The organism is Paenibacillus sinensis (assembly GCF_019904155.1).
GTDB classification, from domain to species: domain Bacteria; phylum Bacillota; class Bacilli; order Paenibacillales; family Paenibacillaceae; genus Paenibacillus_AQ; species Paenibacillus_AQ sinensis.
In genome coordinates this window covers 57,672-98,328 of sequence record NZ_JAHCMB010000013.1, presented here as the reverse complement: position 1 = coordinate 98,328, position 40,657 = coordinate 57,672, and the positions used below count along the sequence as shown (strand labels likewise).

Annotated in this window: 45 protein-coding genes; 12 read left to right on the top strand and 33 right to left on the bottom strand. The window is 53.2% G+C overall.

Annotation, left to right across the window (positions count from 1 at the left end):
• Nucleotides 1-193 precede the first annotated feature (193 nt).
• Entirely contained in the window at nucleotides 194-1,009 is an 816-nt protein-coding gene (locus tag KIH86_RS01090; protein ID WP_223082911.1) for a MerR family transcriptional regulator, read from the bottom strand.
• A gap of 168 nt (nucleotides 1,010-1,177) precedes the next feature.
• Here KIH86_RS01090 and KIH86_RS01085 point away from each other — a divergent pair, with 168 nt between their 5' ends.
• The 4 genes from KIH86_RS01085 (at nucleotide 1,178) to KIH86_RS01070 (ending at nucleotide 5,679) form a co-directional block, all read left to right on the top strand.
• Nucleotides 1,178-1,879, top strand: coding sequence for a response regulator transcription factor (locus KIH86_RS01085; protein ID WP_223082909.1), 702 nt, complete (start codon nucleotides 1,178-1,180; stop codon nucleotides 1,877-1,879).
• The gene (locus KIH86_RS01080) at nucleotides 1,869-2,873 is read left to right on the top strand and encodes a sensor histidine kinase (RefSeq protein WP_223082907.1); all 1,005 of its coding nucleotides are present in this window, start codon (nucleotides 1,869-1,871) and stop codon (nucleotides 2,871-2,873) included. Before KIH86_RS01085 ends, KIH86_RS01080 begins: the two co-directional genes overlap by 11 nt.
• 117 nt (nucleotides 2,874-2,990) lie before the next feature.
• Complete coding sequence (locus KIH86_RS01075) at nucleotides 2,991-3,752, top strand: ABC transporter ATP-binding protein (protein ID WP_223082905.1); 762 nt, start codon at nucleotides 2,991-2,993, stop codon at nucleotides 3,750-3,752.
• Nucleotides 3,742-5,679 carry an FtsX-like permease family protein gene (locus tag KIH86_RS01070; RefSeq protein ID WP_223082903.1) on the top strand — a complete coding sequence of 646 codons (1,938 nt, stop codon included), beginning with the start codon at nucleotides 3,742-3,744 and terminating at the stop codon, nucleotides 5,677-5,679. Before KIH86_RS01075 ends, KIH86_RS01070 begins: the two co-directional genes overlap by 11 nt.
• Nucleotides 5,680-5,746: 67 nt before the next feature.
• On the opposite strand, the gene KIH86_RS01065 is transcribed toward KIH86_RS01070, so the two are convergent.
• From KIH86_RS01065 to KIH86_RS01050, 4 genes are all read right to left on the bottom strand, one after another.
• Nucleotides 5,747-5,983, bottom strand: coding sequence for an LSm family protein (locus KIH86_RS01065; protein ID WP_223082900.1), 237 nt, complete (start codon nucleotides 5,981-5,983; stop codon nucleotides 5,747-5,749).
• A 297-nt stretch (nucleotides 5,984-6,280) separates the two neighbouring features.
• A complete protein-coding gene (locus KIH86_RS01060) occupies nucleotides 6,281-7,576 on the bottom strand; it encodes an Nramp family divalent metal transporter (protein ID WP_223082898.1) in 1,296 nt (431 codons plus the stop codon).
• Between the two features lie 289 nt (nucleotides 7,577-7,865).
• Nucleotides 7,866-9,074: an MFS transporter gene (locus KIH86_RS01055; RefSeq protein ID WP_223082935.1), complete on the bottom strand. Its 1,209-nt coding sequence runs from the start codon at nucleotides 9,072-9,074 to the stop codon at nucleotides 7,866-7,868.
• A 9-nt stretch (nucleotides 9,075-9,083) separates the two neighbouring features.
• On the bottom strand, nucleotides 9,084-9,887 hold the full coding sequence (locus KIH86_RS01050; RefSeq protein ID WP_223082895.1) for an ABC transporter ATP-binding protein: 804 nt from the start codon (nucleotides 9,885-9,887) through the stop codon (nucleotides 9,084-9,086).
• A 152-nt stretch (nucleotides 9,888-10,039) separates the two neighbouring features.
• On the opposite strand from KIH86_RS01050, the gene KIH86_RS01045 reads away from it, so the two are divergent.
• On the top strand, nucleotides 10,040-10,867 hold the full coding sequence (locus KIH86_RS01045; RefSeq protein ID WP_223082893.1) for a helix-turn-helix domain-containing protein: 828 nt from the start codon (nucleotides 10,040-10,042) through the stop codon (nucleotides 10,865-10,867).
• 122 nt (nucleotides 10,868-10,989) lie between these two features.
• Here the strand turns inward: KIH86_RS01045 and thiD are convergent, their stop codons facing one another.
• From thiD to KIH86_RS00985, 12 genes are all read right to left on the bottom strand, one after another.
• On the bottom strand, nucleotides 10,990-11,808 hold the full coding sequence (gene thiD / locus KIH86_RS01040; protein WP_223082891.1) for a bifunctional hydroxymethylpyrimidine kinase/phosphomethylpyrimidine kinase: 819 nt from the start codon (nucleotides 11,806-11,808) through the stop codon (nucleotides 10,990-10,992).
• A gap of 100 nt (nucleotides 11,809-11,908) precedes the next feature.
• Entirely contained in the window at nucleotides 11,909-13,531 is a 1,623-nt protein-coding gene (locus KIH86_RS29765; RefSeq protein WP_223110260.1) for a TPM domain-containing protein, read from the bottom strand.
• Nucleotides 13,532-13,809: 278 nt separating this feature from the next.
• Nucleotides 13,810-14,457, bottom strand: a complete 648-nt coding sequence (locus KIH86_RS01030; protein ID WP_223082884.1) for an ABC-2 transporter permease — start codon at nucleotides 14,455-14,457, stop codon at nucleotides 13,810-13,812.
• Complete coding sequence (locus KIH86_RS01025; protein ID WP_223082883.1) at nucleotides 14,454-15,317, bottom strand: ABC transporter ATP-binding protein; 864 nt, start codon at nucleotides 15,315-15,317, stop codon at nucleotides 14,454-14,456. The genes KIH86_RS01030 and KIH86_RS01025 overlap by 4 nt, the downstream gene beginning before the upstream one ends.
• A complete protein-coding gene (locus tag KIH86_RS01020; protein ID WP_223082880.1) occupies nucleotides 15,317-15,694 on the bottom strand; it encodes a GntR family transcriptional regulator in 378 nt (125 codons plus the stop codon). Before KIH86_RS01020 ends, KIH86_RS01025 begins: the two co-directional genes overlap by 1 nt.
• Nucleotides 15,695-15,904: 210 nt before the next feature.
• Nucleotides 15,905-16,069 (bottom strand): hypothetical protein, encoded by a 165-nt coding sequence (locus KIH86_RS01015; protein WP_223082936.1) that lies wholly within the window; start codon nucleotides 16,067-16,069, stop codon nucleotides 15,905-15,907.
• 81 nt (nucleotides 16,070-16,150) lie between these two features.
• Nucleotides 16,151-17,296: a metallophosphoesterase gene (locus KIH86_RS01010; protein WP_223082878.1), complete on the bottom strand. Its 1,146-nt coding sequence runs from the start codon at nucleotides 17,294-17,296 to the stop codon at nucleotides 16,151-16,153.
• 43 nt (nucleotides 17,297-17,339) lie between these two features.
• A complete protein-coding gene (msrA, locus tag KIH86_RS01005; RefSeq protein ID WP_223082934.1) occupies nucleotides 17,340-17,852 on the bottom strand; it encodes a peptide-methionine (S)-S-oxide reductase MsrA in 513 nt (170 codons plus the stop codon).
• Nucleotides 17,853-18,030: 178 nt separating this feature from the next.
• A complete protein-coding gene (locus tag KIH86_RS01000) occupies nucleotides 18,031-18,441 on the bottom strand; it encodes a bacteriohemerythrin (RefSeq protein WP_223082875.1) in 411 nt (136 codons plus the stop codon).
• Nucleotides 18,442-18,565: 124 nt separating this feature from the next.
• A complete protein-coding gene (locus KIH86_RS00995; protein WP_223082873.1) occupies nucleotides 18,566-19,837 on the bottom strand; it encodes an MFS transporter in 1,272 nt (423 codons plus the stop codon).
• A 58-nt stretch (nucleotides 19,838-19,895) separates the two neighbouring features.
• A complete protein-coding gene (locus KIH86_RS00990) occupies nucleotides 19,896-20,609 on the bottom strand; it encodes an SDR family NAD(P)-dependent oxidoreductase (RefSeq protein ID WP_223082871.1) in 714 nt (237 codons plus the stop codon).
• Between the two features lie 68 nt (nucleotides 20,610-20,677).
• Complete coding sequence (locus tag KIH86_RS00985) at nucleotides 20,678-21,262, bottom strand: TetR/AcrR family transcriptional regulator (RefSeq protein WP_223082868.1); 585 nt, start codon at nucleotides 21,260-21,262, stop codon at nucleotides 20,678-20,680.
• 195 nt (nucleotides 21,263-21,457) lie between these two features.
• On the opposite strand from KIH86_RS00985, the gene KIH86_RS00980 reads away from it, so the two are divergent.
• On the top strand, nucleotides 21,458-22,186 hold the full coding sequence (locus tag KIH86_RS00980; RefSeq protein ID WP_223082933.1) for an AzlC family ABC transporter permease: 729 nt from the start codon (nucleotides 21,458-21,460) through the stop codon (nucleotides 22,184-22,186).
• Nucleotides 22,177-22,503, top strand: coding sequence for an AzlD domain-containing protein (locus tag KIH86_RS00975; RefSeq protein WP_223082866.1), 327 nt, complete (start codon nucleotides 22,177-22,179; stop codon nucleotides 22,501-22,503). Before KIH86_RS00980 ends, KIH86_RS00975 begins: the two co-directional genes overlap by 10 nt.
• Before the next feature lie 58 nt (nucleotides 22,504-22,561).
• On the opposite strand, the gene KIH86_RS00970 is transcribed toward KIH86_RS00975, so the two are convergent.
• Nucleotides 22,562-23,422 (bottom strand): DUF421 domain-containing protein, encoded by an 861-nt coding sequence (locus KIH86_RS00970; protein ID WP_223082863.1) that lies wholly within the window; start codon nucleotides 23,420-23,422, stop codon nucleotides 22,562-22,564.
• 198 nt (nucleotides 23,423-23,620) lie between these two features.
• On the opposite strand from KIH86_RS00970, the gene KIH86_RS00965 reads away from it, so the two are divergent.
• The gene (locus KIH86_RS00965; protein ID WP_223082861.1) at nucleotides 23,621-23,827 is read left to right on the top strand and encodes a DUF1657 domain-containing protein; all 207 of its coding nucleotides are present in this window, start codon (nucleotides 23,621-23,623) and stop codon (nucleotides 23,825-23,827) included.
• A gap of 58 nt (nucleotides 23,828-23,885) precedes the next feature.
• Here the strand turns inward: KIH86_RS00965 and KIH86_RS00960 are convergent, their stop codons facing one another.
• The 8 genes from KIH86_RS00960 to KIH86_RS00925 form a co-directional block, all read right to left on the bottom strand.
• Complete coding sequence (locus KIH86_RS00960) at nucleotides 23,886-24,626, bottom strand: M15 family metallopeptidase (RefSeq protein ID WP_223082859.1); 741 nt, start codon at nucleotides 24,624-24,626, stop codon at nucleotides 23,886-23,888.
• Between the two features lie 92 nt (nucleotides 24,627-24,718).
• Nucleotides 24,719-25,708 carry a hypothetical protein gene (locus KIH86_RS00955; protein ID WP_223082856.1) on the bottom strand — a complete coding sequence of 330 codons (990 nt, stop codon included), beginning with the start codon at nucleotides 25,706-25,708 and terminating at the stop codon, nucleotides 24,719-24,721.
• 112 nt (nucleotides 25,709-25,820) lie between these two features.
• The gene (locus tag KIH86_RS00950; protein WP_223082853.1) at nucleotides 25,821-26,405 is read right to left on the bottom strand and encodes a TetR/AcrR family transcriptional regulator; all 585 of its coding nucleotides are present in this window, start codon (nucleotides 26,403-26,405) and stop codon (nucleotides 25,821-25,823) included.
• 15 nt (nucleotides 26,406-26,420) lie between these two features.
• Nucleotides 26,421-27,134 carry an MBL fold metallo-hydrolase gene (locus tag KIH86_RS00945; RefSeq protein ID WP_223082850.1) on the bottom strand — a complete coding sequence of 238 codons (714 nt, stop codon included), beginning with the start codon at nucleotides 27,132-27,134 and terminating at the stop codon, nucleotides 26,421-26,423.
• 163 nt (nucleotides 27,135-27,297) lie between these two features.
• Nucleotides 27,298-28,098: a phosphate ABC transporter ATP-binding protein PstB gene (pstB, locus tag KIH86_RS00940; protein WP_223082848.1), complete on the bottom strand. Its 801-nt coding sequence runs from the start codon at nucleotides 28,096-28,098 to the stop codon at nucleotides 27,298-27,300.
• A gap of 16 nt (nucleotides 28,099-28,114) precedes the next feature.
• Nucleotides 28,115-29,011, bottom strand: coding sequence for a phosphate ABC transporter permease PstA (pstA, locus tag KIH86_RS00935; protein WP_223082847.1), 897 nt, complete (start codon nucleotides 29,009-29,011; stop codon nucleotides 28,115-28,117).
• Nucleotides 29,008-29,937 carry a phosphate ABC transporter permease subunit PstC gene (gene pstC, locus KIH86_RS00930; protein ID WP_223082844.1) on the bottom strand — a complete coding sequence of 310 codons (930 nt, stop codon included), beginning with the start codon at nucleotides 29,935-29,937 and terminating at the stop codon, nucleotides 29,008-29,010. The genes pstA and pstC overlap by 4 nt, the downstream gene beginning before the upstream one ends.
• A gap of 87 nt (nucleotides 29,938-30,024) precedes the next feature.
• The gene (locus KIH86_RS00925; protein ID WP_223082842.1) at nucleotides 30,025-30,978 is read right to left on the bottom strand and encodes a phosphate ABC transporter substrate-binding protein; all 954 of its coding nucleotides are present in this window, start codon (nucleotides 30,976-30,978) and stop codon (nucleotides 30,025-30,027) included.
• Between the two features lie 217 nt (nucleotides 30,979-31,195).
• Between KIH86_RS00925 and KIH86_RS00920 the strand changes: the two genes are divergently transcribed.
• The 4 genes from KIH86_RS00920 to KIH86_RS00905 all read left to right on the top strand — a co-directional run bounded on the left by KIH86_RS00920 (nucleotide 31,196) and on the right by KIH86_RS00905 (nucleotide 33,523).
• Nucleotides 31,196-32,095, top strand: coding sequence for a LysR family transcriptional regulator (locus KIH86_RS00920; protein ID WP_223082840.1), 900 nt, complete (start codon nucleotides 31,196-31,198; stop codon nucleotides 32,093-32,095).
• A 156-nt stretch (nucleotides 32,096-32,251) separates the two neighbouring features.
• Complete coding sequence (locus KIH86_RS00915; RefSeq protein ID WP_223082932.1) at nucleotides 32,252-32,593, top strand: ArsR/SmtB family transcription factor; 342 nt, start codon at nucleotides 32,252-32,254, stop codon at nucleotides 32,591-32,593.
• 28 nt (nucleotides 32,594-32,621) lie between these two features.
• Nucleotides 32,622-33,134 carry an SRPBCC domain-containing protein gene (locus KIH86_RS00910; RefSeq protein ID WP_223082838.1) on the top strand — a complete coding sequence of 171 codons (513 nt, stop codon included), beginning with the start codon at nucleotides 32,622-32,624 and terminating at the stop codon, nucleotides 33,132-33,134.
• Between the two features lie 14 nt (nucleotides 33,135-33,148).
• Nucleotides 33,149-33,523 carry a VOC family protein gene (locus tag KIH86_RS00905; protein ID WP_223082836.1) on the top strand — a complete coding sequence of 125 codons (375 nt, stop codon included), beginning with the start codon at nucleotides 33,149-33,151 and terminating at the stop codon, nucleotides 33,521-33,523.
• A 118-nt stretch (nucleotides 33,524-33,641) separates the two neighbouring features.
• Here KIH86_RS00905 and KIH86_RS00900 read toward each other — a convergent pair whose 3' ends face one another.
• From KIH86_RS00900 to KIH86_RS00870, 7 genes are all read right to left on the bottom strand, one after another.
• Nucleotides 33,642-34,481 (bottom strand): class I SAM-dependent methyltransferase, encoded by an 840-nt coding sequence (locus KIH86_RS00900; protein ID WP_223082834.1) that lies wholly within the window; start codon nucleotides 34,479-34,481, stop codon nucleotides 33,642-33,644.
• A gap of 53 nt (nucleotides 34,482-34,534) precedes the next feature.
• The gene (locus tag KIH86_RS00895; RefSeq protein ID WP_223082832.1) at nucleotides 34,535-35,482 is read right to left on the bottom strand and encodes a DMT family transporter; all 948 of its coding nucleotides are present in this window, start codon (nucleotides 35,480-35,482) and stop codon (nucleotides 34,535-34,537) included.
• A 181-nt stretch (nucleotides 35,483-35,663) separates the two neighbouring features.
• Nucleotides 35,664-36,836, bottom strand: a complete 1,173-nt coding sequence (locus tag KIH86_RS00890; protein WP_223110258.1) for a M24 family metallopeptidase — start codon at nucleotides 36,834-36,836, stop codon at nucleotides 35,664-35,666.
• Between the two features lie 34 nt (nucleotides 36,837-36,870).
• Nucleotides 36,871-37,836, bottom strand: coding sequence for an ABC transporter ATP-binding protein (locus KIH86_RS00885; protein WP_223082827.1), 966 nt, complete (start codon nucleotides 37,834-37,836; stop codon nucleotides 36,871-36,873).
• On the bottom strand, nucleotides 37,811-38,815 hold the full coding sequence (locus KIH86_RS00880) for an ABC transporter ATP-binding protein (RefSeq protein ID WP_223082824.1): 1,005 nt from the start codon (nucleotides 38,813-38,815) through the stop codon (nucleotides 37,811-37,813). The genes KIH86_RS00885 and KIH86_RS00880 overlap by 26 nt, the downstream gene beginning before the upstream one ends.
• Nucleotides 38,816-38,836: 21 nt before the next feature.
• Nucleotides 38,837-39,670, bottom strand: coding sequence for an ABC transporter permease (locus tag KIH86_RS00875; protein WP_223082822.1), 834 nt, complete (start codon nucleotides 39,668-39,670; stop codon nucleotides 38,837-38,839).
• 4 nt (nucleotides 39,671-39,674) lie between these two features.
• Nucleotides 39,675-40,601, bottom strand: a complete 927-nt coding sequence (locus KIH86_RS00870; RefSeq protein WP_223082819.1) for an ABC transporter permease — start codon at nucleotides 40,599-40,601, stop codon at nucleotides 39,675-39,677.
• Nucleotides 40,602-40,657: the final 56 nt, after the last annotated feature.

Sequence of the window (40,657 nt, the reverse complement as noted above, 5' to 3'; positions counted from 1 at the left end):
AAAAAAGAGCGAGCCATCTGTACGATGACCTGCTCTTTTTCTTCATTTTTGGGCCTGTGCCTTATCTTAATGACATTGGCTGCACTCCCCCCTATTTTTTGCGCCCAACCCAACACAAAAAGGAGACGCAGGGTGTCCTGAGTCTCCTTTTTTCATATCGATGTGAACGGGGCGCTATATCCCGAGCAAGCCGTTAACCTTTTGACACCGGGATCTGGATTTCAGTCAAATAGTCGGACGGGTCTTTCTCGGACCATGGGCCTTTATGATAGATCGCCCGGGTATTGCCGCTGATCCGGTATCCGCTCTCGGACATCCACATGCCGAGCGCCCGGTAAGCCTCGCTCATTTCTTCAAAAGGGCCTTTATGAAAGGCCACCGCCATCTCCGGCACCGCTTCAAGCTCCCGGATTTTGATCCGCTCATTTTCGGTCGCCTCACCCTGAAAATGCATCATCAATTCCACGTCTACATCGCTTTCCTTGTATCCCGGATCGTGATAGACGGCATATGTGGGCGGAACGCATTTAATGCGCTGCTCGGCTACAAAACGGTTCAGTTCATCCCACAATCTGCCCTCCTCATTGTATTGTGCAATTACATCCCTCAAAGACAGCATACGGTACGCCGGTATCGATTTAATTGAAATTTCCTGACTCATTGCATAACCCTCCCTTTCCATTCGTGTGATCAGCGTCTCAATACGCTGCAATTTGTTCTTCTCCTGCTCGATCGACTCCTTCACGATTCTCTTTCGGTTCTCCAACAGAGCAAGCAGCATGCCGGAGTCTCCGATATTGTTCATAAGCCCTTTGATTTCGGACAGACTGAATCCGAGTTCTTTCAGCAGATGAATGCGATTCATCACTTGAATCTGGTCAGCGGAGTATATCCGGTAACCGGTGGAGGCGTTGACCTCCTGAGGCTGAAGCAGGCCGATTTCGTCGTAATGGCGCAGCATACGAATCGACACCCGGGTCAGTTGCGAGAACTCGCCGATCTTGAACATGGAATCTCCTTTCTTCTTTCATCAATCCGGATTGTAAATTAAGCATAGTCCCTCACATAATGAGAGAGTCAAACGTTAATTATTGCGCATTTGAATGTTCCTCTCGTTGAGAATGCCTCCGGTTTCCTATACACTTATTGAAGAATATGACAGACGCAGGTGATACCTTTGTTCAAATTGCTGCTTATCGAAGACGACGCAACGCTTTTTAACGAGATCCGAAATCGGCTGACTCAATGGTCATATGATGTGTACGGCATTTCCGATTTCGCCAAAGTGATGGAAAGGTTCGCGGAGGTCAAACCCGATCTGGTGCTGATCGATATCGGGCTCCCGATGTTCGACGGATTCCACTGGTGCCGCATGATCCGCTCCCACTCCAATGTCCCGATTATTTTTCTCTCTTCCCGGGATCATCCGACCGATATGGTCATGTCGATCCAACTGGGTGCGGATGATTTTGTGCAGAAACCTTTTCATTTCGATGTGCTGATCGCCAAAATACAGGCCATTCTCCGACGCGTTCACGATTACAGCACCACCGAGCCGGTCACACTCCGTACCTGGTGCGGCGCCGCCGTCGATCTGGAGAAGAATACGGTTAGCAATGCGGAAGGCTGTGTGCAGCTGACCCGCAATGAAATTTTTATTCTGAAGCTGCTCATCGACCGCCGAAACCGGATCGTCAGCCGCGAGGAGCTCATCAAAAGCCTATGGGATGACGAACGGTTTGTCAGTGACAACACGCTGACCGTCAATTTGAACCGGCTGCGCAAGAAGCTGGAAGACATCGGGCTGGACCAGTTCATCGAGACGAAGGTCGGCCAGGGTTACATAGCGGTGGATGAGGCGGATAACCATGATCGTTAATTTTTTAAAGGAACGGTTGAGCTGGATTCTCATGTTCATACTTGGGCAGGTCATCATTGTGTTCATCGCCTATTTGGACAATGCCATTCCGCTTCAGCCGCTGCTCTATATCGTGTTTCTGTCCATGATCGCCTTTGCCGCCTTTCTGGTTCTCCGCTACCGGAAGGAGACCAGGTTCTACCGAAGCCTCGGAGACTGGGAAATCAGTCTCGATCTTACCGAGATCGCCAAAGCTGACAGTCCTTTCGAACGCCTTGTGGAAGATTCACTGACTGGACAGACAGAACGCCTGAAACGTGACGCCTCTTTGGAGCGGACAAGGTTCGAGCTTGAACAGGATGAGCTTCTCTCCTGGATTCATGAAGTGAAGACGCCGCTGACCACCATGCACCTCATCATCGAACGCATGGACGATTCATCTCTGAAAGCCCAGCTGACGTATGAATGGCTGCGCATCCATCTTCTGCTTGACCAGGAGCTGCACCGGAAGCGCATTTCCTTCATCGAGAACGATCTGTATATGGAAAAAGTCAGCCTGAACGCGCTCATCGTAGGCGAGATCCGGACGCTCAAATCCTGGTGCATCGCCAAGGGCATCGGCTTCGAGCTAGAGCTTGACGCAGATCAGGTGCTGAGCGACGCCAAATGGCTTGCCTTTATTCTTAGACAGATTCTCACCAACGCGGTCAAATACAGCGAGGATGGCGATATTATTGTCCGAAGTTATATGCGGGAAGAACAAACCGTTCTGGAAATCACCGATTTCGGCAGAGGCATCGACTCCCGGGATCTTCCCCGGATCTTCGATAAAGGCTTCACCTCCACGATGGAGCATCATGACAATGCCTCAACGGGCATGGGACTGTATCTGGTCCGGCGTGCCGCCGACCCGCTAGGAATCCGAATCAGTGTGCGATCCGCTCCCGGCGAAGGCTCAACCTTTACGCTTGTCTTCTCCAAGCGCAATGAATTTGTGAAGCTGTCAGGCGTGTGACAACATTGTCACATGCTTTTGTTTTTTGTTCGGCCGATCAAACGATGACTTCAGGGGGTTCATTCTACAATAGAGTCAAGAAAGGCAATGAGCCTATACGATAAAGGAGATTTGATCATGAACATCCTCGAAGCGGACAAAATCTATAAGAGCTATGGTAACAAATTCAACCGGCAGGAGGTGCTGAAGGGAATTGACATCGTGATCGGCAAAGGCGAGTTCGTCAGCATTATGGGCGCCTCCGGTTCCGGCAAAACAACGCTCCTCAACGTCCTCTCCTCCATCGATAAGGTTAGCGGCGGAACGATTCATATAAGCGGAACCGAAATGACAGCGATGAAGGAGAAGCAGCTCGCGGAATTCCGCAAGCAGCATCTCGGATTTATTTTTCAGGATTATAATCTGCTCGACACACTGACGGTGAAGGAGAACATTCTGCTGCCCCTGTCTATTTCGAAGACGCCGAGAGCAGAGGCTGAGCGCAGATTTCAAGAGGTGGCCAGCGAACTCGGCATCTATGAGGTAAGAGATAAATATCCGAATGAAATTTCAGGGGGCCAGAAGCAGCGTACTTCCGCCGCCAGAGCGTTCATCCATGAGCCGAGCATCATCTTTGCGGACGAACCGACGGGAGCGCTGGACTCCAAATCGGCCTCCGATCTGCTGAACAAGCTGAGCGAGCTGAACCAACGCCGGGAGGCAACCATCCTGATGGTAACGCATGATCCGGTGGCCGCCAGCTACTGCGGCCGGGTTATTTTTATCCGGGACGGACAGATATACACGCAGTTGAACAAGGGCTCGCAGGACCGCCAGACCTTTTTCAAGGATATTATGAAGACCCAGGGTGTGCTCGGAGGTGTGCAGGTTGAACATTAATCAGCTCATCTTCCGCAATCTGAAGAAGAATCTCAGTCATTATTCGCTATACGTCTTCGCGCTGATCTTCAGTGTTGCGCTGTATTTCGCATTTGTCACCCTGCAGTTCGATCCTTCGATGGATGCAGCCAAGGGATCGATCAAGGGCGCAGCGGCGATGAAATCGGCGTCCATCATGCTGGTTGCTATCGTCGCCATATTTCTGCTCTATGCCAATAATATTTTTATCAAAAGACGCAGCCGTGAAATCGGGTTATTCCAGCTGATCGGCATGACCCGGGACAAAATCTTCCGCCTGCTAAGCGCCGAAAACCTGCTGCTCTACACCGGATCGCTGCTGGTGGGCATCGCGCTGGGCTTCTCCGTATCCAAGCTCATTCTGATGATTCTGTTCAAGGTCATTGGAGTGGATGAGTTGGCAGCCCTTCACTTCTCGGGGAAGGCGCTCGTTCAGACCGTGATTGTGTTCGGTGCGATCTATATACTCATCATGCTGATGAATTACTCCTTCATTAAGAGACAGAGTATTCTGAATCTGTTCCGGGCGACCTCCGTTACGGAGACGCGAGTGAAGAAAATTTCAGCGGCGGAGATTGTGATCGGACTGCTTGGAATCCTGCTGATTGCAGTCGGGTATTATGTATCTTCCAAACTGTTCGGCGGGGATTTCGTTACAATGAATTCACTGTTCGGGGCGATGATACTAATCCTGGCCTCGGTAATTATCGGTACGTATTTGTTCTATAAAGGATCGGTCCGGTTCATCACCAACCTGATCCGCAAGAGCAAGCATGGTTATCTGAACGTCAATCAGGTGCTCTCCCTCTCGTCGATCATGTTCCGGATGAAGTCGAATGCGCTGCTGCTGACCATCATCACCACCGTATCCGCTCTGGCAATCAGCCTGCTCTCCTTAAGCTACATTTCGTATTACTCAGCCGAAAAGAGCGCCGAACAGTCGGTCCCTGACCACTTCGGATTCAGCACTGTTCAGGATGCGGACCGGTTCACCGCGATGCTGAAGTCCAAAGACATTGCTTATTCAGAGAAAAAGATAGAGGTTATTCAGGCGGCATTCGATGCCACACAAATTCTGGATACGAGTCTGGATACACTGGAGATCGATCCGAAAGCCATGGTGATGCCCGTAATCAGTGAACAAAGTGCCGGACTTGACGTTCAGAAGGATGAGGTCATCCTCTCCGGATACGATGACTTGATGCAATCCTTTATGGCGCTGAAGAGCTCCGGAAACATAGTCCTTAAAGATCTGAAGAACTCATTTCCGCTGAATTACACAGGTATGCATGCCAAACATTATATCGACTATTATTACACGAGCGGCGGACTGCCTGTTGCGATTGTAGACGACTCTGTATTTCAATCCTTGAAACAGAACGCCGATCCCAAAATCCAGAAAAAAACCTCAATCTATATTGGCGTCAATATCAACAAGAAAAGTCAGATCGAAGAAGCGAACAGTCTGTTTCTGTCGAAGACATTCGGTGAATTATCCCACTCCCAGCTTGACATGAGCACTACCCAAAAGCGCAACATGGGGATGATTATGTTCATCGTTGCCTTCCTCGGACTCACCTTCCTGATCACCTCGGGCTGCATTTTGTATTTCAAGCAGATGGGTGAAAGTGAAGAGGAAAAAGGCAGCTACACCATCCTCCGCAAGCTCGGTTTCACACAGAGCGATCTGCTGAGAGGACTTCAGGCCAAGCAGCTGTTCAGCTTCGGCATTCCACTCGCTGTCGGCCTGCTCCATAGCTACTTCGCTGTCCGGTCCGGCTGGTTCCTCTTCGGAACGGAGCTGTGGACGCCGATGTTCATCGTCATGATCATGTATACTGTGCTGTACTCGATATTCGGTCTGCTGTCTGTCTTGTACTGCAAAAAAGTAATTCGCCAGGCACTCTAGACCGCACATAAATGAACAAGCTTGCTCTCTTGAAACGGAGAGCAAGCTTGTTTGCTGCATGGGAACATTAGATGAGAGCAATAGCCAGCAAGGTGAAAAGGCTAAGTGTAAGTACAGTGCTGGCAGCGCCGTATGAGTATCCATACGGGTAGAAAGCCGAGGTATTCACATCTCCACGGTCGGTTTGAAGATAGAGATTGTTGTAATCCACGTCTTTGACGACGCCAGTGTACTGCCGGCCATCTCTAGTCATGACCCGCACTCTTTGCCCTTTACATCTCAAGCAGTTGATATAAGCATCCACCGCAATCACTCCTCTCTTTAGCAGCATTGTATGGGGAGACATGCCTCAGGGAAACGGCGTTTGTCCATGAAATTCCAGAAGAGTTACGGCCTGTGAAGATCAGGGAGAGAAGCCTGGCCGCCAGGCAACCAGAGACCGAATTTCTTTTCGTCAATTAACCGCATCAGCCGTTGCGGCCACCCGCCTTCTCTTTTGGTTAATATAAAAAAATGACGCCTCCAGCCTGTTGGCCGTGAGACGCCTCATGTACATTGCGAATGGATTGTTGAGTTAACTTCCGCTACAGATTTGACGCGCTCAACCGAGCACCGTCTGACCGATCAGGAACAAATTCAGCGTCACCACAATTCCGGCGATGATCCAGCCCAGAATGGTTGTGACCCGGTGATTGACCAGTCCGCCCATAAGCTTGCGGTCGCTGGTGAAGATAATGAGCGGTATCAGAGCGAACGCAATCCCGAAGGACAGCACCACCTGGCTCATGACCAGTGCGCGGGTCGGGTCCACACCTGACAGAATAATCGCAAGCGGAGGCAGCGTCGTGATTGCCCGCCGAAGATACAGATTGATCCGTTTGTTGATGAAGCCCTGCATAACGACGTCCCCGGCCATCGTTCCGACGGAAGCGCTGGACAGTCCCGCGATCAAGAGACCCAGTCCGAAGGACACCGCCGTTACCGGACCTACCAGCTGGCCGAATTGATGGTACGCCACATCGAGGTCCTCGACGGTCAGTCCGTTCTTGAAGAAAGTGGCTGCGGAGACGATGACCATCGCCATATTGACCGCGCCCGCAACGAACATGGCAATCAGAATGTCAATGAATTCCAGCTTGAAGATCTTCTTCTTCTCCGCGTCGTCGCGTCCTACGATCCGGTGCTGTGTCAGCGATGAATGCAGATAGATCGCATGCGGCATCACGGTAGCTCCGAGAATGCCCGCAGCCAGGAGCACGCTGTCCATGCCTTGAAAGCGGGGTGTTACGATGCCATGCACCACACTGCCGACATCCGGTCGGGCCGTAATGACCTGAAAGGCGAATGCCAGTACGACAATCAGAATCATGGCTGCGATACCCGCCTCCAGGGACCGGTATCCCCGGCGCTGAAGCTCCAGGATCGCGAAGGAACCAACAGCCGTTATAATGGCAGCAGCGAGCATCGGTATATCAAATAATAGATAAAGTCCAAGTGCCGCTCCGAGAAATTCGGCCAAATCCGTCGCCATGATCACAAGCTCGCTCTGAATCCAGAGCGCGATCGAAGCGGATTTCGAGAACCGGTCGTGTGCGACCTCCGGCAAATTGCGGCCTGTCGCAATGCCAAGCTTCGCCGAAAGGGATTGAATGAGTACAGCCATCAGATTGGAAGCCGCGATAACCCACAGCAGCATATAACCGTATTTAGAGCCGGCGGTAATATTTGTCGCAAAATTACCGGGGTCCAGGTAGGCGACCGCCGCGATGAAAGCAGGTCCTAGAAATGGAAGAATGCGTCCAAGCCCCTTGGCCTTTCCGCGAATTGCGGTCTGAGCGGCGAGTCGATGCTTATCTTTCTCAGCGGATGTTCCCAATGTATAAACATCTTCCATCATCATTATTTCCTCCCCGCCTAATTATTAGCCAAGCACATAAATGTTTGCCTCGTGCAACTTTTGATAAACCTATTATATTCCCCTTTACCCAAATTGTAAACCCGGGCATTCGCCTATTTCTGAAAAATTTGAAAGATAACATTTCCTTTTCATGATATGCCAACAAGAGGCATTCCACGCCGCCTGAATGCAGCTGGGAATGCCTCTTGCTCAAGTAAAATGACTCATCCCTTTGATCGTATGACAGCTCTGCAAGCTGCACCGAATTGTCGCGAACCGGAGTGATCCACTAACGGATTGTTTCGCGTTCTCTATCCTTGATGTCCCACATATATACGGCTCCGGCCAGAAGCAATCCCATAAAAGAAAACAGTGCCCCGAACCAGGGCAGAGATGACAGTCCGATATGGGTGATGATGGTTCCCCCGATGAATGCACCGAAGGCGTTGCCGAGATTCAGCGCGGAATGATTGGATGTGGAGGCGAGCGCCGGAGCATCCTTGGCCAGATTCATAATCCGGATTTGCAGTCCGGGGAGTACACCGAACGCTCCTGCTCCCCATAAGAAGATCGTGATCACCGCAAGCGCCGGAACATGCACCGAATAGGCGAACACGGCCAGTATGGCTGCCAGAAAGGCGAAGTTCACGAGCAGCGAAGGCATTAGCTTCCAGTCTGCCAGCTTGCCTCCGACAATGTTGCCGGTTGTAACCCCTACGCCGAACAGGACCAGAATCCAGGCAACAGCACTCTCAGAGAACCCTGTAATATCTTCAAGCAATGGCGTGATGTAGGTGAATACGGCAAAAAGACTGCTGCAGCCAAGCGCACCTGTCAGCAGCACGAGCAGCAGCTTCGGCTGAAGCAGCGCACGCACCTGCCGTCCCAGGCTGGAGGATTCCTCCGTCTTGATATCCGGAACCAGCAGCAGGATGCCGGAAAGCGAGATAATACCCATTATAACGACAGCGCCAAAAGAAGCCCGCCAGCCAAGATGCTGGCCAATGAACGTCCCGGCCGGGACGCCGATTATGTTGGCAACGGTCAGACCGGCCATCATAATCGAGACCGCAGCGGCCCGCCGCCCCGCGCCGACGAGACTGGCGGCGATGACAGAACCGACGCCGAAGAAGGTCCCATGCGCCAGGGCGGTGAAGAGCCGCGCGCTCATCAACACCGTGTAATTCGGCGCCAGAGCCGCAGCGGCATTGCCGCAGATGAAGAAGATCATCAGCAGGCAGAGCAGCCGCTTCTGCGGCAGCCGATGCGTCAGCATGGCCAGAATCGGCGCTCCGATCGCTACACCAAGCGCATAGCTGGTTATCAGCTGCCCAGCTGAGGAGATCGATACATTCAGATCGTCGGCCACGTTAGGGAGAATCCCCATGATGACAAATTCGGTCATTCCGATGGCAAAAGCGCCCAGCGTCAGTGAGAGCAGCGCCAGGGGAAATTTTTTATGAGCAGCCTGCCCGGAATCGGTACTTGAGAGCTGCATGTTCATGAATTATTCTCCTTTCGAGGCAGGTTCATTCTGGGCAAAAATATAAGTGCGATCACCGCTCGTCTGCACACGGACAGGACCTTCGAAGAATCGGCTTAGCCGCTCCGTATTCAGCATCTCGCCCGTCTCGCCGGAATCGAACACCTGCCCTTTGCGGAGCAGAATCGTATGGCTGAATGCTGGCAGGATTTCTTCTGTGTGGTGGGTGACATAGATCAGCGTCGGTCCGGCATTGTCATGCGCCAGCTCCTCAATGCTCTTCAGCAGTCTTTCCCGGGCGAACAGGTCGAGTCCGTTGCATGGCTCATCCAGAATCAGGATTCTGGGCTCAGCCATTAAGGCCCGCCCGATGAGCACCTTCTGTTTCTCGCCCTGGGAGCAATTGCGGAATTCCCGATCCCATAAATGCTCGCAGCCAAGCTTCACCATCAGCTCACGCGCCCGCTCATAATCCTCTTCCGGCACATTGACATACAGTCCGATGGAGGCATGCTTTCCGCTGATCACCACAGCCTGCGCCTTGTCCGATCCTCTCAGCTTCTCCTGAAGCGAGGAGCTGACCCAGCCGATCGACTTGCGCAGCTCCCGCAGATCGACATCGCCAAAGCGCTCGCCCAGCACCTCCACCTCACCTTCAGTCGGCCATATGTAGCCGTTGACCATGTTGAGCAGTGTTGTTTTGCCCGAACCGTTAAGTCCTAGCAGCGCCCAGTGCTGGCCGGGTTCGATAGTCCAGCTGACCTGGTCCAATAATAGCTTGGTGCCTCTTCTCCAGGAGACATTGCTTAGCTTTAATATACTGTTCATTCGCAATTACCTCTTTCGTACAGATCAAGATGGTCTGCTCCGGTATTAGAATTGTCCATCGTATTGTATACATTTCCGAATGTAAATGTCGATGTGAAAATTGCGCAAACTTGTTGCAATTATTGCTATAATTATTTTAGGAGGGAGCGTTCATGAAGCTGCAGATTGTCACAAAGAATATTGAACTATGCCGATTGGAAGAGCATTATGACGACGCTCCGCATGTACATGAGAACTGGGTCCAGCTTACATGCTCCATTCGCGGCGGCAATGCTGTCGTCAGTCAGGGAGTTCCCGGGATCATCCCGGAGGGGCAAGGCCAAATCCACAAGCCGATGGAAGAGCATTATATTCGGGTGGATAAAGGGAATCGTGTCATCGTCATCAAAATACGCAGCTCGCTGTGGGAGAACCTTCAGCAGCAGGAACCGGAATGCATCTCAACAAGACAGGTCATTGACCCGCAGGAACTGAGCGATCTGTTCCATGAATGGGTCTCTCCTCTCGTTCTCGTCGACGGAGAAGAAGGAGTCCGGCAGAACATGACGGAAACCGAGGTGCTGCAATATTTGGGGCGCATTCTCAAACGGGAATCCTGCTCCGACAAGGCGAAGGTATATCTATCCGAGCTTCCGCACACAGACGAACCGTATTTGAACCGTGTGTTCGAATATATTCATGACGCTTATACTTCTCATATCAGCATTGAGGAGCTGTCTTCTCTCGCTCTCCAGAGCCGGTATCACTTTATCCGGTCCTTCAAGGCGGTAACTGGTGTCACACCATACCAGTACATCCTCCGGCTGCGTATGCAGCAGGCTAAATACGAGCTAGAAGCGACCGATGCAACCGTATCGGCGATCAGCGCCGGTCTCGGCTTCGCTTCGGCCAGTCAATTCTACCGTTCATTCGTCAAATTCGTCGGCATGACCCCTGAGCAGTACCGGTTGAACCGGAAGAGACCGACGATTCCTGTCTAAGACGGAACCATTCTTCTTTACGCATATGCCATATGCAGCGCAAAAAAGCGGGGCCCCCTTGTTCCTTGTTGGGAGACCCCGCTTTTCTTGCTGCTTGTTGATGATGAGCATTGCGTTTTAGTTTAGCGGTTCAGACGGTACCCGCCATGAAAGACGGGGCCGACATACGAGTTGAACGAGAAGCCGGATGAAATGGCTGCTGTGACGAAATCCTTCGCCTTGGCAACCGCGTCTTTCGTACTCATGCCGTTCGCCAGACCGGCAGTAATTGCGGCAGCGAAGGTGCAGCCTGCGCCGTGATTATGCGCCGGATCAAGCTTGTCCGTCTCCAGAACAATATACTCTGTACCGTCGTAGTACAGATCGATCGCTTTATCACCGCCCAGCGCCTTGCCGCCCTTGATCACAACGGTCTGGGCGCCAATATCCTTGATGAGCGCCGCCGCTTCTTTCATATCATCCAGGTTCGACAATTTGCCTTTGCCGGACAGCACACCGGCTTCGAACAGGTTAGGCGTGACAACAGCAGCCAGCGGTACGAGCAGATCGCGGATCGCATCCGCGCTTTCGGGATTCAGCACTTCGTCCTCGCCTTTGCACACCATGACGGGATCAATGACCACATTCCCCTGCCCGTTCTTCTTGATCGCCTGTTCCGCGACGCGGACGATCTCGGCGCTGCCCAGCATGCCGGTCTTCAATGCGTCCACCGGGCCTCCGGCGAATACCGTCTTCAGCTGCTCAGCGACCAGCTCCGGACTGACGGGATATACATGATGATGCCAGCCGTTATCCGGGTCCATTGTCACAATGGTCGTCAGCGCGCTGAATCCATAGGTTCCGTATTCCTGAAAGGTCTTCAAATCCGCCTGGATTCCTGCGCCGCCGCTGGAGTCGCTGCCGGCGATCGTTAAGGTCTTCACTATTCTGTCCACTTCCATTTATCCTTTCCGGCTTGCCGTAATCATAGTTTACGGTTTCTATTGTGCAACGAAACGGCCGGAACGGCAACCCCCTTCTCCGCTTCCGCTCTCGGTTTGTTTAGCGGTGACGGCCGACTCCGCCGCCGCCGCTGGCGTTGCCTCCGCCGGAGGAGCCTGAGGAGCGTCCGGCTCCTCCACCGCTGCTGGACCCTCCGCCGCCATGATTGCTGCCGGAGGACCAGGAGCTGCCGCCGGAGGAGCGTCCTCCCCCTCCGCCGCCCTGGCTGCTGCCGGAGGACCAGGAGCTGCCGCCGGAGGAACGTCCTTCGCTGCCTCCGCCCTGGCTGCCGCCGGAGGACCAGAAGCTGCCGCCGGAGGAACGCCGCCCGGCTCCGCCACCGCTCGACTGTCCGCCGTCTCCTGACGAGCGCCGCCCGGCCCCGCCGCCGCTCGACTGTCCGCCGTCTCCATGATTGGAGCCGCCGCCAGATGGCGGCTGGAACCATCCGCCTCCCTGCCTTGGCGGCGGCGGAGCGCCGAATCCAAAGCCGCCATGGTGATGGTGTCCATATCGGCGGACCGATCGCCGGCTGTACGGATTATACGGCACGCCATACTGGCCCATATAGCTCCGCCGGCGCGAAGAGCGCACCCCAAGTCCGACCAGAAATGCGATCAGGACGATAAGTAGGATACCGCCGCCCCCGATATGGCCGGACGCCGATGAAGATGTGCCTGAGGCCGCTGTTCTCACCGGAGATGTTCCTGGAGATGTCCCCTGAGATGATGTCCCAGTGAATGTCCCTGCAGATGCCATGTCAATGGCTGCGCCGCCATTAGTCATTGTGCCGGAACCGCCCTCCGCTCTTTCCAGCAAATATGTGTAGAAGGCCTGCAGAGTCTGGGTCGCCCCCTTGTTGTAGTTCTTGGCGGCAAAAGATGGCTCAAGCCCGCTATCCAGTATACTGCCAATAGCTTCATTAGTCAGAACGCCATCGATGGAGCTGCCCTGAAGCACATGATAGTCATCGCCCTCTATATCCATAACCAGCATAACATCCTTCGGTCCCGCTCCGACGGAGTTGAACTTCTTGTACGTGTAATCCTGAAGCTGGCCGCCGCTGTTCTTGACCGTTACGACGTAAACACCGCTGCCGGTGGAGAGCCGGTATTTGTTGCTAAGCTCATTAATGTAGGCTTTCGTCTGTGCGCTGAGCACACCGGCATTGTCCGACACATAGGTACGAACGTTCTGGCCGGTTGAAGCGGACGCGCCCCATGCCCCTCCCAGCCCTTGCACGAAGGCGGCGTAGGTCTTGGCAGCGCCCCGGTTATAATTCTTGGCGGCGAAATCCGGCTCCAGTGATTGGGACAGGATGTTCGACATCCGGCTGTCGCTCATCGATTCCACAATTCCTTTGCCTTGAACGGCCCAGTAATCGTCGTCATCGATGGACAGCAGGAGCAGCAGCCCGTTGTTCTTCTGTGCCGATCCGATTCCCCAGCTGTCGAAGAGACGGGAAGCGTAATCCTTGATCGGTTCTCCATTCGTAGATTTAACGGTCACCAGCACCACTTGAGCCCCGTTCTTCTTGTGCAGCAGGATTCCGTAATGCACAAGCTCATTCTCTGTCTTGTCATCGATGACTCCGGCAAAGTCATTGACATAGAACTTGCCCGCCGGATTGAGAACCTGGCTTGACGCTACCGCCGAACCGGGCAGCGCCAGCACTAAGATCATCAAACATATGATCAAATATCCGGTTATGGGTTTCACTCTTATGTATTTCAATACTGATCCTCCTTCCTTATGTACCGCATCCTTCTCTTTTTATATCGGTGAAATGAGGCTCGGGCTTAAACAAGGTACGTCCTTACGTAACGGCACTAAGCAATACGTAGCGGAAGTGCGGTACACATCGCCTCAACCAAACAAAGCGGCCCCCCGGTTGTCAGCCGAAGCGCCGCCATTTCTGTTCCGCCGTCCGTTCAAGGTCGAGCGGCTCCCTTGATCGCCTCTTAGAAATCCCTCGAAGTATAGATACGCAGGGAGACGAAGTAGGATGCAATAATAAAAATCAAATAGAGCAGCCCTGCCGCCACGCTCTCGATGAGACTGAAGCCGTTCACCCGGGCGATAAAATCATCCACCCACGGCCAGCTCTCCATCAAGCTGCGAAGATTCATCGAACCGAAGAAGATGATCATGAAGAAGACGGTGTTGATGATCTGCTGCCCCTTCGAGCCAAGCCAGTAATAGATCGGAAGATAGATCGCAGCCGTCGCCGGAACGAGCAAAACCGTAAAGCCGATATCATGCCAATGGATGTTCTCCGGGCGTCCGGCCCATTCGAGAATGAAGTAGGATAGGTACATACAGCCCAGGCCGAACAGAAGATACGGAAGAATTGATATATACTTCGCAATTACGATCTGGCTGCGCCGCACCGGAAGGCTGAGTGCGAACTGCTGATTCATATTCCGCACATCCATCATGCAGGAATTGATCAGGAGCATAATGGAAGGCATCGTTACGAACAGGCTTACGTCGAACAAATTGTAGCTCGTTGTCGTATACGTCAGGAACACCAGATACGCCGCAACGAAGAGCAGATAATGGACCGACAGCAGAATATCCTTACGAATCAGGGAAACGATGCTGCTCACGCGCTTTTCCCTCCCTTGGAAGTGAAATACATAATGTCCTCAAGAGTCGGTGTCTCCAGCAGGGCATCTCCCTGAAAAACCTGCTTCGCAGTACTCCGGTCCTTGCACAGGGCTTCGAACCCGAAAGAGCTCTCCCTCACTCCGACAAACAGCTTGCGCACATCGCGGTCCAGCAGCTCACGCCCGCCTTTGATCAGCACATAACGGTCCAGCACTTCCTCCTTGCTGTCGCTGAAGACAACCTGGCCAGCGTTCAGAAAAATGATGTAATCCGCGATTTTATCGAGATCGGTCGTAATGTGGGTCGAGAACAGAATCGACTTGCTGTCATCGAGAATCTGCTCGCTCAAAAGGTCCAGCAGCTCTCTTCGGAAGACCGGGTCCAGGCCTGCGGTCGGCTCGTCCATAATCAACAGATCGGCATGATGCGACAAGGCGACCGCAAGTGAAAATTTCATTTTCATCCCTTTGGAGAGGTTCTTGATCTTGGTCTTGGGAGACAGCTCGAACAGCTCCAGATACTTCCGGAAGGCATCCTCATCCCATTGTTTGTAAAAAGGGGCCAGAATCGTCTTCATCCGTCCGATCGTCAGATGCTCGTAATAAATATTCTCGTCCGACACATACCCGACTCTATCCTTGATCGAGGGTTCCTCTGACGGATGGCCCCCAAGCAGCCGTATGCTGCCCTTGTCGGGGCGCACCATATCCATCATCATTTTGATTATCGTGCTCTTCCCTGCCCCATTGGGACCGATCAGGCCTGTAATAAATCCCCTCTTCACGCCAAAATTAACATCCTCCAAGCTAAACCTGCCGAAGGATTTGCATACGTCCTGGACCTCCACAACATGACTCATTACTCTTCCTCCTCATCAAGCGTCTTCAAGATTTCGATGGTCTCCGGCAAGCTCATTCCCAGGAGCCTGCTGTCCCGCAGCACCTCTCTCATCTTCTCCTCAAGCAGCCGGTAGCGCTGCTCCCGGATATACTGCTGATTCATCCCCGAGACAAAAGACCCTTTGCCTACCAGCGAATCGACCAGACCTTCGCGTTCAAGCTCCTCATATGCCCGTTTGGTCGTAATCACGCTGATCTGCAAATCCTTGGCCAATTGCCGGATTGAAGGAAGCGCCTTACCCGGCGCCAGCTCGCCCTGGAGAATCATCTGTCTGACCTGACTGACGATTTGCGCATATATCGGTTCTCCCGATGAATTGGACAATAGAATATTCATCCTTCACCTCTTCCGGGCCTTCTTGTTTATATTGTATATATTATATATATACTTTATGTTCATTTTAGTCAATGGGAAAAGCAGGCTGCCGGTTTGACGGTGCAGCGGTGCTATGACCGACATGTGCTATGATTGCCTGGCCAAACACATCAAAAAGACACCGGAAATCCGGTGTCTCATCGGGTTCGCCCCTAGCGAATAACCATCAGGTTATTCGTAAGAGCTTTGTTCATTCGATTTGTAGCCTTTGTCGCGGCGCAGCATTTCCTTCCGGCGGTCGCTCTTCTCCTGCATCATCTGATTGGCTTCGTGCGCGGTCGGCGCTTCCTGCTCCAAATCTTTTACCGTGTTGATCAGATTCTTGTCTGGACTCATGTAGTTCAAGCACTCTCCTTTACCAGGTTGTCCCGTATAGTGTGCGGCGGAAGAGGCAGAATATACATGAGTCTTATCCTCTCAGCCGGAAGGTGTCAGCGAAAGGCTGATGATCTCTGAACGGCTGGCAAGCCGGATCGGCGGTCCCCATGTGCCATATCCGGAGGATACGATCACATGCAGATCATTCTTGTGCAAATAACCCCAGTCCAGCTCGAACAGACGCTTCGTGATCCAATGATTCGGCGCAATCTGCCCCCTGTGGGTATGTCCCGACAGAAGCACATCGACCCCCGCCTCAGCAGCTTGCGCTAATCCCGTAGGCTGATGATCCATCATGATCACCGGACGGGACAAATCCAGGCCTTCCAGCAGGGCCGCCACGCTCTTGCGTCCACCAGGTTCCATACTCTCGGCCGTCTTGTCCTTGCGTCCCACGATATACACTCCGGCGGATTCCGCAACTTCATCCTGCAATACATGGATGCCGATGCTCCGCATAATATCCGTGTACTGCCTTATATCTCCGCCGTAATATTCATGATTGCCCAGCACCGCGAACACGCCGTGTTTCGCATTTAGCCGTGCAAGCTGCTCGCTCATCCGGTTGCGAACGAACGGTTCGATGCTGTCGTCCAGCACATCGCCCGCAAGCAGAATGATGTCCGGGTTCATGGCGTTCATCCGGTCCACCATTTTCTTCAGATGACGGTTGCCGACAATATTGCCGAGATGCAGATCGGAGGCGACGGCTATAGTCAGGCGTTCCTGCTTACCCAGCGGCTTGGCCACGTTCAGCTCATGCAGCCGAAGCACCGTGCTCCAGGCGTTGCGCGAGCCCCAGACCATCAGAATAAGCAGAATGACTGCAATAATCGTCCCTGCTTCAAGCACATAGCCGTGCGGATGGATGCCGGACCAGACCAGGATTCCGTACAGCAGATCCGCAAGCGGAAGCAGAATGATGGCGAATTCCATCAGGCCCAAATAGTAGGAGCCGATTACCTTCAACAGACGGGCTGCGGGCTTCAGCGCGTGAGGCCAGGGCAGCCGGCAGATCAGATACGACAAAGCCGCGATCCAGAACAGCGGCCAATATATAACGCCTCGCGTTCCCGGGAACCAGGCCTTTAGCAGCAGCCACAGGTGATAGCCGATATAGAAGTTCACCAGGCCCAGCACCAGGACGCCGGCGAGCGCGGACAGAATCACTCTTGCCACTTTCATTTGAGTATCTCCTTTTATTCAGATAAGGCAACTCAACCTGCAGTTACCAAAATTTTGCGATAAATTCATCCCGTCCCGATTGAGCGCGGTCCTCCTTGTAATGCTTCGGATTCTTCTTGTGGTAATCCTGATGATATTCCTCGGCCTGGTAAAAGACAGGCGCAGGCAAGATCTCCGTTACAACCGGACCTTCAAATCTCCCGCTGGCCGCAACCTGATCCCTGGTAGCCTCGGCTGCATCCCGCTGCTTCTCGTTATAATAAAAGATTGCTGTCCGGTACTGGGACCCTCGATCCTGGAATTGTCCGCCGTCATCTGTCGGATCAATCTGGGGCCAGTAAAGCTCCAGCAGCTTCTCATACGGGAACAGCTCCGGGTCAAAGGTAATTTGAACCACTTCATAATGCCCCGTCGTGCCGGTCTTGACCTCTTCGTAGGTCGGATTCTCCTTCCAGCCGCCGGCATAGCCGGAGACAATCCCTTGAATGCCGGGCAATTCTTCGAACGGGGTCACCATGCACCAGAAGCATCCGCCCGCGAACATTGCGTGTTCCATGCTCAATCGTTCCTCTCCTGTAACTTCATGCTTCTTTCATTAAACACGAGACAACTTGCTCCGGTCAAATCACGGTCGGCCTTCTTCGGCAGCCTTCCCTCATCTCGCATAAAGTCCGTACGCACAAAAAAACGGCAGCCCTTGGCCGCCGCTTCTCTATACGTTTAATCTCGTCTGATCAGGCTTCCAGCTTGCGCTGAGCTATGTATTCCCCGATCAGTCTGTCGCATTTGTTGATATGGTTCAGAAGCCAGTCAGTCAGCGTACGGTTCAGCTTGATTGTGGTCAGTACAGATACGCCTTTGGCCTTGACCTGCTCTTCCAGCTCCAGAACGGTCTTCACAAAATCCGCATGCTCCTTCTGGTGTTCCGCAAGCTCTGGAAAATGAATGCCGTTCATCAAGCCTTCTTCGCTGCCGAAATGCTCAATTGTATAATCTTTAAGAAACTTGAGCGTCTCTTCGATCTTCTCCCGTCCTTGCTGGTTCGAGCAGGCGTCGAAAAATTCGTTCAGCTTCACCAGAAGCTGCCGGTGCTGACAGTCTATTTCTTCTACACCGATTTCATAGGATTCTCTCCACGCTATCATCCCGTATCGCTTCCTTTTTCCATATATTAACTGCATATGTTCTTTATTATGGCTGAACATTGTGGAGATGGCAGTTAACAACATCACACGACAAATTTCGCCGGGAAGATAAATGCTAGAGAAATCAACTGTTAGCTGCTGCTGCGGATTTGCGCAAGAAGGGCACTCTTACGGCAAGAAGGGAAGCGAACAAGCATAGCAGACCCGCTATAACGAACGGAATGGTATAGCTGCCAAGCCATTGTCTCATTACGCCGGCTCCGAAAGCAGCCGATGATGCGCCAAGCTGGTGAGCGACGAGAATCCAGCCGAAGACCATCCCCGATTTCTCCCGGCCAAAATGTTCCGCCACCAGTTTCACGGTCGGAGGCACGGTTGCAATCCAGTCCAGGCCGTAGAAGACGGCGAATATGAGCAATGTCGTAGATCCGCCGCTTAACGCCTTCGGGAGAAAGATCAAGGACAAACCGCGAAGACCATAATACCAGCACAGCAGCCATCGGCTGTCGAACCGGTCGGATAACCAGCCGGAAAGCGTTGTGCCAACCATATCGAACATCCCCATGAGTGCCAGCAGTCCGGAGGCGGTGACAACCGGGATGCTATAGTCGCTGCAGGCGGGTATCAGATGGGTTCCAATCAATCCATTCGTCGAGAAGCCACAGAAGAAGAACGTACCGGCCAGAAGCCAGAAGGTGCCGCTCTTGACTGCATCCTTAAGCACCAGCAGCGGCGCGGTGAAAGGGCGGCCCGTAAAAGCCGGCGGCGGTGTCGGTGCGCTCTCGCCAAGCGGAGGAAGATTCACATCATAGGGGTGATCCTTCATTAATACTGCTACGACCGGAATCAGGACCAGCAAGACGGCAATCGTCGTATAGACGGAGTAGCGCCAGCCCCAGGAGACTGAAATCTCGGCAAGCAGCGGCAGAAAGAGCAGCTGGCCCGTCGCTGCGCTTGCCGTCAAGATGCCGACGACCAGTCCCCGGTGTTTCACGAACCAGCGTCCGGCAACCGTAACGCCAAGGACATTGGCGAGTGCCCCGGTAGCGAGGCCGATCACAACGCCCCAGAGCGCGAAGAACTGCCATAGCTCGCTCATCCATGGAGTCAGCGCTAGGCTTCCGGCCAACAGACTAAGCGTAAGAAGCATTATTCGCCGGATGCCGAAGCGGGCCATTAATGATGCGGAGAACGGCCCCATCAAGCCGTATAGAAAAATGCGGATGGATAACGCGCCGGATACCGCAGAACGGCTCCATCCGAATTCGCGTTCGAACTGAAGCATCAGCACGCTCGGTATGGAGCTGATCCCCGCAGATACGAGAAGCACCAGAAACACAATTGCAACTACTGTCCAGCCATAATACCAGCGGGGCGTTCTGTCTGTCGTACGCATCCCTTCTCACTCCTGTCCCAAAATCGATTTCTCCTATCTTATAGGAGAACGTTAAACTTTACCATGGCAATTCCTTATCCTTGTAAAAAAAGCTTCCGCTCGGACCGTCAGGTCCCAGGAGTGCAAGCTTCACCGCCGTCCCGGCGCCCTCTTCCGCCGAAATCTGTCCGCTATCGCCTGTCATGTCGGTCTTGACCAGACCGGGATGCGCCGAGTTGACCTTGACCGCAGTGCCCTCCAGCTTCTGGGCCCAGTACACGGTTAGCATATTCAGCGCCGCCTTGGATGCCGCATAGCCCGGATCACCGAGTCTGCGAACGGTCTCGTCGCTAAGCATCATCTTCAGCGAGCCGATCGCACTGCTCTGATTCACGATCCGTCCGGCATCGCTGCGGAGAAGCAGAGGAAGTAAAGATTCCGTCAATTGAAAAGGTGCAACTGTATTGACTTCAAACGTCTGACGAAACGCCTCCGCGTCTCCCCCTGCCGTTCGCTTCAAAATGCCTGCATTGTTAACCAGAATGTCCAGCCGTCCGTAGCGGGTATCAATCCATTCTGCCAAGGCTGCGATATCTTCCGGGCTTGATACATCCAGCTTCACGCCAATGGCATCGATCTCCTGATCTTCAGCTGCACGCTTCGCCGCATCCTCCGCAGCTTCAATGGATCGCGCCGCCATCAGAACGGTAATACCGGCTCTTCCCAGCTGTCTTGAGATTTCAAATCCGATCCCCCGATTGGCTCCTGTTACTAATGCGATTTTGCGATTCACACTTAACCTCTCCCTTCTTTAATTAAGAACGATCATTCTTAAATGAGTGTAAAAAAACGGCCTCCGCTTTAAAAAACAGCTGTCAAGGCCACCTGATAGACGTCCACCAGCGTCTTCCGGTCGAGCGCTGTCTTGGCCATAATGTGAAGCCCCTGCTTCACACCTACCAGAAAGCGCGCCAGCTCCCTCAGATTCCGCTTTCCCTTGAGCTGTCCCTCTTCCCGGGCCCTCAGCAGAAATTCGTAGAATCTTTCCTCCATATCGTTGAGAGCAGCTTCGACACGGCCGGCAATTCTGGCATCCACCACCGCCGACTCAACCGCCGTGTTGGCAATGAAGCAGCCTCTCCGCCCCAGGCTCTGATCCATAGAACTGTCGATCACCTTCTCGAAGAAATGGATAAGCTTCTCACGCGGCTCTCCAGGCTCCTCCAGCACGACGAACAGTCTGCCGGATATGCTGCGTCTGAACCGGTCGAGCGCCGCCAGAAACAATTCATTCTTGTCTCCGAATGTATCATACAGACTGCCGCGATGAACACCGGTGTACTGGCATAGATCCTGTACCGATGTCTTCTCATAGCCCTTGGTCCAGAACAGTTCCATTGCCTTATCCAATGCCGCCGCCTCGTCGAACTCTCTGGGTCTGGCCATAGCCTCCGCCTCCTCTCTGATTAAAGAGTACTTATTTAAGAATGATTAGTCAAGTATTTTTTGAAAATTTCATGTTATCAATTCCAATCCGGTAGTCCGGATTTAATCCGGCATGTTAAGATGGTCAGAAGAATGAATATCGACGGGACATCCCGTGCATGATCCGGACAGGAGGTCTTGAAATACATAATGAATATGCAGACTGCCGGTATGGAGACACCCGGGGAGCAAGCCGGCCAGGAGAGCTTCCTTAGAGGTGTAAAAGACTGCCTCCCGACGCTGCTTGGTTACTTGAGCATCGGGTTTGCGGCAGGCGTCGTCGAGAAGACGGCAGGACTCAGCGTGGCGGAGATCGCGCTGCTGTCCTCCATTTTATATGCCGGATCGGCGCAGTTCATCGCTGCGGGCATGATGGCACTGGGCGGCTCCGCCCTGAGCATCATCGTTACTATTTTTTTCGTGAATGTGCGCCACCTGCTGCTCAGCGCGGCACTGTCGCCTTACTTCCGCCATCTTTCACCATTGCGCAATATGCTGATCGGCAGCCTGCTGACGGACGAAACCTTCGGGGTAGCGATCAACGAAGCTGCATCCCGCAAGCATATCAGCGAGAAATGGATGCATGGGCTCAATCTTACCGCCTATCTGAACTGGATCGCGGCCAATCTGGCAGGCGCTTTTCTCGGACAATGGATTTCCGATCCCGAACGGTTCGGACTGGATTTCGCGCTGCCAGCGATGTTTATCGGTCTGCTGGTGCTGACGATTCTGAGCAGGAGAACTCTCCGCCGTGATATTGCTGTAGGATTGGCAGCTGCTGTGATCGCCGTTGGCGTGTCGTTGATCGCTTCGCCGAGCGTCGGCGTTATTGCGGCCACAATAGCCGCTTCAACCTTCGGAATGGTGGTGGAACGATGGAAGTAAGGAGCTATGTACTGATCGTTATTGTGGGGGCTGCGGCGGTCACATTCATTCCCCGCGTTCTGCCGCTTATGGTGCTGAGCCGTTTCAGGCTTCCCGATTGGGGCCTTCGCTGGCTCCATTATGTGCCGGTATCGATTATGGCGGCCCTTGTCGCCCAGGAGCTGCTCGTACAGGATGGCAGCCTGATTCCTCTATCCCGGAATACCGGGCTCTGGGCGGCGCTGCCCGCATTCTGGGTCGCCGCCAAAACCCGAAGCCTGCTCGGTGCGGTTATCACCGGCATCGTCTGCGCGATGATTCTGCGGATGCTGCTGTAGACGTTGCGGCGGGTTATTCCGCTCCGAACCTTGTCCCTACAGCAGAGCCGCGACTCACTCACGTAACCAGCAGCGGCTTGATCTCCTGAATGACCTTCATAAGCTCGGCTGAGCATTGTTCATACAGCTTCTTGGCATCCTTGTCCGTCGTGGAGAGACCGAACATTTCCAGATCGGCTTCACATTTCTTAAGCAAGGCGTACAGCTCTGGCTTCTGCTGCGGCTGCTGAACCTGCGCCTTGTCGGCATACAAATCTACTGTCAGCTCACCGAAAGCATCAACCTGCCCCAGGAATACATCGTGGACATTCAGTTCCTGCTTCTCCAGCTCATTCATCAGCCATTCCGGGGTCTTCTTGATCGAATCGAGCCCTTCGGGAATGAGTTTGCCGTCCATAATAACCGCCTGGGCCGCCATTTCGGGCGCGACCTTGACTCCGAGCGATTTCGGCGTAAGCGGCTGACTCTCGCGCTTCACCAGCACATTGATCTCTCCGTTGGGCTCGAGAATGGCGAACTCCACATCGGCGATTTTGAAGACATTCTTGGACCGGAGCTGCACGAGAAGCTCATCCGAGGTAAGGCGCTCCTTCTTCAAATTCGCCTCCTGGATCTGACCGTCCTTGACAAGCACGGTAGCCTTGAAATCCAGAAAATCTCTTGCCTTCTTGCTCTTCAGCTGGACGAACTCGATGCTAAAGGATACAGTGACCCAGACGAGCAGTGCAATGATCCCCAGGTGCCAATTCCGGTCCGTTTCAAGTGAAATGGTGGCGGCGATGCTACCGATTGTAATCCCTGTAATGTATTCAAAAAAAGAAAGCTGTGAGAACTGACGTTTCCCCAGCAGCTTGGTCAGCAGAAACAGGATCACGATGGCAATTAAGGTTCGTACAATCACTTCCAGCCAGGTCGGCATCTCGGTCTCCTCCTTGTTGTCAAAATCGAATCAGCAGGTTTTAGTATTTCTGAACGATCACTGAAATATCCGGCGCCTGTATCCATTCTCTGAGATGTTAAGAAATGGTAAACGATCATTAATCCGAATAATTGAGTACGAGGCGGATCATATTAGCAGGGCAGTTCCAAATTCATATTCAACAGGAGGGTATTCGACGTGACCGTAGCTTCCCAAGTTAAAACCTGCATGTCCTCGCTCAAGAGCGCCCAGGCCAGTCTGGAGTCCTTTGCGCTGTCCACTCAAAATCAGGATGCCAAGACGCTGTTCACCAACGCCGCACAGCAGACTCAGCAGATCGTGCAGCAGGTGGAAAGCCGCATTCAGCAACTGGAGAAGGAAGAGCCGCAGTACAGAGGGTTCTGATACCGCCATCCAGCCAAAAGGCTCCGCTCCCGCTTATAGCGGGAATGGAGCCTTTTGATTATTTTACATCAAAGTTAAAATACGTATGGGGATACGGCTCCTTTGCAAGTGTAAAATGCCACCATTCCTTGCTGTAAGCCTTGAAGCCCGCTTGTTCCATGGCGTCTTTAAGCAGTTTCCGGTTTTGTTTCTGCACCTTCGTCAGCTGCGGGGAATCGTAGTAGGAAAGTTTGCCGAAGAAGTCATGCGGGCCGCCCATATCAACAAGCGTTCCCGTACGAAGATGAACGAGCGTGATATCGACGGTGCTCCCCCTGCTGTGCCCCGACTTTCTGGCGATGAAGCCCAGCTTGAACAAATTCCTTTTATCCAGCCGCGGATAATACTGCTGCTTCATTTTGATGTCCGAGGCATCCTGGGACCAGGCGATAAAATCATTTACCGCCTTCTGCGGGCGATATGCGTCATAAATCTTAATGCCATAGCCCATGGGCGCTAGTCCGTCGCTCACCATCTTCAGCGCATCCGCCGCCTGTCTGGTCAGAATCGCGTAGGGCGCTTCGTACCCGGCAATACGCCGGCCCACGAAATTATTCTCGCCGTAGTAGCGGATATCGAATCTTGCAGCCTTGACCACTTCGTCTACATAGACGAATCCTTTGGGGAACGGGTATTGCTTGGCCGGTTTGACAATGGTTGTGGCGGCATGAGCCTCTGCAACACCCAAAACGCCTTCAAGCGGCGCCCCTGCCGCAATCAACAGAAGAAGCACTGCGAATAGTACGCGTAACCTGCTCAATCCGCAGCTAACATAACTTACGCATGCTACGTTCCTGACACGCTTTTCGTACCCTCTGCTCCGCACAACGATATCCCCTTCCCGGAAGGAACTCAACCCGTCGGCTGTTGATATTTCCTCAGGAAAGCTTCGACATCCGCATTCCATATTCCTCCATTTTTATCCAGTATGCCCAGTAATGTCTGGATATCATTCAGGATTTGGCTGCCGCCGGTTCCGTCAGACACGGCATCCTCATAAGCCTGCTTAAGCTTGGGATCAATCTGGGTAGGCTCGCCGCTTGCGCCATATGAATAAGCCGGTGTGTTGCTTGCCCCGTAGAAGATAAACAGGCTCCGAAGCTTAAGCAGGTCTTTGACTGCGGCGTTCCGGTTGGAGAAAGGATACTGGCTCACGAACTTCTCCATAACCAGGCCACGACCGATGAGCTCGTCCCAGGTGATCACGATGGCCGCGTCAGAGAGCGCCGGTCTATTGCTCTCGGCCGCCATCAAGTCGATATATGCTGCGATATCCTTGCCGATATGTGCCTTGAACGGTTTGAAGCCTTCATAGTTCATGACGGGATAATACATCCCCTCGCTTGTCTCCAGCTTATAGCCGTAACCAAAGAGTTCGGTCAGCAGGGCCTTAACGGAAGAATCCGTTACCTGGTTCATCAGGGAGGTATAGGTCAGGCCTTTTCCGATTCCGCCTTTCCGGTAAGCGGCATCAAGAATCTGCTGCACCCGCTCCGGATAGATCTTCTCGCTAAATGTGTCCAGACGCGTTTTTTGCACATTTTCCAGATGCAGCACCATCACCGTAGCCCGCCAGGAATCCGTTTGTTTAATATGGTTCAGCAGATAATTACGGGCCTGAATCAGACTGGAAGGCGTCTTCGCCGCATTTGTCAGATAGCGCTCGAATTGATTATACACAGCCAGACTCTGATCTGCCGATGCGGTTGCCGCGGGCGCTGCCGCTTCTGCCGAGACGGTAACAGCCGCGATTTCAGCGCTGCCGATTGTTCCAAGCGCCACCGCCAGACCAAGCAGGGTGTTTCTTCGTAAAGTGTGAAATGAACTCAGGTCCGGTGTCATACATACCCCTTCTTTCTTGGCTTAGTGGAATACTTGTTACTTACCCTGCTGACGGAAGTTTAACCCGAAGGGTTGCCGTGAAATCGGAGTCGGATGCAGACCGGAGCCATTATTAAACCTTCCCCTGAATGCCCCTGAATTTATCGATACCGCTAAGGAAGGCTTCCAGCGTTGTATGCAGGCTGAGCCCGGTATCCAGCGGCATCCCGAAGCCCCCTTTCTGCTCCAGAGAGGCGAAGCCATGAAGAATGCTGCGCAATCCCCGAACCGCATGCAGCTCAGCCTGTTCATCCATCCGGTATGGCTTAAGCAGGTCGATGATCAGCTTCAGCACCCGCTCGCCTGCTTCGATCAATTCAGCATGAGCCCCATCGGGTGCCTGAAGCGTCATTTCATACAAGCCTGGATGCCGTCTGGCGAAGTCGGCATACCCCTTGCCCATGGCCTGAATGGCATCGGCTCCGCTCATTCCCCGGGAAGCCTCGCTGATTTCATCGCCCAGTTTGTTCAATCCATGAATAGCAAGCAGCACACGCAGCCCGTTCTGTCCATCGATATGGTTGTACAGGGAAGGCGAACGAACGCCAAGCCTGGCTGCCAATGCGGCGAGCGTAACGCCCTCCACCCCCTGCTCATCGGCGATCGCTGCAGCTGCCGTTACGATTTTGCTTCTGTCCAATCCCGCTCTCGGTGACATCCTGCCGCCTCCTTGTCAGTTTCCTGTGATCCGACGCTCCGCTGCAGCAATCGCCTCATCAATACGCCGGGCTGGATTCTTCAGCAAATCTCCATGGCCCACTGCCAGCAGTGAAGGCTTCAGATCCCGAATCCGTCCGGCGCTCTCCAGCGCCTTCTCCTTGCTCCAGGTCGCCAGCGAAGGGAAAGGAAAGAGCGGTACGGTGTCGCCGGATACCGCTGTTCTCCGGAAGGTTTGAAAGGCATCTCCCACGATGACGGCGCCGCTCCGCCGGTCAAGGAACGTCATGGAGCCGGGAGTATGGCCCGGTGTTGATAAAGCGTTAAGCGAACCGATTTCCCCGCCTTCCTGGATCAGCATATCCGGAAGACTGGCAATCTTCTTCGGCACCCCTCCGCGAATCGGCGTGTTAGGCTCACCGGAGCGCAGCGAACGGTCGCCTCTGAGCAGGCTGGCATCACGCTCCGAAATACAGAGCTGCGCTTCGGGCAGCAGACGTTTCAACGCATCGACGGCTCCGACATGATCATCATGCGCATGGGTCAGGACTATTCGCGTAAGCGGCTTGCCAAGCTCCTCCGTGGCGCGAAGTATTCCTTTCAGACTGAACGGCATGCCTGCGTCAATTAAAGTCAGCTCCCGTTCCTCTTCCACCAAATAACAATTGACCGGAAAGAACCGGGGCATCCATGTCAACTGGATCAGCTTACCTTCACGAGTAACACGCATATCGAACCCTCCAAACTAATGTGATTAGTTTAAATATAAACTAATTACATTAGTTTTTCAAGCTGCATTTCGGAAATAGAGGAACAACAAACAAACGCCGGACTCTTTTTCAATTCGCAATGAAAAAGAATCCGGCGTTTCAGTTGATAAGACATCCGGCATCTCAGCCGAACCGTCCCATAATATATTCCTGCGTCATCGTATTTTTCGGGTTCGTAAACACCTGGTCCGTCTGCCCGTACTCGATCAGTTGACCCAGGTAGAAATAGGCGGTGAAATCAGAAATTCTGGCAGCTTGCTGCATATTATGTGTAACAATAACAATCCGCAATTCTTCCTTCAGTTCCTTGATCAGTTCTTCGATCTTCCCTGTAGATACCGGGTCAAGCGCAGAGGCAGGTTCGTCCAGCAGCAGGATGCGCGGATTAACCGACAGCGCGCGTGCGATGCACAGACGCTGCTGCTGTCCGCCGGAAAGAGCGAGGGCCGAATCCTTCAGGCGGTCCTTGACTTCATCCCACAGCGCGGCGCGGCGCAGGCTGCTCTCCACGATTTCATCCAGCGCTTTCTTCCCTTTCACGCCGTGATAACGGGGACCAAAGGCGATATTGTCATAGATCGATTTGTAAAAAGGGTTCGGTTTCTGCCATACCATCCCGATCTTCTGACGCAGCTTGATTACATCAGTGCCTGGAGCATTGATATCGACGCCGTCGATCCAGATGCTTCCTTTTGTGGTCGAGCCGGAGATTTCGTCATTCATGCGGTTCAAAGACCGCAGGAAAGTGGACTTCCCGCAGCCGGATGGTCCGATGAGAGCTGTTACCGTGTTCTCGGGAAAAGGGATGCTGATGCCCTTCACCGCTTCATATGTTCCATAAAAAATACTCAGACTCTCGGTCCGGAAATTCCGCTCCGCCTTGGCAGCCTGAACGATGCCGGGTGCTGCAATTGTCGCTTCCATTTGGTAATCCTCCTTATTAGTTCATTCTTCGGGATGCCGTCAGCTTCCGGTAGATGAACCGGCCGAAGAAGCGAGCGGCGAGGTTGAATAACAGAACCATGATCACAAGTACTGCCGAAGCACCTGCCGCAATCTGTGCAGCATCAGGCGCAAGCCCTTCACTGTTGATCTTCCAGATATGAACGGCAAGCGTCTCAGCCGGTCGGAACGGATTGAGCGGCGAGTTAGAGCTTAGCGGATTCCAGTTGCTGAAGTCCAGTCTCGGGCTGCTCATTCCAGCCGTGAACATCAAGGCGGCGGCTTCGCCAAATACGCGCCCTGCCGATAGAATCGTGCCCGTGATGATGGCAGGCAGTGCTACAGGAAACAGCACAGTTGTAACAATGCGCCATTTGGACAAACCAAGCGCAAAGCCCGCTTCCTTCTGCTGGGTAGGCACGCTGCGGAATGCCTGCTCCGTAATCCGCACCATCAGCGGAAGGTTGAACACGGTGAGCGCGAGCGCTCCGGATACGAGCGAGAAGCCCAGACCGAAGATATTAACGATCAGCAGCAAACCGAACAGGCCAACAACGATCGACGGAAACGAAGAGAGTACTTCCACGATGAGACGAATGAAGTCGGTAATTTTACCAGGACGAGCATATTCGGCCATGTAAATGCCGGCACCAAGCCCGAGCGGGACCGTAATGATCAGGGTCAGCACCAGCAGGAACAGCGAGTTGAACAGCTGCGGCCCGATCCCTCCGCCTGCCCGGATCTTCTGCGGAACGGAGGTCAGGAAATCCCAGCTGATATGGCTGGCGCCCCGGAACAGAATATAGCCGAGCAGCCCGACCAGTACAGCCACGATCAGCAGCGCGAATGTGACGATAACAACGGTAGCAATTTTATCCGCTGTCTTGGCTTTCATCGAATCGCCCTCCTCTTCTCCAGCAAACGAACCACAAATACGAACAGGAATGTCATCAGCATCAGCACGAGAGCCATGCTCCAGAGCGCGTTATTCTGCGGCGAACCCATCGTCGTGTTGCCCATGCTCAGGGTAATTACGCTGGTCAGCGTGGAAGCTGACTCGAACAGCGATGTCGGAATGAACGGCGCGTTGCCGATAACCATCTGAACGGCAAGCGCTTCGCCGAAAGCGCGGGCCATGCCGAGCACGACGCCTGTCATGATGGCGGGCATGGTCGTCGGAAGCACCACGCGCGCAATCGTCTGCCAGCGGGTCGCTCCAAGCGCGTAGGAAGATTCCTTCAGGTTCTGGGGCAGCGCGGAAAGCGCGTCCGCAGCCACACTGGTAATCGTCGGAAGAATCATGACAGACAGCACAAGCGCGCCGGCCGCAACACCAATCCCCTGACCGGGGAATACATTGCGAAGGAACGGCACAATAACACTGAGCCCGACGAAACCATACACAACGGACGGAATGCCGGACAGCAGCTCAATAACCGGTTGAAGGAGTTTTTTGCCCCAGCCCGGAACGATTTCGGTCATAAAGAGCGCGGCGCAGATGCTCAGCGGACTGGCGATAACAGCGGCCAGCAGCGTCGTCACAAAAGAGCCGGCGATAAACGGGAAAGCTCCATAGGAAGGATTGTCGCCTTCCGGCGACCAGGTGGTGCCGAACAGAAACTCCGATACGCTCACCTTGTTCACCGCGAATGTGGATACACCTTTTGACATAACAAAATACACCATGGAAATAATGGCGACAATAAGAAGAAGCACGCAAAAGGACATGTAGGAACGTCCGATCAGGTCTTCGATATGATGTTTTTCCAAACGGGATTTGGAGTTCTTACCGGGCAAGACTTTTGTTTTTTGAACCATCATGCAGATCCCTTCTCATTAAAGTGAAAAGAGAGGCAGAAGGAATTCCGCCTCCGTTTTCTGTGAGGAGGCCGCTAGGCGGCCTGATGATTACTTGTTCGTTACTGTTCCGCTTACGTCGCGGGATACCTGCATCTTGCTTGCCGGGATGTATCCAAGCTCCGTCACGTCGCCGTTCTGAACTTCATCAGTCATGATGTAATCCAGGAAAGCCTTGATAGTAGCATTCGGCTCGCCGTTCGTGTACATGTGCTCGTAAGCCCATACCGGATACTTGCCGCTCACGACATTGTCGACGGAAGGATCTACACTGTCATATTTCAGCGTCTGAACCGTGTTGTCCAGGTAGGACAGAGCCAGGTAACCAATCGCTCCCGGTGTTTCGCCGATCATTTTCTTAACCGTACCCGAGGAATCTTCCTGGATGGAGCCCTGAAGGTCTTCCGTCTTCGTTCCCAGAGCGAAATTCTCGAAAGTTGCGCGAGTACCGGAGCTTGCCGGACGGTTGATAATTTGAATCTTCTGATCCGCGCCGCCTACATCTTTCCAGTTCGTGATCTTTCCTGTGAAAATATCAACCAGCTGTTGCTTCGTCAGGTTATCAACGCCAACTCCCGGATGGGTAACCGCGGCGATCGCGACTACAGCCACCTGATGGTCAACAAGTGCTTTAGCCTTTTCTGCATCAGCATCCTTCAGCTTCTCTTCTGCGAACACATCGGAGTTACCGATGTCCACTTGCTTCTCGGCTACCTGCGTCAAACCGGTGCCGCTGCCTCCGCCCTGAACCTGAATGTCAACGCCGGAGTTCTTCTCCATGAATTTCTCGGCAACCTGTTCCACGAGCGGCTGAAGAGCCGTCGAGCCGGAAGCCAGAATCGAACCGCTAACTTCTGCGCCGCTGCTTGTCTCTGTAGTTGCGCTGCTGGCCGGAGCATTGCTGCTGCCTGCCGCATTATTTCCCCCATTATTATTTCCGCATGCCGAAAGTGCCATCACGCTAGTCAATGCAAGTGCCAGTACCCAGGATTTTTTAGAACGCATTAGTGTTTGTCTCCTCCTACATTTTGTAATCATAACTTGTCTAAATCTCCTGACATGTTCAATTGTAAAATCTCTGCGTTAGATAAATGTCCGAATTGTGTAAAATCACAGATAAAAACCACAAGAAAAGATGTATAGTAACATAGAATTATTCTATAATGAGTAGAAGAAAGGCTCGTTTTTCTTCTTATTATGACGAAATACCGGAGGATTTATGTTGAATCTATTAAAATTGCAGATCGTGGTGCTGATCGAAAAATATAAAAAAGTTACCGATGTAGCGTCGGAACTGGGCTTGAAGCAGCCCACCGTCTCCTTTCATATGAAGTCACTGGAATCCGAACTTGGCGTGCCGCTCTTCCAGAATCGCAGCGGGCGCGTCCTGTTAACCGAGGCCGGACAAGCCCTGCATCCGTACGCGCTCCGGATTGTCGCCCTCGCGGCGGACGCGGAGCGGGCTGTCCATAAGACGGCAGGACGTTCGAGGTTCAGCCTGCGGATTGGGGCATCGGCCATTCCATCGCTGGAAATGCTCCCTTCCCTGCTCACCCGCCTAACCGCCGAGCACCCGGATCTGGAGGTAACGCTGCAGACTACAGACAACGTTGACGCACTGCTGAGCCAGATTCGCGACCGCAAGCTGCCGCTGGCCATCGTTCACGGGCTACGGACGGAGGACGATCTGTTCCTGGTCACACAGCTTGAAGAGGATGAAGCCGTACTGGCCTGTTCTCCCGATCATCCCTTTGCCCGGCAGAATGAGCTTGCTCCAGGACAGATCGCCGCAGAGCCGGTAATCCAGCTGGGCGAAGGTCTCGCACTTCGCACATTCTCCGACCGCTGGGCCGCTCTGAACGGTATCCGCCTGCAAAGCCGGGTTGTGGCCGACAGCTCCCAAGCGGCCGGAAACATGACGGAAGCCGGGGCGGGAATCGCCATTCTGTCCCGTATGGGAACCAGGCGGGAAGTGGAAGCCGGCCGGCTGGTCGTCCTGTCACTGCCGGGCAGGATTCCGGATAGTCCCGGCTTGTTTCTCGTCCAGCGACGGGACCATGTTCTGACAGAGGCGGAGCAGATCGTCGTGAACCGCCTGACCGCCATCAGATCCGGGATTTAATACTGATTATCTTGATAGTCAGTTTCAGTATTTAAAATTTTATATTCCTTGACTAGAATATTCCCCATCGGGTATATTAATATCGGCAGGATGAAAGTTACCCTGAATCAAGGAGATGATTACACAAACAAACCATCAAATACAGAGGTGAGCAACATGTCCGGCATAAGTCGAATGGACATAACGACGCTGAGTGCTTTAGCTGAACCAAATCGTATGAATATCGTTCAACTGCTGCGAGATGGCCCTCTGGCCGTAGGCGAAATCGCCGAACGTCTGGGGCTTCGCCAGCCACAAGCGTCGAAGCATTTGAAAGTGCTTAGCGACAGTGGGATTGTGGAAGTGCGAATCGATGCGAACCGTCGGATCTACACACTCCGGGCTGAACCCTTTCAAGCGATGGATGATTGGGTGCAATCCTTCCGGCATATCATGGAAGAAAGATTTGATAACTTGGACAATTACTTGCGTGAACTGCAGAACAAGGACAAGCCATAACATCATTTCATTAGGAGGAGTGGCAACCATGTCAGACAAGATATCATCGAGCGTAGAGAACGATCGTGTCCTGGTGCTGGAGCGCGTATTCGACGCGCCACGCGATCTCGTATTCCGGATGTTCAAGGAACCTGAGCATCTCAAGCGTTGGTGGGGACCGAAAGGCTGGGAAATCCCGGTCTGCAGCATCGATTTCCGTCCAGGCGGCGTGTGGCATTACTGTATGAAGTGTGTTGATCCGAATCAAAGTCAATTTTACGGCATGGAGTCATGGGGAAAGGGCGTTTACAAGGAAATTGTCGAGCCGGAGAAGATCATCTACACCGATTACTTCTCGGATGCCGAGGGTAATATAAACGAGTCCATGCCGTCAACCCTAATCATGATGGACTTTATCGACCTGGGCGGCAAGACCAAGTTGATAAGCCGTTCTGAATATATGTCGGCAGAGGCCCTAAAAACCGTCATGGACATGGGCATGCTGCAAGGAATCACCGAAACGTGGAATCGCCTGGGCGAGCTGCTGGAATCCTATAAATAAGGAGTGAAAACATAATGATAAATCAACTTGGGCAAGTTATGTTGTATGTGAGCAACCAGGACGAATCCAAAGTTTTTTGGACAGAAAAATTGGGGTTCGAGGTCATTTCGGAAGAAGCCAACGGTCAGATGAAGTGGTTCGAAGTTGCACCTAAGGGTGCGGCAACCAGCATTGTACTGCACAGTAAAGAACTCGTTGCCAAGATGAATCCTGAAATGAATCTGGGAACACCGTCATTAATGTTCTTCACGGAAGATTTCGATCAATTATACAGTGATCTGACGAACAAAAAAGTCACCGTTGGAGAAATCGTTGAACTCCCCTCCGGAAGAGTCTTTAACTTCGCAGATCATGAAGACAACTACTTTGCCGTAATGGAAAAAAAGTAACGATAGTTGAATAAAATAGCGGCAGTCCAGGACTTGTACTCCAGCCCGGGACTGCCGCTTGTTTTACATTGAAGTATCTTTGAACCCGCTCCCGCCGGAATCTTGTATCGAAGAACGATTAGTATCCCCGGGGCTTCACCGCGCAAAGTACAAATGTCTTCGGGATGCCTTTATCGAACACGTCGGATGACAGATTCGGTTCCTCCACCAGCTTCTCGATAATCAGGCCGCTTGCCGCAGCGGCAGTTACGATTTCGCCAAGCGTCCATTTGCGCCAATAGACGACACCAGCCGTCTCCCCGCCCCCCTCTTCTCCGGGCGAGTATTTGGAGTAAGAAACCTTTTTCTCCTCAAGGGATTCATCGAAATAATCTCCCGTGACCTTATGCTTGCGGATTTTGGCAGTCGAGCCTTTGGAAGAAATCAGCTTGGTCGATACGGGATGGAAATCACGCAGTACAAATCTTCCCCCAGGGGTCAGCAGCGCCGCCGCCGTATCCATAAAGGGTTTCAGGTCCGTAAAATAATGGACGATGCCCTGTTCTGCAAATACGAGATCAAAGGCGCCGGAAAGCTCATCAAGCGGCAGCTTCAACACATCGGAGACTAGATAATGAAGCTCTACACCCGCCGCTTCAGCCAGTTCGGCTGCATAGCGCGCATTGCCTTCGGAGAAATCCGCAACGGTCACTTCGGCTCCGAGCAATCCCAGCGCCACTGCCTTGTATCCGTTTGACCCCATGATGTTCATGATTCTTCTACCCTGCACATCCCCCAAGTGACGGATCAAAGGCTGAAGTCTGGCGGACGGATCATTCTTCAATTTGGCGGCAGCTTCCTCCGGCGTTCCGAAGCGTGCAACCCAGGCGCTGTATGTATCTTCATTCCACAACTCCTCGCTGGCAGCGGATGTTACCGCCTCGCTTGTTTGTGGCTGATTCCCGTTATTCTCATTCATAATCGATTGATCTCCTTGCCGTTCATTCTGTCGATCTTATACCAGAAGTAGTATTACATGACGCTCTCGGGCACTTGCAGCCGCTCGTTGGCCTGCCGGATCAGTTCCTCCTGCTCTCTGGCAGCCGCCCTGCCTCCCATGTATAAATAGAAAGCAAGTCCGCCCAGGACAAGCACGCCACCCGACCATTGCAGCCCTGTCAGGCGTTCGCCAAGCAGCACGAAGGCAAGAATACTGGCACCGACCGGTTCGCCGAGTATACTCATCGATACGGTCGTCGCTGAAGTATATTGAAGCAGCCAGTTGAACAGGATATGTCCGAATACGGTAGGAACGACGGCTAACAGGACAAAGATACCCCATTCTCTGGACGGATAATCGAAGTAAGAGATCCCCGAGACGCCATTATACACCGCGAACACGGCTCCCGCCAGGATAAACACAATCAGGCTGTACAGATAGGAAGGCATCCGGGCAACCAGCTTCTTGCCAATGAGCAGATGGACGGCAACCGCTGCCGTACCGCCTATGGAGAGCAAATCTCCCTTCACATTGTCCGGCGACAGCCCCACATCCCCCCATCCAATCAGACAGACGCCGCCGATCGCAACGGCAAGTCCCAGAATCGCGGATACGGCGCTGCGCTCTTTATATAGAAGAAAAGAACCCGCCATGATGAATACAGGCTCCAGCGACATAATCATAGTCGAACTAGCGACGGATGTATATTTGAGCGACCCCATCCATAGCAGGAAATGCAGGGCCAGCATGAAACCGGATGCTCCGAGCAGCAGCCATTCCTTGCGGCTGAGCGCTTTGATCGCCCCGCCATACCTGGGCGCGAAAGGAAGCATGATCAGCGAAGTGAACAGGAGCCGGTACATACCCTGAATGGAAGCCGGGGCCGAGGACCATTTGACGAAAATGGCGGAGAATGAGATCGCGATAATGCCGATCAGCAGCAGTACGGGAACGGGGACCGGCGGTTTTTTGTGAGGCATGAATAAGCTTCCTTTCTTCGGTTGCGCGGTGCACAAACACAGTCTTCTGTTACTTTACCGCAGACTGCGAAAAAAATCAGCTTTTTTCTTGACCCCGATTCCCCATTATAAACCGATTATTACTATTATATATGCAGACTGTGAGTCTTATCCGCTCTTCGCCTCTTCACCTCTTCGACCGTTACAGTATACGAAGTTCTCTGCTGATCGGAGTCAGCACCTCGCAGCCGGTATCCGTGATCAGGATATTCTCTTCGACCGTGAACATGCCTACTCCCTCTTCGTAGATCGTAGGTTCAATGGCGAAGACCATGCCCGGCTGCAGCACCACCTCGGAGCCCAGCTCCACAGCCGGCATCTCGTGAATGCTCATTCCAACCGAATGTCCGATCCAGCCGCGGTAAAGATCGTAATAGTCGCCATACCCCTGCTCATCAACAAAACTGTCAACCAGGCTGCACACCTCGCCGCATTTCATACCCGGCTTCATATGCTCCAGCCCTTTTTCACAAGCAGCCAAAGCGATATTGTACAGCTCCTGCTGCCTTGACGTCGGCTCACCGATGACTGCCTCACGGATAATGTCGGAGAAGTATCCCCGGTATCCGGGCCCTCCGTCGATCAGAATGATCTCGCCCTCCCGGATCGGCCGGTCGCCGGGCGGACAGTTGCTCTGCGCATAGCGCTCCACGCCGGCCCGGATTCCCATTGGGAACACCTCGTCCGCGCCATAAGCAATCATCGCTTGCGAAATAACCCGGTACAGCTCCATCTCCGTCATGCCGAAGCGGATCGCCTGAAAAGCCGCTTCGTAGGCCTGGATGTTGATCTTGCACGCCATTCGTACCCGCTCGATTTCAAGCGCGGACTTAATGACACGGATCTCCCAAATGGCCGGACCTGCATCCACGATGGCTGCGTCCGTCAGACGCCCCATCAGCTTATTGTAATCCGACATATGCAGGTGAAGGCGAAAGCCCACTCCGGTTTCCATCCCGATTCTGCCTTTGTCCACCCCTTTGCGGACCAGCACGTCATGGATGGCCTCCGGCAAGTCGGCAAGAGCGCCGTTTCGTCCCAGCCGGTCCCATACCACCACATCCTCCACCCAGGACGTCGCTCTTAGCGCGTCGCGGTTCGTGTATCCCGTGATCATGGTTACATCGCCATCTTTTGTAATAATGACACAGGCCGGTTTGGAAATGCCGCTGCCCCATACGATAAGCTGGTATCCAGTGAAATAGCGCATATTCTCTTTGTTGGTCAAAATAACGGCGTCCCATTCATTCTCCCTTATTGCGGTCAACAGCTTCTTCATGCGATTCTTGTATTCTTCCAGCGGAAATTCCAGCATGTTGGATTGCCTCATTCCTGACACCTCGCTTTCATTAGTATAGATGGCATGCAACGAAGTGTCCGCCTCCGATATCCTGCAGCTGCGGTTCTTCCCGTCTGCACCGCTCGGTGGCAAATTTGCAGCGGGTATGGAACCGGCAGCCCTCCGGCGGGTTGGCGGGACTGGGAATATCGCCTTCCAGTACATTTTTAAGCGAAGAGCCTCCCGGGTTCGGTTCGGGAATAACACTCAAGAGAGCCTGCGTATAGGGGTGGGAAGGCTGGTCGAATAACGCTTTTTTGTCGGCGATCTCGACGATTTTGCCAATGTACATGACCGCTATCCGATCGCATATATGATGAACCACACTTAGATCGTGAGAGATGAACAGGTAGGTCAGCTTAAATTCCTCTTGAAGTTCCTGCATCAGATTGACAATCTGCGCCTGAACGGATACGTCCAGCGCCGAGACCGGTTCGTCGCAGACCACCAGCGAAGGCTGCAGGGCGAGGGCGCGCGCGATACCGATCCGCTGTCTTTGCCCGCCGCTGAATTCATGCGGATAACGGTTCAGATGCTGCTTCCCCAGTCCGACAGCCTCCAGAATTTGAATAATTCGGTCCTCTTTCTCTTTTCCGGACGCAATTTTATGGATGTCCATCACTTCACCGATCGTATTTGCGATCGTAAAGCGCGGGTCAAGCGAGGAGTACGGGTCCTGAAAGATGATCTGCATTTCGCGCCGCAGCTTCTGCATTTTATCCTTGGGAAAGTCCAGGATGTTCTCTCCTCTGTAGACCACCTGGCCATCCGTAGGCTCCATCAGCCGCAGCACCATTCTTCCGGTTGTGGATTTGCCGCATCCGCTCTCTCCCACCAGGCCGAATGTCTCTCCTTCATGGATCGAGAAGCCAATCCCGTCAACGGCTTTGACTGCTCCGACCGTCTTGGACAATAAGCCTTGCTTGATCGGAAAATGCTTCTTGAGATTCTCAACCCTCAGCAGTTCCTGTTTCATATGCAGCCTCCTCCCCGTACTTCCAGCATCTGACTTGAGTTCCATCGGCCATAGGGATCAGCTCAGGCTCGTTCTCCAAGCAAATGGGCATCGCATATTTACATCTCGGATGAAACCTGCACCCGGCGGGAAAGTTCTGCGGACTCGGCACAGTACCCGGAATCGCTGACAGTTTCTCCACCGGCTTGTTAATCCTCGGGATGGAATCGAGCAGCCCTTCCGTATACGGATGCTTGGGATCGCTGAATATCGTTGCGGTATCCGTATATTCCATCACCTTGCCGGCGTACATGACCATGATTTTGTCGGCCATCTCGGCTACAACGCCAAGATTATGCGTAATTAATATAATCGAAGTATGGTACTGGGCTTGGAGCTCACGCATCAGACTCAGAATTTGAGCTTGAATCGTAACATCCAGCGCAGTTGTCGGCTCGTCGGCGATCAGCAGCTTCGGATTGCAGGCCAGCGCCATGGCGATCATCACCCGCTGTCTCATCCCTCCACTCAGCTGATGCGGATACTCGCTCATCCGCTTCTCCGGCATGGAGATGCCCACCATCCGCAGCATTTCAATGCTTTGATCCCTGGCTTCTTTCCTGGGCAAATCCTGATGATACCGGTATACCTCCATCAGTTGTCTGCCGATTGTAAACACCGGATTCAGGGAAGTCATAGGCTCCTGAAAAATCATGGAGATTTCATTCCCTCTGACTTTGCGGTATTTGGAATCGCTGAGACCTACCAGGTTGGTTCCGTTAAAATGGATGTCTCCGTCCACAATTTTACCCGGAGGTGAGGGCACCAGCCCCATAATCGACAGCGACATCATGCTTTTTCCCGAACCGGATTCACCGACGATTCCCAGCGTTTCGCCCTTGACCAGCTCCAGATCCACTCCGTCGACGGCCCGGACCGTTGCTTCATCCGTGAAAAAATAAGTTTTCAGGTTTTTGATGTCCAGTATGTTCTCGCTCATCGCACTCACCCGCATTTCCTATCAGTTTTTGAGTTTGGGGTCCAGGGCATCGCGCAGGCCATCCCCGACCAGGCTGAAGCTAAGCACGACCAAAGTTATGGCAACTCCGGGCGCAATCGCGGCCATCGGCGCGCTTCTCATAAGTTCCCGCGATTTACTCAGCATGGCTCCCCATTCCGGATCGGGAGGCTGAACGCCAAGACCGATGAAGGACAGGCCGGAGGCGGTCAGGATCGCCGTTCCCAGCATAAGTGTGGACTGGACAATGATGGGCGACAAGGAGTTGGGGATGATATGCTTCATAATGATTCGCAGGTCGGATGCGCCTGACGCTCGGCAAGCCTCGATATAATCCATCTTCTTCAAGGATATTACCGAGGACCTGATGATCCGCGAAAAATCAGGGACCGAGAATACCGCTACGGCAATCATCGTATTGATCAGCCCGTTCCCCAGCACCGCCACGATAACAATCGCGAGCAAAATGCCGGGAAAAGCTAGCAAAATATCAACAAAGCGCATGATGACCGACTCGGTTCGACCTCCGTAATATCCCGCTGTGACCCCCAGCAACAGCCCCACTGCAAGCGACAAGCCGACACTGATCACGCTGATCATCAGGGAAATTCGGGCTCCATAGATCAGCCGCGACAAGGTGTCCCGTCCCAGGTTGTCCGTCCCGAGCAAATGGTCTACACTTGGACCCTGATAGTTGTTGGCTAAATCCTGCTCCAATGGATCATAAGGCGCCAGGAACGGGCCGATGAGAGCCGTAACAATAAAGATCATAATGATGACTCCGCCGACGATGGACACCTTTCTTTTCATAAAACGCTTCATTACCTGCCGGTCCATGCATTCATCCCTCCGTAATTGTGATTCTCGGATCAATGACGCGATAAACGATGTCTACCAGCAGATTGATCAGAACGAAGATAATAGCCAAGACGAGTACAGTACCTTGTACGGCAGGATAATCGCGGTTCAGCACGGAATCCACCATAAACCGGCCGACGCCGGGAACGGCAAATACGCTTTCGACGAGTACAGTACCGGCCAGCAATCCGCCAAAACGCAAACCGACAACGGTCACGACCGGAATGAGCGCGTTCTTCAAGGCATGCATGTAAATGATAATCCGGTTGGGCAGCCCCTTGGCCCTTGCCGTCCGGATATAGTCCTGTCTCAGCACATCCAGCATACCGGATCGGGTCATTCGCGCGATCAAGCCCATGGACTGCGCTCCCAGTGTAATAATGGGCAGCACATAATGAACAGGTGAGGCGATCCCGATCGTCGGCAGCCAGCCCAGATAGACGGAGAAGATCATCATAAGCAGCAGTCCCAAAAAATAGGACGGGGTCGAGACTGAGGCCAGCGATACGATCATAATCAGATTATCGCCCAGCTTGTTCTGCTTGACGGCCGCGATAATTCCGCACAGCATGCCGAATACCGTTGCGAATAAAGTTGCGCCTACGGCTATGGTTAGCGTGATCGGAAGCCTGTTGGCGATTTCCTCCGAGACCGGCAGCCCGGTGCGGATGGATGTGCCCAGGTCGCCTGTTATGGCGTGCCCGATAAAAATGCCGAACTGTTTCAACAGCGGTTCGTTCAGTCCGAGCTCCTCTCTCGCCTGCTCGATGACTTCTTTCGGCGCGTCAATCCCGACCATCATTCTGGCGGGGTCCCCCGGGATCAAATGAAGCATGCTGAACACGAGAATAGAGACGCCGATGACCACCGGGACAACCTGGGAAATTCTTTTCAGCAAAAAAACCAACATACCTGCTACCTCCGTTCCCCCTTGTCGATACCGGACCTTGAGACCGGACAATAAAT

Coding starts and splice junctions, on each gene's coding strand:
- pstB (WP_223082848.1), bottom strand. CDS start 28,098: ATGGAAGCGACAATTGCAGCACCCGGCATCGTTCAGGCTGCCAAGGCG.
- KIH86_RS29765 (WP_223110260.1), bottom strand. CDS start 13,531: ATGATCTTAGTGCTGGCGCTGCCCGGTTCGGCGGTAGCGTCAAGCCAG.
- KIH86_RS01000 (WP_223082875.1), bottom strand. CDS start 18,441: ATGATAGCGTGGAGAGAATCCTATGAAATCGGTGTAGAAGAAATAGAC.
- msrA (WP_223082934.1), bottom strand. CDS start 17,852: ATGGAACACGCAATGTTCGCGGGCGGATGCTTCTGGTGCATGGTGACC.
- KIH86_RS00895 (WP_223082832.1), bottom strand. CDS start 35,482: ATGCCTCACAAAAAACCGCCGGTCCCCGTTCCCGTACTGCTGCTGATC.
- pstC (WP_223082844.1), bottom strand. CDS start 29,937: ATGATGGTTCAAAAAACAAAAGTCTTGCCCGGTAAGAACTCCAAATCC.
- KIH86_RS00915 (WP_223082932.1), top strand. CDS start 32,252: ATGTCCGGCATAAGTCGAATGGACATAACGACGCTGAGTGCTTTAGCT.
- KIH86_RS00900 (WP_223082834.1), bottom strand. CDS start 34,481: ATGAATGAGAATAACGGGAATCAGCCACAAACAAGCGAGGCGGTAACA.
- pstA (WP_223082847.1), bottom strand. CDS start 29,011: ATGAAAGCCAAGACAGCGGATAAAATTGCTACCGTTGTTATCGTCACA.
- KIH86_RS01050 (WP_223082895.1), bottom strand. CDS start 9,887: ATGAACAGTATATTAAAGCTAAGCAATGTCTCCTGGAGAAGAGGCACC.
- KIH86_RS00875 (WP_223082822.1), bottom strand. CDS start 39,670: ATGGACCGGCAGGTAATGAAGCGTTTTATGAAAAGAAAGGTGTCCATC.
- KIH86_RS00905 (WP_223082836.1), top strand. CDS start 33,149: ATGATAAATCAACTTGGGCAAGTTATGTTGTATGTGAGCAACCAGGAC.
- KIH86_RS01025 (WP_223082883.1), bottom strand. CDS start 15,317: ATGAGTCATGTTGTGGAGGTCCAGGACGTATGCAAATCCTTCGGCAGG.
- KIH86_RS00970 (WP_223082863.1), bottom strand. CDS start 23,422: ATGCCGACCTGGCTGGAAGTGATTGTACGAACCTTAATTGCCATCGTG.
- KIH86_RS01080 (WP_223082907.1), top strand. CDS start 1,869: ATGATCGTTAATTTTTTAAAGGAACGGTTGAGCTGGATTCTCATGTTC.
- KIH86_RS00985 (WP_223082868.1), bottom strand. CDS start 21,262: ATGGCCAGACCCAGAGAGTTCGACGAGGCGGCGGCATTGGATAAGGCA.
- KIH86_RS00945 (WP_223082850.1), bottom strand. CDS start 27,134: ATGCGTGTTACTCGTGAAGGTAAGCTGATCCAGTTGACATGGATGCCC.
- KIH86_RS01060 (WP_223082898.1), bottom strand. CDS start 7,576: ATGATGGAAGATGTTTATACATTGGGAACATCCGCTGAGAAAGATAAG.
- KIH86_RS01045 (WP_223082893.1), top strand. CDS start 10,040: ATGAAGCTGCAGATTGTCACAAAGAATATTGAACTATGCCGATTGGAA.
- KIH86_RS00925 (WP_223082842.1), bottom strand. CDS start 30,978: ATGCGTTCTAAAAAATCCTGGGTACTGGCACTTGCATTGACTAGCGTG.
- KIH86_RS00980 (WP_223082933.1), top strand. CDS start 21,458: ATGCAGACTGCCGGTATGGAGACACCCGGGGAGCAAGCCGGCCAGGAG.
- KIH86_RS00975 (WP_223082866.1), top strand. CDS start 22,177: ATGGAAGTAAGGAGCTATGTACTGATCGTTATTGTGGGGGCTGCGGCG.
- KIH86_RS00890 (WP_223110258.1), bottom strand. CDS start 36,836: ATGCTGGAATTTCCGCTGGAAGAATACAAGAATCGCATGAAGAAGCTG.
- KIH86_RS00950 (WP_223082853.1), bottom strand. CDS start 26,405: ATGTCACCGAGAGCGGGATTGGACAGAAGCAAAATCGTAACGGCAGCT.
- KIH86_RS01010 (WP_223082878.1), bottom strand. CDS start 17,296: ATGAAAGTGGCAAGAGTGATTCTGTCCGCGCTCGCCGGCGTCCTGGTG.
- KIH86_RS00955 (WP_223082856.1), bottom strand. CDS start 25,708: ATGACACCGGACCTGAGTTCATTTCACACTTTACGAAGAAACACCCTG.
- KIH86_RS00870 (WP_223082819.1), bottom strand. CDS start 40,601: ATGTTGGTTTTTTTGCTGAAAAGAATTTCCCAGGTTGTCCCGGTGGTC.
- KIH86_RS01020 (WP_223082880.1), bottom strand. CDS start 15,694: ATGAATATTCTATTGTCCAATTCATCGGGAGAACCGATATATGCGCAA.
- KIH86_RS00885 (WP_223082827.1), bottom strand. CDS start 37,836: ATGAAACAGGAACTGCTGAGGGTTGAGAATCTCAAGAAGCATTTTCCG.
- KIH86_RS00880 (WP_223082824.1), bottom strand. CDS start 38,815: ATGAGCGAGAACATACTGGACATCAAAAACCTGAAAACTTATTTTTTC.
- KIH86_RS00995 (WP_223082873.1), bottom strand. CDS start 19,837: ATGCGTACGACAGACAGAACGCCCCGCTGGTATTATGGCTGGACAGTA.
- KIH86_RS00910 (WP_223082838.1), top strand. CDS start 32,622: ATGTCAGACAAGATATCATCGAGCGTAGAGAACGATCGTGTCCTGGTG.
- KIH86_RS01015 (WP_223082936.1), bottom strand. CDS start 16,069: ATGAGTCCAGACAAGAATCTGATCAACACGGTAAAAGATTTGGAGCAG.
- KIH86_RS01090 (WP_223082911.1), bottom strand. CDS start 1,009: ATGTTCAAGATCGGCGAGTTCTCGCAACTGACCCGGGTGTCGATTCGT.
- thiD (WP_223082891.1), bottom strand. CDS start 11,808: ATGGAAGTGGACAGAATAGTGAAGACCTTAACGATCGCCGGCAGCGAC.
- KIH86_RS01075 (WP_223082905.1), top strand. CDS start 2,991: ATGAACATCCTCGAAGCGGACAAAATCTATAAGAGCTATGGTAACAAA.
- KIH86_RS01055 (WP_223082935.1), bottom strand. CDS start 9,074: ATGCAGCTCTCAAGTACCGATTCCGGGCAGGCTGCTCATAAAAAATTT.